The sequence below is a fragment of the Sphingomonas asaccharolytica NBRC 15499 genome (assembly GCF_001598355.1).
GTDB classification, from domain to species: Bacteria; Pseudomonadota; Alphaproteobacteria; order Sphingomonadales; family Sphingomonadaceae; genus Sphingomonas; species Sphingomonas asaccharolytica.
On the sequence record NZ_BCYU01000008.1, the window covers coordinates 1 to 55,920 of the forward strand.

General features: G+C 64.2%; 57 protein-coding genes and 1 tRNA gene (1 of these 58 only partly in view). 39 read left to right on the top strand and 19 right to left on the bottom strand.

The window, feature by feature from the left end:
• Positions 1-16: 16 nt before the first annotated feature.
• From SAS01S_RS03205 to SAS01S_RS03225, 5 genes are all read left to right on the top strand, one after another.
• Positions 17-1,102, top strand: a complete 1,086-nt coding sequence (locus tag SAS01S_RS03205; RefSeq protein WP_066804707.1) for a Zn-dependent alcohol dehydrogenase — start codon at positions 17-19, stop codon at positions 1,100-1,102.
• A gap of 10 nt (positions 1,103-1,112) precedes the next feature.
• Positions 1,113-2,177 carry a phosphotransferase family protein gene (locus tag SAS01S_RS03210; protein WP_066804710.1) on the top strand — a complete coding sequence of 355 codons (1,065 nt, stop codon included), beginning with the start codon at positions 1,113-1,115 and terminating at the stop codon, positions 2,175-2,177.
• Between the two features lie 98 nt (positions 2,178-2,275).
• Positions 2,276-3,040, top strand: coding sequence for an SDR family NAD(P)-dependent oxidoreductase (locus tag SAS01S_RS03215; protein ID WP_066804713.1), 765 nt, complete (start codon positions 2,276-2,278; stop codon positions 3,038-3,040).
• A gap of 92 nt (positions 3,041-3,132) precedes the next feature.
• On the top strand, positions 3,133-3,933 hold the full coding sequence (locus SAS01S_RS03220; protein ID WP_066804716.1) for an SDR family NAD(P)-dependent oxidoreductase: 801 nt from the start codon (positions 3,133-3,135) through the stop codon (positions 3,931-3,933).
• A gap of 16 nt (positions 3,934-3,949) precedes the next feature.
• Complete coding sequence (locus SAS01S_RS03225; protein WP_066804720.1) at positions 3,950-4,249, top strand: putative quinol monooxygenase; 300 nt, start codon at positions 3,950-3,952, stop codon at positions 4,247-4,249.
• On the opposite strand, the gene SAS01S_RS03230 is transcribed toward SAS01S_RS03225, so the two are convergent.
• The 6 genes from SAS01S_RS03230 to SAS01S_RS03255 all read right to left on the bottom strand — a co-directional run bounded on the left by SAS01S_RS03230 (position 4,246) and on the right by SAS01S_RS03255 (position 12,374).
• On the bottom strand, positions 4,246-5,163 hold the full coding sequence (locus tag SAS01S_RS03230; RefSeq protein WP_066804723.1) for an acyl-CoA thioesterase: 918 nt from the start codon (positions 5,161-5,163) through the stop codon (positions 4,246-4,248). The two genes, SAS01S_RS03225 and SAS01S_RS03230, sit on opposite strands and share 4 nt — an antisense overlap.
• Positions 5,163-6,290: an acyl-CoA dehydrogenase family protein gene (locus SAS01S_RS03235; protein ID WP_066804726.1), complete on the bottom strand. Its 1,128-nt coding sequence runs from the start codon at positions 6,288-6,290 to the stop codon at positions 5,163-5,165. The genes SAS01S_RS03230 and SAS01S_RS03235 overlap by 1 nt, the downstream gene beginning before the upstream one ends.
• Before the next feature lie 93 nt (positions 6,291-6,383).
• A complete protein-coding gene (locus tag SAS01S_RS03240; protein ID WP_066804729.1) occupies positions 6,384-7,571 on the bottom strand; it encodes an acyl-CoA dehydrogenase family protein in 1,188 nt (395 codons plus the stop codon).
• Entirely contained in the window at positions 7,568-8,902 is a 1,335-nt protein-coding gene (locus SAS01S_RS03245) for an amidase family protein (protein WP_066804740.1), read from the bottom strand. Before SAS01S_RS03245 ends, SAS01S_RS03240 begins: the two co-directional genes overlap by 4 nt.
• Positions 8,903-9,008: 106 nt before the next feature.
• A complete protein-coding gene (locus SAS01S_RS03250; RefSeq protein ID WP_066804742.1) occupies positions 9,009-11,045 on the bottom strand; it encodes a 3-hydroxyacyl-CoA dehydrogenase NAD-binding domain-containing protein in 2,037 nt (678 codons plus the stop codon).
• Positions 11,046-11,147: 102 nt separating this feature from the next.
• Positions 11,148-12,374: a serine hydrolase domain-containing protein gene (locus tag SAS01S_RS03255; protein ID WP_066804744.1), complete on the bottom strand. Its 1,227-nt coding sequence runs from the start codon at positions 12,372-12,374 to the stop codon at positions 11,148-11,150.
• A gap of 131 nt (positions 12,375-12,505) precedes the next feature.
• On the opposite strand from SAS01S_RS03255, the gene SAS01S_RS03260 reads away from it, so the two are divergent.
• Positions 12,506-14,260 carry a class I adenylate-forming enzyme family protein gene (locus SAS01S_RS03260; RefSeq protein WP_066804746.1) on the top strand — a complete coding sequence of 585 codons (1,755 nt, stop codon included), beginning with the start codon at positions 12,506-12,508 and terminating at the stop codon, positions 14,258-14,260.
• A 102-nt stretch (positions 14,261-14,362) separates the two neighbouring features.
• Here the strand turns inward: SAS01S_RS03260 and SAS01S_RS03265 are convergent, their stop codons facing one another.
• Positions 14,363-15,628 carry an MFS transporter gene (locus SAS01S_RS03265; protein WP_066804938.1) on the bottom strand — a complete coding sequence of 422 codons (1,266 nt, stop codon included), beginning with the start codon at positions 15,626-15,628 and terminating at the stop codon, positions 14,363-14,365.
• 227 nt (positions 15,629-15,855) lie between these two features.
• Between SAS01S_RS03265 and SAS01S_RS03270 the strand changes: the two genes are divergently transcribed.
• Positions 15,856-17,391 carry a hypothetical protein gene (locus tag SAS01S_RS03270; protein WP_066804749.1) on the top strand — a complete coding sequence of 512 codons (1,536 nt, stop codon included), beginning with the start codon at positions 15,856-15,858 and terminating at the stop codon, positions 17,389-17,391.
• Positions 17,392-17,435: 44 nt separating this feature from the next.
• Here the strand turns inward: SAS01S_RS03270 and SAS01S_RS03275 are convergent, their stop codons facing one another.
• Entirely contained in the window at positions 17,436-18,125 is a 690-nt protein-coding gene (locus SAS01S_RS03275; protein WP_066804752.1) for an aspartate/glutamate racemase family protein, read from the bottom strand.
• An 81-nt stretch (positions 18,126-18,206) separates the two neighbouring features.
• Here SAS01S_RS03275 and SAS01S_RS03280 point away from each other — a divergent pair, with 81 nt between their 5' ends.
• Entirely contained in the window at positions 18,207-18,932 is a 726-nt protein-coding gene (locus tag SAS01S_RS03280; protein ID WP_066804755.1) for a Crp/Fnr family transcriptional regulator, read from the top strand.
• 20 nt (positions 18,933-18,952) lie between these two features.
• Here SAS01S_RS03280 and SAS01S_RS03285 read toward each other — a convergent pair whose 3' ends face one another.
• On the bottom strand, positions 18,953-20,437 hold the full coding sequence (locus tag SAS01S_RS03285; protein ID WP_066804758.1) for a glycerol kinase: 1,485 nt from the start codon (positions 20,435-20,437) through the stop codon (positions 18,953-18,955).
• Positions 20,438-20,490: 53 nt separating this feature from the next.
• On the opposite strand from SAS01S_RS03285, the gene SAS01S_RS03290 reads away from it, so the two are divergent.
• A complete protein-coding gene (locus SAS01S_RS03290) occupies positions 20,491-21,723 on the top strand; it encodes an AI-2E family transporter (protein WP_245656735.1) in 1,233 nt (410 codons plus the stop codon).
• 59 nt (positions 21,724-21,782) lie between these two features.
• Positions 21,783-21,859: transfer RNA gene (locus SAS01S_RS03295), tRNA-Asp, on the top strand.
• A 37-nt stretch (positions 21,860-21,896) separates the two neighbouring features.
• Here SAS01S_RS03295 and SAS01S_RS03300 read toward each other — a convergent pair.
• The 4 genes from SAS01S_RS03300 to SAS01S_RS22730 all read right to left on the bottom strand — a co-directional run bounded on the left by SAS01S_RS03300 (position 21,897) and on the right by SAS01S_RS22730 (position 23,315).
• The gene (locus SAS01S_RS03300; protein ID WP_066804761.1) at positions 21,897-22,121 is read right to left on the bottom strand and encodes a DUF2842 domain-containing protein; all 225 of its coding nucleotides are present in this window, start codon (positions 22,119-22,121) and stop codon (positions 21,897-21,899) included.
• Entirely contained in the window at positions 22,118-22,660 is a 543-nt protein-coding gene (locus SAS01S_RS03305; protein WP_066804764.1) for a 5-formyltetrahydrofolate cyclo-ligase, read from the bottom strand. Before SAS01S_RS03305 ends, SAS01S_RS03300 begins: the two co-directional genes overlap by 4 nt.
• A 180-nt stretch (positions 22,661-22,840) precedes the next feature.
• On the bottom strand, positions 22,841-23,149 hold the full coding sequence (locus SAS01S_RS03310; protein WP_066590022.1) for a cell division protein ZapA: 309 nt from the start codon (positions 23,147-23,149) through the stop codon (positions 22,841-22,843).
• A complete protein-coding gene (locus SAS01S_RS22730; protein WP_169804179.1) occupies positions 23,142-23,315 on the bottom strand; it encodes a hypothetical protein in 174 nt (57 codons plus the stop codon). The genes SAS01S_RS03310 and SAS01S_RS22730 overlap by 8 nt, the downstream gene beginning before the upstream one ends.
• Positions 23,316-23,583: 268 nt before the next feature.
• On the opposite strand from SAS01S_RS22730, the gene gap reads away from it, so the two are divergent.
• Positions 23,584-24,591, top strand: coding sequence for a type I glyceraldehyde-3-phosphate dehydrogenase (gene gap, locus SAS01S_RS03315; RefSeq protein ID WP_066804767.1), 1,008 nt, complete (start codon positions 23,584-23,586; stop codon positions 24,589-24,591).
• Between the two features lie 138 nt (positions 24,592-24,729).
• Positions 24,730-25,920, top strand: coding sequence for a phosphoglycerate kinase (locus SAS01S_RS03320; protein ID WP_066804770.1), 1,191 nt, complete (start codon positions 24,730-24,732; stop codon positions 25,918-25,920).
• On the opposite strand, the gene SAS01S_RS03325 is transcribed toward SAS01S_RS03320, so the two are convergent.
• Together SAS01S_RS03325 and SAS01S_RS03330 are read right to left on the bottom strand one after the other, a co-directional pair.
• Complete coding sequence (locus tag SAS01S_RS03325; RefSeq protein ID WP_066804773.1) at positions 25,917-26,387, bottom strand: TlpA family protein disulfide reductase; 471 nt, start codon at positions 26,385-26,387, stop codon at positions 25,917-25,919. The two genes, SAS01S_RS03320 and SAS01S_RS03325, sit on opposite strands and share 4 nt — an antisense overlap.
• Positions 26,387-26,842, bottom strand: a complete 456-nt coding sequence (locus SAS01S_RS03330; protein WP_084238456.1) for a TlpA family protein disulfide reductase — start codon at positions 26,840-26,842, stop codon at positions 26,387-26,389. The genes SAS01S_RS03325 and SAS01S_RS03330 overlap by 1 nt, the downstream gene beginning before the upstream one ends.
• 294 nt (positions 26,843-27,136) lie before the next feature.
• Between SAS01S_RS03330 and SAS01S_RS03335 the strand changes: the two genes are divergently transcribed.
• Positions 27,137-28,036, top strand: a complete 900-nt coding sequence (locus tag SAS01S_RS03335) for a fructose bisphosphate aldolase (RefSeq protein WP_066804776.1) — start codon at positions 27,137-27,139, stop codon at positions 28,034-28,036.
• A gap of 3 nt (positions 28,037-28,039) precedes the next feature.
• Here SAS01S_RS03335 and SAS01S_RS03340 read toward each other — a convergent pair whose 3' ends face one another.
• Both SAS01S_RS03340 and SAS01S_RS03345 read right to left on the bottom strand, forming a co-directional pair.
• On the bottom strand, positions 28,040-28,357 hold the full coding sequence (locus SAS01S_RS03340; protein ID WP_066804779.1) for an ArsR/SmtB family transcription factor: 318 nt from the start codon (positions 28,355-28,357) through the stop codon (positions 28,040-28,042).
• Positions 28,358-28,361: 4 nt separating this feature from the next.
• Positions 28,362-28,835, bottom strand: coding sequence for an SRPBCC domain-containing protein (locus SAS01S_RS03345; protein WP_066804782.1), 474 nt, complete (start codon positions 28,833-28,835; stop codon positions 28,362-28,364).
• A gap of 149 nt (positions 28,836-28,984) precedes the next feature.
• On the opposite strand from SAS01S_RS03345, the gene SAS01S_RS03350 reads away from it, so the two are divergent.
• The 4 genes from SAS01S_RS03350 to SAS01S_RS03365 all read left to right on the top strand — a co-directional run bounded on the left by SAS01S_RS03350 (position 28,985) and on the right by SAS01S_RS03365 (position 32,053).
• A complete protein-coding gene (locus SAS01S_RS03350; protein ID WP_066804790.1) occupies positions 28,985-29,668 on the top strand; it encodes an O-methyltransferase in 684 nt (227 codons plus the stop codon).
• 50 nt (positions 29,669-29,718) lie between these two features.
• Positions 29,719-30,417: a thiamine phosphate synthase gene (thiE, locus tag SAS01S_RS03355; protein ID WP_066804793.1), complete on the top strand. Its 699-nt coding sequence runs from the start codon at positions 29,719-29,721 to the stop codon at positions 30,415-30,417.
• 35 nt (positions 30,418-30,452) lie between these two features.
• Positions 30,453-31,016: an elongation factor P gene (gene efp, locus SAS01S_RS03360; RefSeq protein ID WP_066804796.1), complete on the top strand. Its 564-nt coding sequence runs from the start codon at positions 30,453-30,455 to the stop codon at positions 31,014-31,016.
• Between the two features lie 224 nt (positions 31,017-31,240).
• Positions 31,241-32,053, top strand: a complete 813-nt coding sequence (locus SAS01S_RS03365; RefSeq protein ID WP_066804800.1) for an inositol monophosphatase family protein — start codon at positions 31,241-31,243, stop codon at positions 32,051-32,053.
• Positions 32,054-32,085: 32 nt separating this feature from the next.
• On the opposite strand, the gene SAS01S_RS03370 is transcribed toward SAS01S_RS03365, so the two are convergent.
• A complete protein-coding gene (locus SAS01S_RS03370) occupies positions 32,086-32,940 on the bottom strand; it encodes a TolB family protein (protein WP_218016242.1) in 855 nt (284 codons plus the stop codon).
• A gap of 145 nt (positions 32,941-33,085) precedes the next feature.
• Here SAS01S_RS03370 and SAS01S_RS03375 point away from each other — a divergent pair, with 145 nt between their 5' ends.
• The 21 genes from SAS01S_RS03375 (at position 33,086) to SAS01S_RS03470 (ending at position 53,669) form a co-directional block, all read left to right on the top strand.
• On the top strand, positions 33,086-34,261 hold the full coding sequence (locus tag SAS01S_RS03375; protein WP_169804894.1) for a GGDEF domain-containing protein: 1,176 nt from the start codon (positions 33,086-33,088) through the stop codon (positions 34,259-34,261).
• A 285-nt stretch (positions 34,262-34,546) separates the two neighbouring features.
• Positions 34,547-34,921 carry an NADH-quinone oxidoreductase subunit A gene (locus SAS01S_RS03380; protein ID WP_066804807.1) on the top strand — a complete coding sequence of 125 codons (375 nt, stop codon included), beginning with the start codon at positions 34,547-34,549 and terminating at the stop codon, positions 34,919-34,921.
• 41 nt (positions 34,922-34,962) lie between these two features.
• On the top strand, positions 34,963-35,490 hold the full coding sequence (locus SAS01S_RS03385) for a NuoB/complex I 20 kDa subunit family protein (RefSeq protein ID WP_066804942.1): 528 nt from the start codon (positions 34,963-34,965) through the stop codon (positions 35,488-35,490).
• A complete protein-coding gene (locus tag SAS01S_RS03390; protein ID WP_066804809.1) occupies positions 35,487-36,461 on the top strand; it encodes an NADH-quinone oxidoreductase subunit C in 975 nt (324 codons plus the stop codon). Before SAS01S_RS03385 ends, SAS01S_RS03390 begins: the two co-directional genes overlap by 4 nt.
• Positions 36,454-37,689, top strand: coding sequence for an NADH-quinone oxidoreductase subunit D (locus SAS01S_RS03395; protein WP_066804819.1), 1,236 nt, complete (start codon positions 36,454-36,456; stop codon positions 37,687-37,689). Before SAS01S_RS03390 ends, SAS01S_RS03395 begins: the two co-directional genes overlap by 8 nt.
• Positions 37,689-38,354 carry a complex I 24 kDa subunit family protein gene (locus tag SAS01S_RS03400; protein WP_066804821.1) on the top strand — a complete coding sequence of 222 codons (666 nt, stop codon included), beginning with the start codon at positions 37,689-37,691 and terminating at the stop codon, positions 38,352-38,354. The genes SAS01S_RS03395 and SAS01S_RS03400 overlap by 1 nt, the downstream gene beginning before the upstream one ends.
• Complete coding sequence (locus SAS01S_RS22380; protein ID WP_157082648.1) at positions 38,354-38,521, top strand: hypothetical protein; 168 nt, start codon at positions 38,354-38,356, stop codon at positions 38,519-38,521. Before SAS01S_RS03400 ends, SAS01S_RS22380 begins: the two co-directional genes overlap by 1 nt.
• Positions 38,522-39,826, top strand: a complete 1,305-nt coding sequence (gene nuoF / locus SAS01S_RS03405) for an NADH-quinone oxidoreductase subunit NuoF (RefSeq protein WP_066804823.1) — start codon at positions 38,522-38,524, stop codon at positions 39,824-39,826.
• On the top strand, positions 39,826-41,826 hold the full coding sequence (gene nuoG / locus SAS01S_RS03410) for an NADH-quinone oxidoreductase subunit NuoG (RefSeq protein ID WP_066804825.1): 2,001 nt from the start codon (positions 39,826-39,828) through the stop codon (positions 41,824-41,826). The genes nuoF and nuoG overlap by 1 nt, the downstream gene beginning before the upstream one ends.
• A 115-nt stretch (positions 41,827-41,941) precedes the next feature.
• Positions 41,942-42,997 (top strand): NADH-quinone oxidoreductase subunit NuoH, encoded by a 1,056-nt coding sequence (nuoH, locus tag SAS01S_RS03415; RefSeq protein ID WP_066804827.1) that lies wholly within the window; start codon positions 41,942-41,944, stop codon positions 42,995-42,997.
• Positions 42,994-43,479: an NADH-quinone oxidoreductase subunit NuoI gene (gene nuoI / locus SAS01S_RS03420; RefSeq protein ID WP_066804838.1), complete on the top strand. Its 486-nt coding sequence runs from the start codon at positions 42,994-42,996 to the stop codon at positions 43,477-43,479. The genes nuoH and nuoI overlap by 4 nt, the downstream gene beginning before the upstream one ends.
• 132 nt (positions 43,480-43,611) lie before the next feature.
• Positions 43,612-44,223: an NADH-quinone oxidoreductase subunit J gene (locus SAS01S_RS03425; protein WP_066804841.1), complete on the top strand. Its 612-nt coding sequence runs from the start codon at positions 43,612-43,614 to the stop codon at positions 44,221-44,223.
• Positions 44,220-44,525: an NADH-quinone oxidoreductase subunit NuoK gene (nuoK, locus tag SAS01S_RS03430; protein WP_066592512.1), complete on the top strand. Its 306-nt coding sequence runs from the start codon at positions 44,220-44,222 to the stop codon at positions 44,523-44,525. The genes SAS01S_RS03425 and nuoK overlap by 4 nt, the downstream gene beginning before the upstream one ends.
• A gap of 4 nt (positions 44,526-44,529) precedes the next feature.
• On the top strand, positions 44,530-46,584 hold the full coding sequence (gene nuoL, locus SAS01S_RS03435; protein ID WP_066804844.1) for an NADH-quinone oxidoreductase subunit L: 2,055 nt from the start codon (positions 44,530-44,532) through the stop codon (positions 46,582-46,584).
• Positions 46,581-48,098 (top strand): NADH-quinone oxidoreductase subunit M, encoded by a 1,518-nt coding sequence (locus tag SAS01S_RS03440; protein ID WP_066804848.1) that lies wholly within the window; start codon positions 46,581-46,583, stop codon positions 48,096-48,098. The genes nuoL and SAS01S_RS03440 overlap by 4 nt, the downstream gene beginning before the upstream one ends.
• A complete protein-coding gene (gene nuoN / locus SAS01S_RS03445; protein ID WP_066804850.1) occupies positions 48,098-49,555 on the top strand; it encodes an NADH-quinone oxidoreductase subunit NuoN in 1,458 nt (485 codons plus the stop codon). The genes SAS01S_RS03440 and nuoN overlap by 1 nt, the downstream gene beginning before the upstream one ends.
• A gap of 20 nt (positions 49,556-49,575) precedes the next feature.
• Positions 49,576-50,271, top strand: coding sequence for a biotin--[acetyl-CoA-carboxylase] ligase (locus SAS01S_RS03450; protein WP_157082649.1), 696 nt, complete (start codon positions 49,576-49,578; stop codon positions 50,269-50,271).
• A 14-nt stretch (positions 50,272-50,285) separates the two neighbouring features.
• Positions 50,286-51,062, top strand: a complete 777-nt coding sequence (locus SAS01S_RS03455; RefSeq protein WP_066804854.1) for a type III pantothenate kinase — start codon at positions 50,286-50,288, stop codon at positions 51,060-51,062.
• Between the two features lie 143 nt (positions 51,063-51,205).
• Positions 51,206-52,846, top strand: coding sequence for a ribonuclease J (locus SAS01S_RS03460; protein WP_066804856.1), 1,641 nt, complete (start codon positions 51,206-51,208; stop codon positions 52,844-52,846).
• 1 nt (position 52,847) lies between these two features.
• Positions 52,848-53,126, top strand: a complete 279-nt coding sequence (locus SAS01S_RS03465) for a DUF1467 family protein (RefSeq protein WP_066804859.1) — start codon at positions 52,848-52,850, stop codon at positions 53,124-53,126.
• A gap of 111 nt (positions 53,127-53,237) precedes the next feature.
• Positions 53,238-53,669, top strand: coding sequence for a hypothetical protein (locus SAS01S_RS03470; protein ID WP_157082650.1), 432 nt, complete (start codon positions 53,238-53,240; stop codon positions 53,667-53,669).
• Positions 53,670-53,834: 165 nt separating this feature from the next.
• Here the strand turns inward: SAS01S_RS03470 and SAS01S_RS03475 are convergent, their stop codons facing one another.
• Complete coding sequence (locus tag SAS01S_RS03475) at positions 53,835-55,631, bottom strand: hypothetical protein (RefSeq protein WP_066804865.1); 1,797 nt, start codon at positions 55,629-55,631, stop codon at positions 53,835-53,837.
• 81 nt (positions 55,632-55,712) lie between these two features.
• Here SAS01S_RS03475 and SAS01S_RS03480 point away from each other — a divergent pair, with 81 nt between their 5' ends.
• On the top strand, positions 55,713-55,920 hold the 5' portion of the coding sequence (locus tag SAS01S_RS03480) for an Hpt domain-containing protein (RefSeq protein WP_066804868.1). Its footprint extends 83 nt past the window's final position; the window shows 208 of its 291 coding nt (coding positions 1-208); the start codon lies at positions 55,713-55,715; its stop codon lies off the right edge, out of view.

Genomic DNA, 55,920 nt, shown 5'->3' on the forward strand with positions numbered 1-55,920 from the left:
CGACTTGAGGAAGTAGATCTTGAAAGCAGCCGTTCTGTTCGAGGCGAAGAAGCCGCTCGAAATCTGTGACGTGACGGTCGACAAGCCGGGGCCGCACGAGGTGCTGATCCGCACCGCGGCGTGCGGGGTGTGTCGGTCGGACCTGCATTTCGTCGACGGCGCCTATCCGACGCCGCTGCCCGCGATCCCCGGTCACGAGGCGGCGGGCATTGTCGAAGCGGTCGGATCAGAAGTGCGCACGGTCAAGGTCGGCGATGCCGTCGTCACCTGCCTGTCGGCGTTTTGCGGTCATTGCGAGTTCTGCGTGACGGGCCGCATGTCGCTGTGCATCAGCAACGACACCAAGCGTGCACGCGACGCCGCGCCGCGGCTGCGCCTCAACGGCGATCCGGTGCATCAGATGCTCAACCTGTCGGCCTATGCCGAGATGATGCTGGTCCACGAACATGCCTGCGTCGCGATCGATCCCGACATGCCGCTCGACCGTGCCGCGCTGCTCGGTTGCGCGGTGACGACCGGGGCGGGGGCGGTGTTCAATGCCAGCCCGGTCACGCCGGGCGAGACGGTGTGCGTGGTCGGCTGCGGCGGGATCGGCCTGGCGGCGGTCAATGCAGCGAAGATCGCGGGCGCAGGCAAGATCATCGCGCTCGATCCGGTGCCCGAGAAGCGCGCCTTGGCGGAAAAACTCGGCGCAACCCATAGCTTCGATGCGATGGCGGAAGGCACCATTGCCGAAGTGGTCGAGCTGACCAAGGGCGGCGTGCATCACGCGATCGAAGCGGTCGGTCGCGAGGCGTCGGCGCAGACCGCGGTCAAGGTGCTGCGCCGCGGCGGCACGGCTACGATCCTGGGCATGTTGCCGATTGGCAGCAGCGTCGGCTTATCGGCCTTCGATCTGCTCGGCAGCAAGAAGCTGCAGGGGGCGCTGATGGGCGGCAACCGCTTCCCGGTCGACATTCCGCGGCTGGTCGATTTCTATATGCGCGGGCTGCTCGATCTCGACACGATCATCGCGGATCGCATGCCGATCGAGCGGATCAACGACGCGTTCGACGAATTGCGCAGGGGCGATGCCGCGCGCTCGGTGATCACGTTCGGATAAGGACCAGCCGATGAGCGCACATCCCGACGATGCTCCCAAGACGATCGAGGTGGCGGAGAAGGACCGCGTCGACCTGACCAGGCTGACCGCGTGGATGGAGGCTAATGTCGAGGGGTTCGAAGGGCCGCTCGATTACACCAAATTCGCCGGCGGCCAGTCCAACCCGACCTACAAACTAGAGGCCAAATCGGGCGAATATGTCCTGCGGCGCAAGCCGTTCGGCAATCTGCTGCCCTCTGCGCATGCGGTCGATCGCGAATATCGCGTGATCGCCGGTTTGTATCCGACCGGCTTTCCCGTCGCGCGGCCGTACGGCTTGTGCACCGACCCGGACGTGATCGGCACCGATTTCTACGTCATGGGGTTCGCCAACGGGCGCAACATCTGGGACGGCACGATGCCGGATTATGCGCCCGAAGAGCGGACCGGCGTCTATAACGCGATGTGCGATACGCTGGCGGCGCTACACAACACCGATCACGAGAAAGCGCGGCTGGGCGATTACGGCAAGCCGGGCAATTATTTCGAGCGCCAGGTCGGCCGCTGGACCAAGCAATATCGCATGGCCGAAACCGAGCACATGCCCGCGGTCGAGAAATTGATCGAGTATCTCCCGCGCACCATCCCGCCGCAGACGCGAACCTCTGTGGTGCATGGCGATTACCGCATCGACAATATGATCTTTCATGCCACCGAGCCGCGCGTCATCGCCTTGCTCGACTGGGAATTGTCGACGCTCGGCGATCCGCTCGCCGATTTCAGCTATTTCCTGATGAGCTGGGTGACCGCGCCCGAAGGTCGATCGGGTGTGCTGGGCAAGGCCGGCGGCGACAGCGGCATTCCGACGCTCGAGGACATGGTCGAGCGCTATTGCGCGGCCACCGGACGCGACGGCTTGCCCGACCTCAACTGGTATTTCGCGTACAATCTGTTCCGCCTGACCGGTATCGTCCAGGGCATCAAAAAGCGGATCGTCGAGGGCACGGCGTCATCGGCGCAGGCCGAGAAGTCGGCGGCGGGAGTGTATCGCCTCGCGGACGCGGCCTGGGACTTCGCTCAGAAAGCAGGGGCTTAACAACAGACCGTCACCCCAGCGCAAGCTGGGGTCTCAAGCGGCGGCGCAATTCGGCACGAGATCCCAGCTTTCGCTGGGATGACGATTGGGAGAGAAAGATGTCGCTATTCGATCTGACCGGAAAGGTCGCCGTCGTCACCGGATCGTCGCGCGGGATCGGCAAGGCGAGCGTGTTCGAGCTTGCCGAACATGGCGCGAAGGTCGTCGTCTCGAGCCGCAAGCAGGACGCCTGTGAAGAGGTCGCTGCCGAGATCAACGCCAAGTACGGCGATGGTACCGCGATTGCCGTCGCCGCGAATATCTCGGACAAGCAGGGTCTGCAGCATCTGGTCGACGAGAGCCGTCGTGCCTTCGGCCAGATCGACGTGCTAGTCTGCAACGCCGCTTCCAATCCCTATTACGGTCCGCAGGAAGGGATCAGCGACGATCAATTCCGCAAGATCCTCGACAACAATATCGTCTCCAACCACTGGCTGATCTCGATGGTCGTGCCCGAAATGCGCGCGCGCAAGGATGGGTCGGTGATCATCATCTCGTCTATCGGCGGCCTTCGTGGTTCGACCGCGATCGGCGCCTATTGCATCTCCAAGGCCGCCGACATGCAGCTCGCGCGCAACCTCGCGCATGAATATGGGCCAGACAATGTGCGGGTGAACTGCATCGCGCCGGGCTTGGTGAAGACCGATTTCGCACGGGCACTGTGGGAGAATCCGGAGCGGCAGAAGGCGGCGAACAACAGCGTGCCGCTGCGACGCATCGGTGAGCCCGAGGACATTGCCGGTGGCGTGGTGTTCCTGGCGTCGAAGGCGGCGGCGTTCACGACCGGACAGACGATCGTGATGGATGGCGGGGTTACGATTTAGACCAGCCGTCGCCCCGGCGAAGGCCAGGGCCGCCGGTTTCTGTGACGACAACATAGCGGCCCTGGCCTCCGCCGGGGTGACGGAGGAAGACAATGGCACGTTTCACCGGCAAATCGATCATCGTCACCGGCGCGGGCTCGGGCATCGGGCGCGCCTCCGCGACCTTGTTCGCGGCGGAAGGCGGCAGCGTCATTGCCGCCGACAAGACCGAAGCGGTCCACGACACGGTCGAGGCGATCCTCAACGCGGGGGGTGCCGCCAACGCGATCCAGATGGATGCGGGCGATGAGGGCGATGTCGAACGCACCATCGCGCTCGCGGTGGCCGAACATGGCGGGCTCGACATCATCTACGCCAATGCCGGCATTTCGGGAGGCATCACCGGCATCCTCGACAGCAGTGTCGAACTGTGGACCGAGGTACTGCGCGTCAACCTGATCGGCCCGTTCCTGGCGATCAAGCACGGCGCGCCAGAGATCATCAAGCGCGGCAAAGGCGCGATCGTCTGCACCGCCTCGGTCGCGGGTATCCGCTCTGGTGCCGGAGGGCCGGCCTATTCGGCATCGAAAGCGGGCGTGATCAATCTCGTCACCACCGCCGCGCAGCAGCTCACCGGCACCAATGTCCGCGTCAACGCGATTTGTCCCGGTCTGATCGAGACCGGGATGACCGCACGGGTGTTCGAATATGCCCGAGCCAACGAAAAGATGGACAAGGTCGGCCGCCTCAATCCGCTCAAGCGCGCCGGCGTGCCTGAGGAGATCGCGCGCGTCGCCTTGTTCCTGGCCAGCGACGACGCCAGCTACGTCAACGGCCAGCATTGGGCGGTCGATGGCGGATTGTCGTCGAGCCACCCAGTCACTCGCCAGGAGTTCGGCAGACCTGCAGTCTGAGCAAAAGGAGAAGCGAATGCTGTTGATCATGGGCACGGTGCGGTTGCCGGTGGGTGGGCTCGATCGCGCACGTGCCGCGATGGAGAAGATGGTCACCGGAAGCCGCGCCGAGGATGGCTGTTTCACCTATGCCTATGGCCAAGACGTGCTCGACCCGACCTTGATCCACGTCGTCGAGCGCTGGCGCGACCGCGACGCGCTGAAGGCGCACGGTCAGTCGGCGCATATGGCCGAATGGCGCGCGGCGGGTGCTGCGCTCGGCCTCCATGATCGCGACCTCAAACTCTATGATGCGGACGACGGGACGCCGCTTTAAATCCGGGGGCGTGGCTCGCGCTTGCGGATCAGCCCCTCCTGCGCGACGCTGGCCACCAGCCGGCCGTCGCGGGTGAAGATGCTGCCGCGGTTCATGCCGCGGCCATGGCCGGCCCACGGGCTGTCCATCGCGTAGAGCATCCATTCGTCGGCGCGGAATGCCTCATGGAACCACATGGCGTGATCGAGGCTCGCGGTCTGCATGCCGGGGGTCATCCAGTTGACGCCATGCGGCATCATGCTGGTCGCCATCAGCCCCATGTCGCTGGCATAGGCCAGGATCGCGCGGTGCATCGCCGTGTCGTCGCCGAGCGGGGCAACCGCGCGAATCCAGGTATAGTTGATCGGCTCGCGCGCTGTGGGCGAGAACCAGTTACGCGGGTAGAGCGGGCGAACGTCGATCGGGCTCGCCCAGCGGAGGAAGCGCGCACGATGCTCTTCGGGCATATGCTGCGCCGCTTCGACGCGTAGTTCGCTTTCGGATTTGAGGTCTTCGGGCGGCGGGATGTCGACGGGGAACGCATCCTGATGATGCAGTCCGCCTTCGGTCACCTGGAACGATGCGGCCATATTGAGGATCGGCTGGCCGTTCTGCGTCGCGATCACGCGCCTGGTGGCGAAACTCTTGCCGTCGAAGTCGCGCACCACGCGATAGACGATCGGCAGCGCATCGTCGCCCGCGCGCATGAAATAGGCGTGCAGTGAATGCGCGTCCTTGCCCTCCGCCGACCGCTGCGCCGCCTGCAAGGCCTGACCGATCACTTGTCCGCCGAACACGCGGCCCTGGCCACCGGGCAATCGCATGCCGCGATAGAGGTCGGCGTCGAGCTCCTCGACGTCGAGCAACGCGACGAGGCCCTCGATCAGCTGTTCGGGGGTGCGCTTCGGGCGCGGGTTGGGATCTTCCTCAGCCATCAATAGCCGGCGTTACGCGCGATTTTGTCGGCATGGAAGTTGGCGTCGCCGAACATCTCGGCCAGCACGCGCTGGCGCTTCATGTAGAAGCCGATGTCATATTCGTCGGTCATACCGATGCCGCCATGCATCTGCACTGCCTCCTGCACCGCCAGCATCGAGGCGAGCCCGGTCTGCGCCTTGGCGACCGACACGGCTTCGTCCGCGCGGTCTGCCCCGCTGTCGAGCATCTGCTGCGCGCGGAGCGTGGCGGCGCGCGCCACTTCCATCTCCGAATAGAGGTGCGCGGCGCGGTGCTGGAGCGCCTGGAACGTGCCGATCACCACGCCGAACTGTTTGCGCTGCTTGAGGTAGTCGACGGTCATGTCCATTGCCCCCGCACCGACCCCGAGCATTTCGGACGAGGCGCCTGTGCGCCCCGCGCGGAGCAGGCGGTTGAGCGGATCGCGTCCGGCATCGACCTCGCCGATCACCGCGTCGGCAGTCACCTCGACATTGTCGAAGTCGAGCCGCGCGGCGATGCTCGAATCCGCCAGTCGCTCGGGCGTCGCGGTCAGGCCGGCGGCGCCCTTGTCGACCGCGAACAATGTCACGCCATTCTCGTCGGCATCCGAGCCTGCGGTGCGCGCGGCGACGATGATCAGGTCGGCGACGTGGCCGTGGGTCACAAACTGCTTCTTGCCCGACAGGCGGAAACCGTTGCCCGACCGTTCGGCCTTCATGCCGACGCTGTCGCGAAACTTGGCCTGCTCGTCGATCGCCAGCGCGGCGACGGTCTCGCCGGCCAGGATGCCGGGATAGAATTTGCCCGCGAGCGCGCTGCCCTTGAGCGCCTCGACCGCGGCGACGGCGGTGGCGAGGAACGGCGAGGGCGACAGGTTGCGTCCGATTTCTTCGAGCACCACGCCCGCCTCGACATGGCCAAGCCCGAGCCCGCCCTGGTCCTCGCCGATCAGGATGCCGGTGAAGCCCATCTCCGCGAACGACTTCCACAGATCGCTGCTGAACCCGTCGGCGTTGTTGCTGTCGCGCAGTCCGCGGAGATGTTTGACCGGAGCATGTTCGCGCACGAAGTCCTTCGCGGTGTCCGCGAGCATGGATTGTTCGTCGTTGAGGTAGAGGGGCATTCTTTACTCCGTCGCCCCGGCGAAGGCCGGGGCCGCTGGGTTAATGTCTGTACGCCATCGCGCGGCGGCCCCGGCCTTCGCCGGGGCGACGATTCATTTATCCGGCAAATCCAAAATCCGCTTCGAGATGATGTTGAGCTGCACCTCGCTGGTGCCGCCCTCGATTGAATTGGCCTTGGTGCGCAGCCAGGCGCGTGGCGCGGCGCCGTTGTTCGACTCCTGGCTTTCCCATTCGAGTGCGTCGGATCCGCCCGCCGCCATCATCAGCTCATGGCGCGACTTGTTCAGCTCGGTGCCGTAATATTTCATCATCGACGGCTGGGCAGGGTGCGCCTTGCCGGCCTTCAATTCGTCGATGAATTTCTCCGACATCGCGGTGAACGCCTTGGCGCGCACCTCGAACAACGCCATTTGCGCGCGCAGCACCGGATCGGCGAGGGTGCCGTCGCCGGTCAGGCCGACGGTCCGCTTGGCGCCGTCGACCAGCGGGTTGCCGCCGCTCGACCCCAATCCCATGCCGCTGATCATTTCGCGCTCGTGGCCGAGCAGATATTTGGCGACGTCCCAACCTTTATTCACTTCGTGAACAAGGTTTTCCTTGGGGACCTTCACATTGTCGAAAAAGGTTTCGCAGAACGGCGAATAGCCCGAGATCAGCAGGATCGGCTTGGTCGACACGCCCGGCGTCGCCATGTCGAACAGCAGGAAACTGATCCCGCCTTGCTTGACCGTTTTGTCGGTGCGCACCAGGCAGAAGATCCAGTCAGCGTAATTGGCGTAGCTGGTCCAGACCTTCTGGCCATTGACCAGATAGTGATCGCCTTTGTCTTCCGCCGAGGTCTGCAGGCTGGCCAAATCGGATCCGGCACCGGGCTCGGAATAGCCCTGGCACCAGCGGATCTCGCCGCGTGCGATCTTGGTCAGATGTTCGAGCTTCTGCGCTTCGGTGCCGTATTTGAGCAGCGCCGGCCCGAGCATCGAGATACCGAACGAATTTAGCGGGTTGCGGCATTTCAGCCGCGCCATTTCCTCGCGCAGGATCTTGGTCTCAGCCGGCGACAGCCCGCCGCCGCCATAGGCTTTCGGCCAATCGGGCACGGTCCAGCCGCGCGCGCCCATCGCGTCCATCCATTGTTTCTGCGCCGGCGTCAGCTTCGACTGGTCGCGCCCGCCCCAGACGACATCGGCGTCGGACCGCACCGGCTCGCGCATCTCCGCCGGGCAATTGGCTTCGAGCCAAGCGCGCGTCTCGGCGCGGAAGGTTTCAAGATCATCACTCATTGCATTGCTCCATGCGCCAGTCGGGCGACGGCGATTGCCTTGTGGTCGAGATAGGTGCCGGTGATCGCCTGCACGCCGATCGGCATGCCGTCGGGATCGACGCCGATCGGGAAGCTGGTCGCCGGCAGCATCGGAAACGTCGCCAGCCCCGGAAAGGCGAATTGCACGCCGAACGGCGTCGCCTCGCCATCGATGTCGAGCACGCGCTTGGGCAGCGGCGTCGAATCGTGCGGGAAGGCGGTGACGCCCAAGGTCGGGGCGATCACCGCGTCATAGCTCGCGAACAGCCGGTTCCAGGCGCGCGCGATACGCGCCTGCTCGTCGCGCAGATCGAACCATTCGACCAAGGTGGTCGGCGCCGATCCGGCCTGCGGCACGCCGCGCGCGATCGTGATGTTGAGCATCTTCATATAAGCGCGCTGCTGCGCTTCGAGATCGGGAAGCAGGTCGCTGCGCCGGTCGACCGACGCGCCGAGATCGTGGAGCGCATCCGCCAGCCGGTCGAGCGCATCGGCGATCGGCGCGGCGACCCTCGCATGCGGATGCGAACTGAGCACCAGCACGCGATAGTCGCTCGCCGGACGATTATCGGCCTGTTTGAGCGGGTGATCCGACAGGATGTCGAGCGCCAGCGCCAGATCATCCGGATTGCGCGCCATCGGTCCGATCACCGACAATTCGCCGGGCGCACCGTCGGTGCCCGGGAAGAAATGGCCGTCGCGGCTGAGCGCGCCGAAGGTCGGCTTATGTCCCCAGACGCCGTTGAATGCCGCCGGCACGCGGATCGAGCCGCCGATATCGCTGCCCAATTCGAGCGGCACCATGCCGGCGGCGAGCGCGGCGGCGGCACCGCCGGAGGATCCGCCCGCGACGCGATCGTGATTGTGCGGGTTGTTGGTGCGGCCGTAGATCGGATTGTCGGCCTGGAGATCGGCCAGCATCGGCGGGACGTTGGTCTTGCCCAGGATCACCGCGCCCGCGGCCTTGAGCCGCTTGACCGCTTCGGCGTCCTCCTTCGCGACGAAATCGCGCGCCGCTTCCATTCCCCAGCTGGTCTTGAGCCCGGCAAGGTCGAAGCTTTCCTTGACCGTCATCGGCACACCGAGCAGGGGGGCATCGTCGCCCGCGGCTAAGCGCCGGTCCATCTCATGCGCCTGGTGCCGGGCATTGTCGAAATCGTGCACGACGACGGCGTTGATCGGCCCGTCGCGTGCCTCGATCCGCGCTATCGCTGCTTCGCATTCGAGCAAGGCGGTAGTCTCGCCCGAGCGGATCGCTTTGGCGGTCTCTATGGCGGATTTTTCGGTCACGCGGTCAAGGGCTTCCGTCATAGTCCACCTCATCTCGTCGCCCCGGCGGAGGCCGGGGCCGGCCCGTTTGTCGCGTTGACAGGGCCAGATTGCCAGCGGCCCCGGCCTTCGCCGGGGCGACGGAATTTCAGAACTTCTCCCCCGCCTCGGCCTTGCGCCTCAGCAGCGGGGACACCTCGACCCCGTTCGCCTCCAGCCCGGCGACGACCTTGTCGAGCCCGACCAGGTTCCCCCAGAACATCGGACCGCCGCGATAGACCGGCCAGCCATAGCCGTAGATCCACACCACATCGATATCCGAAGCCCGCTGCGCCATGCCTTCGTCGAGGATCTTCGCGCCTTCATTGACCATCGGATAGATGGTCGCGGCGATGATATCCTCGTCCGTGAAATCGTGCCGGGCTTGGTTCGACCGGCTGCGGAAATCCTCGATAATCTCGGCGACTTCGGGCGAGGGCGTGGGATTGCGGTTCTCGTCGTAATCGTACCAGCCCTTGCCGGTCTTCTGGCCCCAACGGCCGCGCGCGCAGAGCACCTCGCGGATCGTGTCCTGCTTCGACGGATCGCGGTGCCAGCCGATGTCGACGCCGGCCAGGTCACCCATCTGGAACACGCCCATCGGAAAACCGAAATCGACCAGCGCCTTGTCGATCTGCTCCGGCCGCGCGCCTTGCATCAGCATGGCGTTGGCGGGCGCGTTGCGCGCCGACAGCATGCGGTTGCCGATAAAGCCCGGACAGACGCCGGAGACGACCGCGACCTTGCCGATCGGTTTGGCCAGCGCCATCACCGTCGCCAGCACGTCGGGCGCGGTCTTGGCGCCGCGCACCACTTCGAGCAGCTTCATGACGTTCGCCGGCGAGAAGAAGTGCATGCCGAGCACGTCCTGGGGGCGGTCGGTCGCCGAGGCGATCTCGTCGACATTGAGGTACGAGGTGTTGGACGCCAGGATCGCGCCGGGTTTGACGATCTTGTCGAGCTTGCCGAACAGCTCCTTCTTGACGTCCATATTCTCGTAGATCGCCTCGATGACGAGGTCGCAATCCTTGAGGTCGTCGAGGCTGAGCGTGGGGGTCAGCAGACCCATCATCGCCTCGACCTTTTCCATCGTAAAGCGGCCGCGCTTGGCCGAGTTCTCGTAATTCTTGCGGATCACCCCGACGCCGCGATCGAGTGCTTCCTGTGCGGTCTCGACGATCGTCACCGGGATGCCGGCGGTCAGGAAGTTCATGCTGATGCCGCCGCCCATCGTGCCGGCGCCGACCACGCCGACCTTCTTGATCGGCCGCAGCTGGACGTCGGACTGGATGCCATCGACCTTGGCGGCCTGGCGCTCGGCGAAGAACATGTAGCGCTGGGCAGCGGATTGCGTGCCCATCATGAGCTTCATGAATTCCTCGCGCTCGACTGCAATGCCTTCGGCGAAGGTGCCGTGAGTCGAGGCCTCGACGCAGCGGATATTCGCCGCCGGCGCGTCAAAGCCGCGGAACTTGCGCGCGTTGGCCTTTTTGAATGCCTCGACCACTTCGGGATCGGCGGTCGCGGTCTTTTCCGACGCGCGGGGCAGGGGACGTTTGTCGGCAATCTCATTGGCGAAGGCGATCGCGTCCGCCTCCAGGCTGTCCTCATCCGCGAGGCGATCGATCAATCCGGCTTCCTGCGCCTTCTTCGCCGAGATCGGATCCCCGATCGCGGTCATTTCGAGCGCGAGCTTGATCCCGGCGATGCGCGGGATGCGCTGAGTCCCGCCGGCACCCGGCAGCAGGCCGAGCTTGACCTCGGGCGTGCCGATCTTCGCCGACGGCACCGCGATCCGATAATGGCAGCCCAGCGTGACCTCGCAACCGCCGCCCAGCGCCGTGCCGTGGATTGCCGCGACCACCGGCTTGTCGAGCGCTTCGATCGCGTCGATCACCGCGCCGAGCCCCGGACCAGTCATCGGCTTGCCGAACTCGGTGATGTCGGCGCCGGCGAAGAATGTCCGGCCGTCGCAGCGGATCACCACCGCCTTGATCGTCGCGTCCGCCGCCGCCTGCTTGATCCCGGCGTCGAGTCCCTCGCGCACCGCCGCGCCCAGCGCGTTGACCGGCGGGTTGTTCGAGATGATCACGAGCACGTCGCCATGGCGTTTGGTGCGGATCGGGGAAGCGGGCGTATCGGACATTCTTCTCTCCAAAATCGTCGCCCCGGCGGAGGCCGGGGCCGCTATGTTCTGGTCCGTGCCGGCAATGTGACCGGCGGCCCCGGCCTCCGCCGGGGCGACGGATTAGGTCAGCGACGAGTAGATCAGCGTCTTGAGCTCGCGGCGGATCGGATACAGGCCGGACGGGCTGAGCTGAGTCATGAACACCATGTGCAGCCGCTCGACCGGATCGATGAAGAACGCGGTCGAGAACATGCCGCCCCAATAATATTCGCCCGCCGACCCCGGGATCATCGTCTTGGCGACATCCTCGGTGACGGCAAAGCCGAGGCCGAAGCCGGTGCCGGCATTCTGCGTCTCGCTGAATAGCGAGCGCGACAGCGTCGACAGGTCCGACTTGCCGGGCAGATGGTTCATCGTCATCAAGTCGAGCGTCTTGCGTCCCAACAGGCGCACGCCATCGAGTTCGCCGCCATTGGCGCACATCTGGCAGAAGCGGTGATAATCGAGCGCCGTCGAGACCAATCCGCCGCCGCCCGACAATAATTTGGGCTGGCGTCGCCACGCGCTTTCGCTCGCACGATCGTACATCACGCGCCCTTTGCCGGCGACGAACGTGTAGCAATCGGTCAGCCGGTCGACCTTGCCGTCGGACACGACGAAGCCGGTGTCGTCCATCTTGAGCGGTTTGAAGATCTTTTCGGCGAAATATTGGTCGAGCGGCATGCCCGATACGCGCTGGATCACCGCGCCCAGCACATCGGTCGACACCGAATAATTCCACGCGGTGCCGGGCGAGAATTCCAGCGGGAGCTTGCCCAGCGCCGCGACGAAACCGTCGAGATCGTTGCCGCCATGCCAATTGTCGATCTTGCCCTCGCGATAGGCGGCATCGACGTTGGTGCGGTTCTGGAAACCATAGGTCAGACCCGAGGTGTGGCGCAGCAGGTCGAGCATCCGCATCGGCTCGGCGGTCGGCGTCACCGGCAGGAACGGCACTCCGCTACCACCACCATTATAGACCCCGATCCCCTTGAACTCGGGCAATATGTGATGAACTGGGGTATCGACCGCGACCTTGCCGTCCTCGACCAGCATCATGAACCCAACCGAGGTGATCGGCTTGGTCATGCTGGCGATACGGAAGATCGATCCTTCATCGATCGCCTTGTCCGACCCCTCGATCGCCGCGCCCTGGCTTGAGAAATGGACGATCTCGCCATCGTGGCTGATCAGGATCTGCGCGTTGGGCAATTTGCCCGAATCGAGGTACCGTTCCTTCAGGAATGCCGGAATAAGGTTGAGGCGCGCGGCATCGAAGCCATGCTTTTCAGGCGCTTTCATCAGCATCGCTCTTCCATACCCCTATTTCAAATTACGACTCTCTATTGCCTTGAGCGACGCTCGAATCAACTCTAACGTTGCGAAATCGCGCAGGCGGAGACCTGCGACGGCCGAAGCTGGAGAGCGGATCCTTGTCAATGAATGGCGCACCCGAACCCGTTATCGCCCTCGATCCGGCCTGGCCCAGGGTTTCACTGAAGGACGCGACCGCCGCGCTGACCGCGCTGGGCACCAAGTTCGAGATGGAGACGATCGAGATTCGCGGCGTGCCGACGCGGGTGTGGAAACACGCGCCGCACGATCTTGGCGTGTTGCTCGATCTGTCGCGCACGCATGGCGACCGCCTGTTCACCATCCTTGAGGACGAGCGCGTCAGCTATGAGGAGAGTTATCGCGCCACGGCGGCGCTCGCCCGCGCATTTCAGGGCATGGGCGTGGGCAAGGGCGATCGCGTCGCCTTCGCGACTCGCAACCTGCCCGAATGGCCGGTGATCTTCTTCGCGATCACGACGCTCGGCGCCATCGCGGTTCCGCTCAATGCCTGGTGGACAGGCGCCGAACTCGAATATGGCATCAACGATTCGGGGGCCAAGGTCCTGCTGGTCGACGCCGAGCGCTATGAGCGGATCAGGCCGCATCTGGCAGAGTTGACCAACGTCGAACGTCTTATCGTCGCCCGCTCGCCCGCGCCGATCGACGGCGCCATTGCACTAGAAGACATTATCGGCGGGCCGAAAAGCTGGGCGGACTTGCCTGCGGACGATCGACCGCGAGTCGAGATCGACAGCGATGACGACGCGACGATCTTCTACACCAGCGGCACCACCGGCAATCCCAAGGGCGCGCTGGGCACGCACCGCAATCTCATGACGAACATCATGTCGGGCGGCTTCTCGGGCGCGCGCAGCTTCGTCCGCCGCGGCGAGCCGATCCCCGATCCGATCCCGCGCACCAGCCTGACCGTAATCCCGATGTTCCACGTCACCGCCTGCTCGGCCGGGCTGATGGGGACCATGGCGAGCGGCAGCACCACCATCTTCATGCGGAAATGGGATACGGTGAAGGCGATGGAGATCATCGAGCGCGAGAAGGTCCACTTTACCGGCGGCGTGCCGACCATCGCCTGGCAGCTGCTCGAACATCCCGATCGCTACAAATACGACCTCTCCTCGATCGAGGCGATCGCTTATGGCGGGGCACCGTCGGCGCCTGAACTCGTCAAGAAGATTTACGAGGAATTCGGCGCGCTCCCCGGCAATGGCTGGGGCATGACCGAGACGATGGCGACGGTGACGCACCATTCGAGCGAGGATTATCTCAACCGCCCGACCAGCGCCGGCCCGCCGGTGGCGACCGCCGACCTGGAAATCCGCGCCGATGACGGGGTCACTGTGTTGCCGGTCGGCGAGGTCGGCGAATTATGGGCGCGCGGACCGATGATCGTTAAGGGCTATTGGAACAAGCCCGAGGCGACGGCGGAGACCTTTGTCGACGGCTGGGTACGCACCGGCGACCTCGCGCGGCTCGATGAGGAAGGCTTCCTGTTCATCGTCGACCGCGCCAAGGATATGGTGATCCGCGGCGGCGAGAATATCTATTCGTCCGAGGTCGAGAACGCGCTGTACGAGCATCCCGCAGTGACCGACGCTGCCGTGATCGGCATCCCGCACCGGACGTTGGGCGAGGAGCCGGCCGCCGTGGTCCATCTCGCGCCGGGCACGGCCGCGACCGAAGCGGAATTGCAAGCCTGGGTGGGTGAGCGGCTTGCGGCGTTCAAGGTGCCGGTGTCGATCCGCTTCGTGCACGAAACGCTGCCGCGCAACGCCAATGGCAAGATCCTGAAGAAGGATCTGAAGGGCTTGTTCGAAGATCGCGCGAGCCAAGCCGCGTAAGCGGCACCCTCTCGTCCGTCATGCCGGCCTCCACTGAGCCATTCGCTGGTCGACTTGGGGAGGAGTGGATCCCGGCATAAAGCCGGGTGACGTTGGGGCCTGTTAGATTTCCGGCGACACACGCCGGGGCGCCGTCTCGCGGGCAAAGCACAACGCCACGAACCCCAGCACGGCCGCCGCCGCCATATACCAGGCCGGCGCCAACGGACTGCCGGTGACGCCTGTCAGCCACGCCACAACGAACTGGGTCGATCCGCCGAAGATCGAGATCGCCAGCGCATAGACGATCGCCAGCGCGCCCGACCGGATGCGCGCGGGAAAGTCCTCGGTGATATGGACCAGCACCGCGCTCAACGCGATGCCGATGGAGAGGCGCAATAAGCATCCTACCAGGAACAGGCTCGCCTTGCCCGGTGCGATGGTCAGCAGCCAGAAAGCGGGAAGAGTGATAAGGCAGACGAACAAGGTCGGCAGGATCATCGCCGGTCGGCGTCCATAGCGATCGGCCAGCCAGCCGCCGAGCGGCGCGCCGATCGTCCCGCCGATCCCCACCGCGATCGTCGCCCAGAAGGCTGTGCCGGACGGCAGATGCAGCGTCGTCTTGGCGAAGGTGGTCAGGAAGTTGGTGACATAGGTCATGATCGTCCCCGACAGCAGTGCCAGGAACGCGATGATCGCGGTGCGGCGATAGTCGCGGAGCGGCGGCGCGGGGATCGCCGGCGCATCGCTGGGCAAGGTTTCGGGTAATGTCCGCCGGAGTACGAGCCCGATCGGAATGACGCCGACGCCGAGCGCCAGTGCGATCCGCCATCCCCAGCTCGCGAGGGTCGCATCGTCCATCACATGCGCCAGCGCGAGCCCGATCAATCCGGCAACCAGCACAGCGACATTCTGCCCGAACATTTGCATCGAGACGTACAGGCCGCGGCGATGCGGCGGCGCTGCTTCCGCCAGGAACGCGGTGCTCGGTCCGACCTCTCCGCCCAGCGCGAATCCCTGGACCAGGCGCCAGAACAGCACCAGCAACGGCGCGGCGATGCCGATCGCGGCATAAGACGGCGTCAGCGCGACACCCAGGCTGGCGGCCCCGATCAGCGCGAACGACAGCAGCATCATAGGCCGGCGCCCGAGCCGATCGCCGAGCACGCCGATCACCAGCCCGCCAAGCGGGCGCGTCAGGAATCCCGCGCCGAACGTGGCGAGGGCAGCAAGCAGGCTCGATTGTGGGTCGGTGGCCGGGAAGAAAGTGTGACCGATCTCGACCGCGAAGAAGGTGAAGATCAGGAAATCGTAGAATTCGAGCGCGTTGCCGAGCGTGACGCCTACGACTTGGGAAGCGGTGACTCGCGGCGCCGTAATAATGGTCATCGTGCTCCCCAGCTCGTCCGCTTCATCAAGCGATGTCGGGCGCCGCAAGTCAATCGCGGTCCGCTGGGGTTCGATGCACGCAGTCTATATGCGCCCAACGACGCCATCCCGAGTGGTGGAGCCCGCACGCGACCCGCCAACGAATCCGTCCGGAATGGTGGCTTCATCGCTGGCTTGCCGACGACCGAAGGGGTAAGATTCTTTCATAAATACGGGGGGATGCCTTGATGCGCTTCGCTGTTCGCCGCCCATTCCAATCGGTCGCGTTGATCGGCGCGATGCTGGTCTTCGCCGCTGCGTGCACGATGAAGACATCGTCGACCAAGCCCGCGACGGGCATTGCCAACGCCGCTTGCCCGACGCCGCAGAATATCCCGTCCGGGTTCGACTATCCGCAAAAGGCTGCCACGGTCGAAAGCTGGGTAACAACCGGCAACGTCGCCCGCACGCGCCAGCACGGTTGGAACGTCTGGGCCGCGCTCAACACGATGGTCGGCGGCAAGCCGATCTGGCAAAGCTGGTGCACCGAAACCCAGGCATTCGCACCCGACCCCTCGGTCACTGCCAAGCTCGCCAAGACCGAGCCGGCGGTCGCGACGGTGCCGATGCGCAAGTTCAAGCTCAACAATGGATCGACGGCTGGCGCAGACCCGATTAACTTCCCGGTCTCGCCGACCTATGCCGTGCCGCAGCCGGTGGTCGACCGCTACACGGGCACGCCGTGCCTGCAGGGAACGACGCCCGCTGATTACGCTTTGGCGAATGGCCCGACCTTGCAGAATAACGGCGACGTGATGGTGGCGGGGGTGATCTACAACCAGCCCGCCTACGACTGGATTCGCAGCAACAAGCTCTATCTGCAGTCGACGCTCAACGGCCTGATCCCGCCGCCCAACCAAGCCAAGCAGATGGCGGCGATGCCTGACGGCTCGATCGTCCTCAAGCCGATGATGTGGCCGGTGGCGGCGGGCCAGTTCACCGCGCTGCCGATTTGGAACGACCCGGCGTCGGACGACGGCGTCTATGCCGGCTTCGAGATCCAGGAGAAGTGGCCGAAAGCGGTGGCGGTCACCACCACACGGGCGGCTCAAGTGATCCCGTCCTCGGTCAGTTTCCTCCACGGCGTGACGATGAGCGGCAAGCCGCTCGGGCCCAATACCTATGCCAAGCCGCGCGTGGTCGGGGTCGACCGCTTCTACAATTACAAACCCGATCTCTCAAAGATGGCGCAATGCGATCGCGCGATCCTCGATGCTTCGGCTTATTATGCTTATGGCCGGATGTTCCAGCAGGGCGACTATCTGATCCTGATCGCGATGCACATCATGACCAAGGAACAGCCCGCCTGGACATTCCAATCGGTGTGGTGGAACGATTCGCCCGGCATGAGCCCCTATGCCGCCGACCGGCCCAACCTGTCGCCGGTCAGTGCGCCGGGGCCATGGCGCAATTATCTGATGGCGGCGACCTACGGCATTCCTGCGAGTTCGGGCAGCAACCAATGGCCGGTCGCGTTCAACCCTTATATCGAGCTCGCCGCCGATCATCCGATCAAGACCAACTGCATGAATTGCCACCATCGCGCGGCGTGGCCGGCGTCGAGCACCGAATATGAGGCGCCGGGAGGCCCCAGCGCGCTCGACATCTTCGCGCTCAATAATGCCGTGCTGAACGGCAAAATCGGCGTAGATTCATTATGGTCGATCAGCGACCGCGCGCTGGCGTCCGACCAGCGGACGGAGGCAGTAGCGGCGCGGAAATAGACGGGCATCCTGCGGGGCCGGGGGCGGGCGATCGCCCCCGGTTATCAGCCGAGCGCGAGGTCGACCGCCGCGAGCGCATGAAGGCTCGTCGTATCGAACAACGGCACTGCGCTGTCCGACTGGTCCACGAGCAGCATGATTTCGGTGCAGCCCAGCACGATCGCTCCCGCGCCGCGCTCCACCAGCCGCGCAATCACATCGTGATAGACCGCGCGCGATGCCGCTTCGATCTTTCCCGCGACCAATTCCTCATAGATCACGCGATGAACCTCGCGCCGGTCGTCGTCGTCGGGAATCAGGGGCTCGAGCCCGGCGGCCGCGAGGCGATCGCGATAAAAGGCCTTTTCCATCGTGAAGGCGGTGCCGAGCAACCCGACTCGCTTAAGCCCCGCCCGGGTGATCGCCGCCGCAGTGGGATCGACGACGTGGAGCAGCGGCACGCCGATCGCCGCTGCGATCTCGTCAGCCATCAAATGCATCGTGTTGCTGCAGATCAGGACGAAATCCGCACCTCCCGCCTCCAAGTGCCTGGCCGCATCCACCATTCGCGCGGTGAGCGAAGACCAGTCGCCATCATGCTGAAGTCGTTCGATTTCGCCGAAATCTACCGAGTATAAAAGCATTTCGGCCGAATGCGCGCCGCCGAGACGGTCACGCACCGCGCGATTGATGATCGCATAATATTGCGCTGAACTCTCCCAGCTCATGCCGCCGATCAGTCCAATCCTCTTCATCGTGTTGCTATGGCGTTTCCTGCTATGGAAACCAAGAAGCGGACAAGATCGTTACGCTGCCGAAGGGGTTCGAAGATCGACATGCTGACCGACAATTTCCTGCAAGGCCGCCGACGCCGCGAACTGACCGATGAGGAAAAAGACGCGATCGAAAGCGTCCTGACCGCGCCGGTAACGCTGCCGCGGCGCAAGGTGGTGACAAGCCGCGGCGATGTCGTCACGCGGTCGACCTTCCTCATCTCGGGCTTCATGTGCCGTTACATGGACGGCGCCGACGGCCATCGGCAGTTGGTCAGCATTCAGACGCCGGGCGATTTCGTCGATCTGCACGGTTATCCGCTTCAGCGGCTCGACCATGACATCGCAACCTTGAGCGAGTGCACCGTCGCCTATGCGCCGCACGACAAGCTGACCCAGATCATCGAACGCTTGCCGCATCTGGGTCGCGTGCTGTGGTTTTCGACCCTGCTCGATGCGGCGATGCATCGCGAATGGATTTTCCGGCTGGGTCGGCTCGACGCCGTGGGTCGCGTCGCGCACATGTTGTGCGAAACCTATTCGCGGCTCGACGCGGTCGGACTGGTCGAGGATAATAGCTTCGCCTGGCCACTGACCCAGCAGGATCTGGGGGAGGCATGCGGACTGACCTCGGTCCACGTCAATCGGACGTTGCGCGTGCTGCGCGAGGCGGGGATGGTCGAGGTTTCCGACCGCATCGTCACGATGATGGATTTCGATCGGCTTGCCTCGACCGGCGAATTCCAGCCAGATTACCTCTATTTCGACAATCATACCCGAACGCCATAAACGCGCGATCAGCCATGGCGTCAGCGCGCGGCAGCGATCACCGATTTTACCGCCGATGCCCAGCCATCAAGCCGGATCTGCCGGGCGTCGGCGGCCAAAGCGGAATGAAAAGCGTCGAGCTTGCCGCGCATGGCGGACGCTGCCTTCAGGTCCTTGAACAAGCCGCTGCCGACACCCGCCAGCATCGCCGCGCCGAGCGCGGTGGTTTCGGCGAAGACCGGCCGCTCCACCTCAACCTCGAGCATGTCGGCGAGATCCTGCGCGATCCAATCGTTGGCGACCATGCCGCCGTCGATCCTGAGCGTCGTCCAGTCGGCGCCATCGGCGGCGAAGGCAGTCTTCAGGTCGTTGGCCTGGTGCGCCATCGCCTCCAGCGCGGCGCGGACGATATGCGCGCGCGTGGCGGCGAAGCTGAGTCCCGACATGCAGCCGCGTGCCTCTGCTTCCCACCATGGTGCGCCCAAGCCGGACAGCGCGGGGACCAGATAGACCCCGGCATTGTCCGCGACCGACCGCGCCAACGCCTCGGTTTCGTCGGCGGCGGCGATCAGCTTGAGCGAATCGCGCAGCCATTGCACCAGGCTGCCGGCGACGAACACCGATCCTTCCAGCGCATAAGCGCGCCGGCCGCCGAGTTGCCACGCCACCGTCGCCAGTAGCCGGTTCTTCGACGTCGGCTGATGCGCGCCATATTGCGTCAGCACGAACGCACCGGTGCCAAACGTCGCCTTGGTGTCGCCGGGCATCAGGCAGGCCTGGCCGATCGTCGCCGCCTGCTGGTCGCCGGCCATGCCGCAGATCGGGATCGGCGCGCCGAACAATGTCGTGGTGCCGTAATTGCCCGCGCAATCGACGATCTCCGGAAGCGCGTGGCGCGGCGCGTCGAACAGCTCGATCAGGCCGTCGTCCCAATGGCCGCTGCCGATCGCCATCAGCGCAGTACGGCTGGCATTGGTCGCATCGGTGATGTGCAGCCCACCTCTGCCTTCCGTCGCGGTCAGTTTCCACACCAGCCACGAATCGATGGTGCCGACCGCCAGCCGGTCGCCAGCTGCCTTGAGCTGCGGCCAATTGGCCATCGCCCAGCCGATCTTGGATCCCGAGAAATAGGGATCGAGCAGCAACCCGGTGCGGGCCTGGACCGTCGGCTCGTGCCCGGCCTCCTTGAGTTCGCGGCACCATGACGCCGTGCGCCGGTCCTGCCAGACAATGGCGGGCGCTAGCGGTTCGCCGGTCTGTCTGTCCCAGAACACCACCGTCTCGCGCTGGTTGGTGATGCCGATCGCCGCCACCGCCTCGGCCCCGCCCGCCAGTTCGACCATTTTCCGCGCGCAGGCGAAGGTCCGATCCCATATCTCGGCGGCATCGTGCTCGACCAGTCCGGGGGAGGGGTAATGCTGGGTCAGATCGGCCGATTCGCTGCCCAGGCATGTGCCGTCGGGCGCGAACAGCATCGCGCGGGTGGAAGTGGTACCTTCGTCGATGATCAGCAGCTTCTCGCTCATCTCTTGACGCTAGCCGGGATTACTTTGCCCGCCAATGGCGCTACGAAGCCCCTATGAGTAACGGCGAGAGCGGCATGGGGGCGAGTTTGTCGGCGACGGTTGGGGGCGCCGCTGCGGTTGCGCCGAGTGCGCCCGAGACGCCGGCGTCGGCCGACGATGGTCCACCGCCAGTAATCGACCCGCGGCGTGACCGTCTGCTCGCCGCGCTGACGCTGATCGCCGGCGTCGGGCTGGTGATCGGCCTGCCGTTCGCGCTCAAGGCCGGCGCCGAATTCTTCCTGCCGATCACGATCGCTTTGGTCATCTCGATCGCACTCATCCCGGTGCTCGAATGGCTTGAGCGGCGTCGGCTGCCGTCCTGGCTCGCGGCGCTGATTTGCGTGCTGACTTTCCTGGCCGCGGCAAACGTGGCGCTGGCCGCGATCGTCGTTCCGGCGATCGAATTCTTCCGCCGCTTGCCCGAGCGGATCGATCGGATCCAGGCCAATCTGGCGCCGGTGCTCGATCTCTATGCGAGCCTCGAAAAATACATCAACAAGGCGGCGGCGCATATCGCCACCATCCCCAAGGTGCGGGCCACGACCCCGGTATCGCCGCCGAGCTCGCTGCTCGACCTTATCGCCACGTCGGCGCCGACCGCGCTGGTTCAGATATTCTTCGGCGTGCTGGTGGTGTTCTTCTTCCTCGCCGGCTGGACGCGGACGCGCCGCCGGACGATCACCAGCCGCGCGAGCTTCGGCGGCGCGATGGCGACGGCGCGCGTGATCCAGGACGTGGTTGACGACGTCTCCGCTTATCTCGGCACGATCACCGCGATCAACATCGTACTCGGGCTGATCGTGTCGGGCGCCTTATGGCTGATCGGCATGCCCTATCCGCTGATGTGGGGCGGCATCGTCACCTTGCTCAATTATATTCCCTATTTCGGGCCGATCGTCGCGGCATTGTTGCTCGCTGTCGGCGGGCTGATGACCTTTCCCGACATCTGGGTGGCGCTGATGCCAGCAGGCATCATGATCGGCTGCCACTTGCTCGAGGCGAACGCGGTGACGCCGTTCATCGTCGGGCATCGCCTGACGATCAGCCCGGTGCTGATCCTGATTTCGCTGAGTTTCTGGAGCTGGGTGTGGGGAACGCCGGGCGCGTTGCTTGCGGTACCGTTGCTGATCATCATGCAGACGGTGATCGGGGCGGCGGGCAAGCCCGACATTGCCGGTTTCCTGTTCGAGCACGGCACCCTAGTCAGCGAGCGCAAGCGCGGTCGCTGGGGCGTGCGACAAAACTAATTTGACCGCTGTTGACACTGGGGGGCGGCTCGCTTAGTGGCCGCGCCTCACGCTTCCAAGCGGGTGTAGCTCAGTTGGTTAGAGCGCCGGCCTGTCACGCCGGAGGTCGCGGGTTCGAGCCCCGTCACTCGCGCCATTTTCGGCGTGGACTTCCAAGATATAAATGATCGTCGCTAGCGCCAGCGCCCTGTTTCCATCCAGCGCAGCATGCGCCGCATCGGCAGCAGCCAGAGCCAGACGATCCCGGTCACGACGTAGAACAGCAATTGCGCCAATGCCGGCCAGCGTCCCACCCAGGGCGACAGGCTGACGACGGCGATGCACCAGATCGCGATCAGCGCCAGGATGGCGAGCATGCCCACCGGCTTTTGCCAGCGCGGTGTCGGTGGCGGGTTCATATTGTAATCCATCCCTGTTCGGTAACGACGGCGTGGAGCCTCATATCCCATGGATCGACCGGCAAGTCTTCGATCTGCTGGACGCTCCAGGCGACGCCGACGCGCCTGGCGTCGGGAAAGCGCGCGAAGGCACCGTCATAATAGCCTGCGCCCTGGCCCAGTCGATCGAGCTTCGCGTCGAAGGCGAGCATCGGCGTCAGGATGATGTCGGGGCGCAATTCGGCGGCGAGCGCCGATGGCTGGCTTAGACCGAACGGGCCGGCCTCGAGCGCCGCTTCTGTTTCCCACGCCAGGAAGCGCATCGGTTCGCTGCGCACCGTGACATGGGGGAGGGCCAGCACGCATCCCGCCTCGACCGCGGCGCGCGCGAGCCGCGAGGGGTCGGCTTCGCTGCCGATCGGGACATAGGAGGTGACGGTCAGGCCGCGGTCGAGCCACATGCGGAAGGCGTCTGGCACCGCGATCGGCGACGGCTTGCCGGCGACAAAGGCGTCGCGCGCGGCGCGGAGGCGCGCCCGCAATGCCTGTTTGCTCTTCATGTTTCGGTGGAGTGGCGGGACCACCGTGGACCGTTTGCCGGGTTATCCTCTGACGCACGGTACGTCAGGTGGGGACCATATACGTCGGACCAGGGTCCGGGCAGGGACAGCCCCCTTGGATGATGAATAGCCTCAGGGATAATAAAGGCTCGTATCGGGCAGTACCCGCCGACCATGAATCTAGGCGCTCGGTGCCGGTTTCTCAAGGGTCTCGGCAAGCGCTTCCAGACGATCGGCGAGGCGGTTGAGAAAAGCGGGACTCGGACCGCCGTCCGCCGAGGGACGGTTTTCCGCCTGATCGAGATTATCGGCGAGCATCAGCGCAATCAGCAGCATGGTGCGTTCGGCATTGAGGCCGCCGGACGCGCGGTTGGCCATCGCCCAGCGTTGGTCAAGCATTTCTCCCAATCGGCGAAGCTGGGCTTCCTCGCCGTCGCGGCAAGCGACGTTGTGTCGGCGGTCGCCGATCGTCAGCGTGACCTCAGCCATTTCGCGCCCCCAGCGCATCTAGCGCGGCGATCGCTTCGCCGACGCGGGCGCGCAGCGATTCGTGTCGTGTCTTCAGGTCCTGCGCGCTCCTGTCGCGCGCCGCGACGGCGCGTTCGATGCGGGCGAGCGCGGCGTCGATCCGATCGGTCGGGGAAGCGTCTGCCATCGGGGGGAGATAGCACGGCGAGGGGACGCGACAAGATCGTTTCGCCGCGCAAAGGGCTCGGGCTCGCTGCCGGGGGTCGCCTCAAGTCAGCGCTTCGGACCGCATGGGGACTGATCGACGACGTTGCGATCGACGGCATTGCGGCCGATCCGGGAGCAAATACCCGGCCCCGACAGTTGACGCGCCGCGTCGGCATCCCCAAAGGCAGCCGCGACCGACCGGCCCCATTCGCGCGTGCCGGCATCAGCAGCTCGAGGAGCGAAACAACATGGCAGTGAAGGTAGCGATCAACGGGTTCGGGCGGATTGGGCGTCTGGTGGCGCGCGCGATGCTCGCGCAGGGCGATACCGGTCTCGACCTGGTGGCGATCAACGATCTCGGCGATGCCAAGGCCAATGCCTGGCTGTTCAAACGCGACTCGGTCCACGGCAAATGGCCGGGCGAAGTCCATGCCGAAGGCCAGGACATGGTGATCGACGGCAAGCGCATCCGCGTCACCGCAGAGCGCGATCCGGCGAACCTGCCGCACAAGGAATTGGGCGTCGATCTGGTGCTCGAATGCACCGGCTTCTTCACCGACCGTGACGCTTGCCAGAAGCATATCGATGCCGGCGCCAAGAAGGTGCTGATCTCGGCGCCAGGCAAGAATGTCGACCTGACTGTCGTTTATGGCGTCAACCACGACAAGCTGACCGCCGATCATAATATCGTGTCGAACGCCTCGTGCACGACCAATTGCCTGGCGCCGGTCGCCAAGGTGCTGAACGACGAATTCGGCATCGAGCGCGGCCTGATGACCACGGTCCACGCTTATACCAACGACCAGAAGATCCTCGACCAGATCCATTCCGACCTGCGCCGCGCGCGCGCGGCGGGGATGTCGATGATCCCGACCACCACCGGTGCCGCGCGCGCCGTCGCCGAGGTGCTGCCCGAACTGAAGGGCAAGCTGGACGGTTCGGCGATCCGCGTGCCGGTTCCCGACGTGTCGCTGATCGACCTGACCTTCACGCCCAAGCGCGACGTGACCAAGGAAGAGATCAACGCGGCGCTCAAGGCAGCGTCGCAAGGCAAGCTCAAGGGCGTGCTCGATTATACCGACGAGCCGCTTGTCTCGATCGACCTGATGGGCTCGCCGGCGTCGTCGACCGTCGACAGCCTCGAAACCGCAGTGCTTGAAGGCAAGCTGGTTCGCGTCCTCAGCTGGTACGACAATGAATGGGGCTTCTCCAACCGCATGGTCGACACCGCCAAGGCGATGGCAGCGTTGATCTAAGCCCACAACCCCTCCCGTTCACGGGAGGGGTTGTGGGAGGGCGTGTCGTTCCGAGTTGAGGGGCGACGCCCAGCCCAACAGCCCCTCCCCCCAACCCCTCCCCCATGCGGGAGGGGAGTTTGCCGACAGGAGTGTGACATGGCACGCAACTTCAAAACGCTCGATGACATGGGCGACATCGCGGGCAAGCGGGTGCTGGTCCGTGAGGATCTCAACGTGCCGATGGCCGATGGCCAAGTCACCGACGACACCCGGTTGCGTGCCGCTGTGCCGACTGTCGCCGAACTCGCCGACAAGGGCGCCAAAGTCCTGATCCTGGCGCATTTCGGGCGTCCCAAGGGGCAGCGTAACCCGGAGATGAGCCTGGCGCTCGTTACGCGGCCCTTCGAACACGTGCTCGGCCGTCCTGTTCGCTTCATCGACGATGAGGGCGCGGCTGAGGCTATCGCGACGCTGAAGGACGGCGATGTAGCGATCCTGGAGAATACGCGGTTCGATCCGGGTGAAGAGAAGAACGCGCCCGAGACGATCGAGCGGCTGGCAGCGCTCGGCGACCTGTATGTCAACGATGCCTTCTCGGCCGCGCACCGCGCGCATGCTTCGACTGAAGGGCTGGCGCATCGCCTGCCGTCGTTCGCGGGGCGGCAGATGGAAGCCGAACTCGACGCGCTCGACAAGGCGCTCGGCGATCCCGAGCATCCCGTCGCGGCAGTGGTCGGCGGCGCCAAGGTGTCGAGCAAGCTCGATGTGCTCAAGCATCTGGTCACCAAGGTCGATCATCTGATCATCGGCGGCGGCATGGCCAATACCTTCCTCGCCGCGCGCGGCGTCGATGTCGGCAAGAGCCTGGCCGAGCACGATCTGACTGGCACGGCGGAAGAGATTTTCGACGTCGCCGAAGCGGCCGGCTGCACGATCCATCTGCCCTATGATGTGGTGGTCGCGAGAGAATTCAGGCCGAATCCCGAGACCCGCACGGTCAACGTCCATGAGGTCGCGAGCGACGAGATGATCCTCGACATCGGTCCGGCCGCGACCGAGGCGCTGGGCGATGTGCTCAAGAATTGCCGCACCTTGGTGTGGAATGGCCCGCTCGGCGCGTTTGAGACACCGCCGTTCGATGTGGCGACGATGACGTTGGCGAAGACAGTCGCGGCGCTGACGCGCGAAGGCTCGCTGGTGTCAGTGGCGGGAGGGGGCGATACCGTAGCCGCGCTCAACCAGGCAGGTGTCGCCGACGACATGACCTTTGTGTCGACCGCGGGCGGAGCCTTTCTCGAATGGATGGAAGGCAAGGAACTTCCAGGCGTTAAGGCGCTAAACTCTTAACGCTCGGCAAGTAGCGGACGGACGACGGCGTCGAGGCGCTTCGCGGTAAAGGCCGCCGCTTTCTCATAGCGGACGCGGCCGTGGCGATCGATCACATAGCTCATCGGCACTGCCGACACCGCGATATCGGCTCCCGCGACCGAGGTCGCCTGGGGGTAGGGGATCGACGTGGCGGTGGCCTGACCCTGGCCATTCGCGCCGGGATCGACCGAAATGCCGATCACGACCAGACCCTGCGACAGATGCTGGCGGTAATAGCGGGCTAGGAGAGGGATTTCGGCCCGGCAGGGCACGCACCAGCTCGCCCAATAATTGATCACCACGACGCGGCCGCGCAGGTCGCCGAGCGTCATGCGTTGTCCACCGGTCAGCGTCATCTGCCCCGGCAATCCGGGCGCGCCCGCGACTGCCGGCAGGCTGATCGCCGCGGCGGCGGCCAACGCGCAAAGGGCGCGGACGAACGCCATCAGCTCGTGGGCATCGGTTCGCGCAGCAGCGGCACGAGGATCGCATTCAAGCTGTCGAGATCGAACGCTGCTGCTTTGGCATAGCGGATGCGGCCATCGCGGCCGATGATGATGTTGGTCGGCACAGCATCGCCGATCGTGTCATACGGCCCTTTGATCTTCCTGACCGGCGAAATGTGCATGACCTGAAAGAGCTGCTTGAGCTGATAAGCCGGCAGCGAATCTTCGGTCGTTACCGCAAAGACGCGCAGACCCGCATCCTTCCGCATATTGTAATAGGTATCGAGGGTCGGCAGCTCGGCCCGGCACGGCACGCACCAGGTCGCCCAGAAATTGAGGATGACGACCTGTCCGCGCAATTGATCGCGAGTGATCTTGGTGCCGTCGACGAGAGTAAGTGTGAAATCGGGCGCCGGTTGACCGATCGTCACCTTGTCGCCCGCCGCGACCGGCATTCCAACGGTTGCGGATACAAGCGCTGCACCCACGACCACGCATCTGACCACCTTTCCGAAAATACCCACGACGCCCCCCGAACATATTGCCCTGTATCAGAGTGATCCCGTTGCAACAGCAGGTCAACCGGGGGAGAGGCTTCCAAAAAGGGACAATTGCGCCGGAGCGATTGAGGAATGGCCTTCGGGCCTGCGATCATTCTAACCGGCTTCACTTGCCTTGGCCCCATTGCGGACGCGGCGGACGCTGTCTAACAGCCGCCACACATACGTATGCAGAGACGGGAAACGACCATGCAGACCGCCGATATGACTGCCAAGATTGCCGCCGGACACGGCTTCATCGCCGCGCTCGACCAGAGCGGTGGGTCGACCCCCAAGGCGCTCAAGGGCTATGGCATCGAGGAAGGCTCGTGGTTGAGCGACGAAGAGATGTTCGACCTGATCCACCAGATGCGCGTGCGGATCATTACCGCGCCGGCTTTCGCGAATGGCAAGGTGATCGCAGCCATCCTGTTCGAGCGCACGATGGACGGCCAGGCGAACGGACAACCGGTGCCCCAGGCGCTGCACGATCGCGGCGTCGTCCCGTTCATCAAGATCGACAAGGGGCTGGAAGCCGAGGCCAATGGTGTCCAACTGATGAAGCCGATGCCAGGCCTCGACGCTTTGCTCGACCGCGCGCGCGGGCTTGGCATGTTCGGGACCAAGGAGCGGTCAGTCGTCAATCTCGGCAATCGTGAGGGCATCGCCGCGATCGTCGCGCAGCAGTTCGAGGTGGCGCGGCAAGTGCTGAGCCATGGCCTGATGCCGATCATCGAGCCCGAGGTGAACATCAAGAGCCCGGAGCGTGCGGAGGCCGATGCGATCCTGCTCGACGAGATTCTCAAGGCGCTCGACACCATGCCGGGCGAGGACAAGGTGATGCTCAAACTGTCGCTGCCGGCCAAGCCGGGCCTGTTCCTGCCGCTGGTCGAGCATCCGCGCGTGCTGCATGTCGTCGCGCTGTCGGGCGGGTTCAACCGCACCGAAGCCTGCGTCGAACTGGCGAAGAACCAGGGCATTATCGCGAGCTTCAGCCGCGCGCTGCTCGAGGATTTGCGCCAGCAGATGAGCGATGAGGAATTCGACCGCGCGCTGGCCGAGGCGATCGACGAGATTTACGACGCGTCGGTCGACAAAGTCGCGGCCTAGGCCCTAATCGCCTTCGCCGAGGATATCGGCGAGACGATCGAGCCGTTTTTCGAGCATCGATCGCCGGTCGCGCGCCCAGCGTTCGACCGGCGTCAGGCCGTTGGGCACCAAAGATGCCGTCCGCACGCGCCCGACCTTTTCGGTGCGCACCACGCCGCATTGCTCGAGCACCTGCAAATGCTGGGCGATCGCGGTCACCGTGACGCCCAGCGGCCCGGCGAGCCGAGAAACCGATGCCGGCCCCTCCGCCAGGCGATCGACGATCGCGCGGCGGGTCGGGTCCCCCAGGGCCTGGAACAATCGGTCGAGATCGGGTGTCACCCGCTCAGCCTTCGATCACCTCACCCAATTTGTCGAGCAGCACTCGCCAGCCATGCTCGCGCATCACCGGCCCGTCGGCATTTTCGAAGAAGGCGACCTGATTGGTGCAGAGCAGATCGGTGCCCTCGCCATTGGGGATAAGCTCGAACGTCGTCAGCGACACCGACATCGGCGCGCCCCCAATCGCCATCATGCTGGTGGTAACGATCCGACTACCCGGGACGATCGCCTGGAAAATGCCGTCGTCGGTTAGCGACACGCCGGGAAAAGGGCTGGTGTCGCCAAATCTGTAGCCGAGATGTTGCGCACCCCCTGGGCGGAAGTCGCTCTCGAAGGCGACAAGTTCGGATTGATCGTTCGCCGCATACCATCGACGCTTGATGGCGGGGTCGCTGAGCGCTTCGAACACCTTGGCGGGGTCCGCCTTGTAGCTGCGCTCGATCGTGAAGGTCGCGTGGGTGACATGTCCGTCCGGCATAACTCACTCCTTTAGTGAAGTCGTTACTTCAATATTCGCATGTCGATAATTAGTCAAGTCGTGACTTCACTATTGTCGGATTGACGCAGCACGGCCGAGGGAGAAAAGGGCGCTGCGCGACAAGCGCTGCCTCAGTCGGGAGGATTGCCATGGTCGAGCGAGTAGGAGAGCAAAATCCGGGCTGGAGCGCCGTCGACGCCTATATCGTCGAGCACCTGCTCGGCGACGACTCCGCGCTTTCGGCAGCGCTCGCCGCCAATGCGGCCGGCGGGTTGCCGGATATCGATGTGTCGCCGGCGCAGGGGCGGATGCTCCATCTGTTCGCTCGGATGGCGGGTGCGCTGCGCATTCTCGAAATAGGGACGCTTGGTGGCTATTCGACGATCGAACTGGCCCGCGCGCTGCCCGCGGGCGGCAAGCTGATCTCGCTGGAGATTGACCTACATCACGCGGATGTTGCGCGCAGCAACGTTGCGAAAGCGGGGTTGGGCGATTGCGTTGATATCCGTACCGGCCCGGCGCTCGACTCGCTCCAGGCGATGATCGCAGCGCGCGAGGGTCTGTTCGACTTCGTATTCATCGATGCCGACAAGCAGAACAACCCCGCTTATATCCGCGCCGCGCTCGCGATGTCGCGGCCCGGCACGACGATCGTGGTCGACAACGTGATCCGCGAGGGCGGGGTGCTGGACGAAGCGAGCGGAGACGAGCGGATCCGCGGGACACGAGACCTGTTCGACGCGGTGGGAGCGGAGAAGCGGCTGACCGCCACCGCGGTCCAGACGGTCGGAGTCAAGAAGTGGGACGGCTTCCTGATTGCTGTGGTCGATTAGGACGAAGGGGGGTGGTTGCCGGTAAACGGGACAGGTCCTAGGGGCGGCGGATGGACACTGAAGACCCGCTCGGCCCGCTCGACCCCAATTTTGCCGCCTCGTTCAAACGCGACGTGCGGCGCCCGCCTTGCCAGTTATACCTGATCTCACCGCTCAATGTCGGCGGCGTGTTTCCCGATCGGCTGGCGCGCTCGCTCGACGCCGGGCCGGTGGCGGCGTTTCAGCTTCGCGTGAAGGACGTCGACCAGCATGAGGCTGCCCGGCTAGCCGAGCCGCTCCAGCGCATCTGCGCCGATCGCGAAGTGGCCTTCATCGTCAACGACAGCGTCTCGCTGGCGAAACGGCTCGGCGCCGACGGCGTCCATCTTGGCCAGGAGGACGGCGATCCGCGCGAGGCGCGGTCGGTGCTCGGGCCGGATGTCCAGATCGGCGTGACGTGCCACGACAGCCGCCATCTGGCGATGGAAGCGGGGGATGCGGGCGCGGACTATGTCGCGTTCGGCGCGTTCTATCCGACCACGACCAAGGACGTGAAGCATCGCCCCGAGCCGGTGATCCTCAGTTGGTGGTCGGCGCTGTTCGAATTACCCTGCGTCGCGATCGGCGGGATTACGCCCGCAAACGCCGCGCCGCTGGTGGCGGCGGGCGCCGATTTCCTCGCGGTCTCGAGCGCGGTGTGGTCCGGCGACGAGGCCGAAGCGGTGCGCGCATTCGGCGCGGTGCTTGCCGGATCGGGGCCGGCTGGCTAAAGGCGCGGTTTCGCTCTTTCCAGCAGGTACATCGCATGAAGATCAGCGGCGTGGACATTCGTCCCGGCAATATCATCGAATATGAAGGCGGCATCTGGCGCGCCGTCAAGATTCAGCACACCCAACCCGGCAAGGGTGGCGCATACATGCAGGTCGAGCTGAAGAACTTGCGCGACGGCCGCAAGAACAATGTCCGCTTCCGCTCCGCCGAAACCGTCGAGCGCGTCCGCCTCGATACCAAGGACTTCCAGTTCCTGTTCGCCGAGGGCGACACGCTGACATTCATGGACAAGATTACATACGAGCAGAGCACCTTGCCGCGCGACCTGCTGGGCGACGCCGCAGCGTTCCTGCAGGACGGCATGGACGTGGTGATGGAGCTCCACGACGAAGATCCGATCAGCGTCCAGCTGCCCGACACGATCGAGGCGACGATCGTCGAGGCCGATGCGGTGGTGAAGGGCCAGACGGCGTCGTCGAGCTTCAAGCCGGCGATCCTCGACAATGGCGTCCGCATCATGGTCCCGCCGCATATCGCCGCGGGAACCCGGATCGTGGTCGATGTGTACGAGCAGACTTACGTGCGTCGGGCAGACTGAATGAATTAGCTCTCTCCCGTTTGCGGGAGAGGGCATCGGGTCGGTCATGCTCCGAGCATGACCTGAATAGCACGGGGTGCTATTCACCCGATGCTGGTGAGGGTCTCCTTTCTTCCGAGCATGTGCCGAGACAGAAGAAAGAAGACCCTCACCTTCCCACCGCCTCCGGCGGCGGGCCCCTTCCTCTCCCGCAAGCGGGAGAGGGGTGATTTTGGAGCGATAGATTGCCTTCCCATTCCGGCATTTTCACCGTCATCGAGCGCGCCGCGCGCAAGGCGGCGCCGCGCCTGCGCCGCGACTTCAACGAGGTTCAGCACCTCCAGGTCAGCCGCAAGGGGCCGGCCGATTTTGTGTCGATGGCCGACAAGCGTGCCGAGGAGACACTGGTCGAGGAACTGCGCAGGGCGCGGCCTGACTGGTCGATCCTGGCCGAGGAAGGCGGCGAGATCGCCGGCGATCCGAACAAGCCTCGCTTCATTATCGATCCGCTCGACGGCACCACCAACTTCCTCCACGGCATTCCGCATTTCGCGATCTCGATCGCGGTCGAGGAGCCGATGGCGAATGGCAAGCGCGAGATCACGACTGCTTTGGTCTATCAGCCGCTGACCGACGAGAGCTTCTGGGCGGAAAAGGGCAAGGGCGCCTGGTTGCAGGATGCCCGGTTGCGCGTCTCGTCGCGACGCGATCTGCCGGATGCGCTGATCGCGACCGGCATCCCATTCCTGGGCCATGGCAATTTCGCGCAGTGGAGCCGCATCTTCGGCGCTGTGGCGCCTGAAGTCGCCGGCATTCGTCGGCTCGGCTCGGCCGCGCTCGATCTCTCCTGGGTCGCGGCGGGACGGTTCGACGGGTTCTGGGAATCCGACCTCCAGCCCTGGGACGTCGCAGCGGGCGTGTTGCTGGTCAAGGAAGCCGGCGGCTTCGTCACCGATTTCCGAGGCGGCGACCGCACGATGGAGCGCAATGAGTTTCTCGCCGCGAACGATGTGCTCCATTCGAAGCTGCACAAACTGATCGCGAGCGCGTTGCGCTGATGCGCTGCCAAGCGGCGCTGCCGCTATTCCGATCAATTCCTGGTGGGACAGGTCGGCGGCCAGTTCGCCTCGCGTTTTCCCGCCAGGAAGAATTCACCCGATTTGCCGTCCTTCGCGTCACGCGCGAACAGCCACGATTTGCCGGTCGGCGAATAGGTCGCTCCCGTCTCGCTGCCGTTTAGGTTGATTTCGGCGCCAAGCTTCGCCCGCGCCGACCAGCCGCGAGGCGTCCATTTGCTGACATAATAGCCGTCGCCGGTACCGAGCAGCATCGTCTTGCCGTCGGGCGAAATCAAAGGCTCATATTCGTCGGAAGCGCTGTTGACCGCGGGGCCGGCATTTTCGACGATCCATTTGCCGCCGCGATCCCGGCGCGCGCGCCAAATATCGGTCTTGCCCAAGCCGCCATGACGCGCCGACCCGAAATAGAGCCACCCGTCGGGCGCGAAACGCGGAAACCATTCCTGCGCAGTCGAATTGATCGGGGCGGGCAGGCGTTCGGGTGTCCCCCATTTGCCGTCGCGGCCGCGCGATACCCGCCAGATGTCCATGTCGGATCGCTTGATACCGTCGGTCGAACGGTTCGAGATGAACCATAAGCTGCGGCCGTGATCGGCGAATATCGGATCGGCCTCGACACCATCGCCCGCGATCGGTGCATCGACGGGTTCTTGCCAACCGTCGCGCCCGCATCGGCTGACCTTGATCCGCCAGCCGGTGAAATCGGGTTTCGAGCGGACGAACCATAAGTCTCCGTTCATCGGGTCGAACGCGGCATAGGCCTCGAACTGATCCGACGACACGCGCGGCGGCTGCCATGCGATCGGCGCCGAAGGAGCCGTCCCGCCGATCAGGACCATTGCAGACGCGACGAGAGCTGTCTTCACCGTGCCGGTCTCCATGCCCATTCCGGTCATTTTCCGCGATAACCGCGATAACATGGTGCCGCCGCGCAAGCGAGGGCGCCCATCCATAACCCGGCTTTAACGATGCCATGACTATGCGTGCGTGATGGGATCGACGGCGCCATCCATGTCTAGGGAAGATTTGTTCCTGAAGGCCAGGATCGACGCGATCTATTCGATCGCCTATCCGATGATCGGCATGGACCTGCTCGGGTCGGCGATGATGGCAGGGTTGTTCTGGCAAAAAGGCGGGGGGCTGTGGCTCACCCTCTGGGTCGCGGTGAGCGCGCTCGTCATCGGCGCCCGGGGCGTTGTCGCGGCGGCGTATCAATCGGGGCGGTTCAGCCATATTCCGCCACGCCGCTGGGCAGCCTCGCTGATAGGATTCTCCGCCGCCTCGGGCGTTGTCTGGGGCGCGGCCCTCGGGCTGATTGCCGCAACCGGCACCGACAATGAGGTCATGTTCGCGGTCTGCGTGTCGCTCAGCGGTCTGACCTTGTCGATCGTCCATGTCGCTTATTGGCCGATGTATGCCGCCTTCGAGTTGCCGGTGATGATCGCGGCGACGTGGGGATTCCTTGTCGGGAGCCGTCCCGGTCACTGGCTGTTGGGCGCCGCCGCGGCGGTGATGACAATCGTCCTGTTGAGTACCAGTCGCCGGCTCGCCGGCCAGGTGCTCCAGGCGCACAAGCTCGCTGCCGCCAACCAGGCGCTGGTCGAATCGCTCGGCGAGCGCGGAAAGGCACTCGAGCAGGCATGCGACGCGCTAGAACGCGTCAGCCGCACCGATCCGCTGACCGGGCTGGCCAATCGCCGCCAGCGCGACAGCCGCCTGGCCGACGAGTGGGAGCGGGGGCTGCGATCGGGCGGGCCGCTCGCAGTGGTTGCGATCGATGTCGATCACTTCAAGCGCTTCAATGACGCGCACGGTCATAGCGAAGGCGATCGCTGCCTCAAGGCGGTTGCCGAGATGCTTCAGGCAGGTCTTCGCGGACCGATCGATCTTGCTGCCCGCCATGGCGGTGAGGAATTCATGCTGATCCTGCCCGGGGTCGACCGCGCGGGCGCGGCCTCGATCGCGGAGCGGGTCCGCGTGATGGTCGCGACGTGCAGTAGCGATGCCGGCTTCGCGCTCCCCGAAAAGGTCACGATCAGCCTGGGAGTCGCGGCAATTCATCCGGCGCCGGGCCGCTCGGTCCACGAACTGACCATTGCCGCCGACGCTGCGCTATATCGTGCGAAAATGGCGGGACGAAACCGTTACGAGCTCGCCGCCATCGACAGCGTCGCCGCCGCCGCCTGAGAGTTCTTGCCAGCTTCGCTGGTTGCGGCACCGCCCTCCGTAGCCATTCCAACGACGCTTCGCGTCGCCGGAACCTTGGCCCGCTCCCCCCGCGCCCCCACCGACCGCCCATAACATATCCTGACTGGGTGGTCGGGTGGGGGAGCGGGCTGGTGCCGCATCCGTTTCAGCATAGCTGAAACGGACTCGAATAATTGCGAATCATTCTCACGGGTTCGAGGCCTTGCCCGACTCTGGGTGCCGTCCTAGAGACGCCGCAATGTTTCGCACCTGCGAGAGACAATAGTGGTCGATCTGTCACAATATCTGCCGATCCTGCTGTTCCTCGGCGTCGCGATCGCGCTGTCCAGCGCGTTCGTGTTCCTGCCGATGATCGCGTCCCGGTTCACCGGCACGCACCAGCCGAATCCGGAAAAGCTCAGCGAGTATGAATGCGGCTTTCCCGCGTTCGAGGACCCGCGCAGCCAGTTCGACGTCCGGTTCTACCTGATCGCGATCCTGTTCATCGTGTTCGATCTGGAAGCGGCGTTCATTTACCCCTGGGCAGTGAGCGTATTCTCGCTCGGCTGGACTGCGTGGATCAGCATGATGATCTTCATCGCAGAACTCGCGCTTGGCCTCGTCTATGCCTGGAAGAAGGGAGCGTTGGATTGGGAATGACCCCTTCGATTATCGGACATTCCGGCCCGGTCGAATTGCCGATGAGCACCAGCGGTCAGGCGGTGATTTCGCCCGACCAAGGTTTCTTCGACGGCCTGAACGGTGAGCTGCAGGACAAGGGCTTCCTTGTCGTCGGCGCCGAAGAGCTGTTCCAATGGGCCCGCACCGGCTCGTTGTGGTGGATGACCTTTGGCTTGGCGTGCTGCGCTGTCGAGATGATCCACGTCAACATGCCGCGCTACGATCTCGAACGCTTTGGCGCCGCGCCGCGCGCGAGCCCGCGCCAGTCCGACGTGATGATCGTCGCGGGCACCTTGTGCAACAAGATGGCGCCGGCGCTGCGCAAGGTCTACGACCAGATGTCGGAGCCCAAATACGTCATCTCGATGGGTAGCTGCGCCAATGGCGGCGGCTATTACCATTACAGCTACAGCGTTGTGCGCGGCTGCGACCGCATCGTGCCGGTCGATATCTACGTACCCGGCTGCCCGCCGACCGCCGAGGCCTTGCTTTACGGAATCATGCAGCTGCAGCGGAAAATCCGCCGCGCGGGGACGATTGAGCGGTGAAATCGGCTGCTCCCCTTTATGCGCCCAATGACGGCGTGATCGAAGTGGCCGAGAAGACGCTCGGCGGCCGCGTCCTGTCGAGCCTCGAAGCTGCGTACGAAGTGTCGTTCACCGTCGACCGCGACAGCCTGGTCGAGACGATGACCTTGCTGCGCGACACGCCCGGCCTCGAATATCAGCAGCTGATGGAGATCGCCGGGGTCGACTATCCCGACCGGGCGGACCGGTTCGAGGTGGTTTATTGCCTGCTCTCGCTGACGCGCAATCACCGCATCCGCGTCCATGTCCAGACTGACGAGATCAAGCCGGTTCCGTCGGTGACGGCGATCTGGCCGGTCGCCGGCTGGCTCGAGCGCGAAGTGTACGACATGTACGGCGTGCTATTCGACGGCAATCCCGACCTGCGCCGCATTCTGACCGATTACGGCTTTGTCGGTCATCCGCAGCGCAAGGACTTCCCGCTGACCGGTTATGTCGAGCTGCGCTATTCGGAAGAGTCCAAGCGCGTCGCCTATGAGCCGGTCAAGCTGGCGCAGGATTTCCGCACGTTCGACTTCATGAGCCCGTGGGAAGGCGCCGAATACATCCTGCCGGGTGACGAGAAGGCCGCAGCCGCGCCGCCGCCAGCTCCGCCTGCGCCACCGCCGGCCCAGCCCAAGACGACCGAGAGCACCGCGCAGAGCGGCGCAGGGAAGCCGGAAGCCGGCGCCAGTCCCAAGCCGGCTATGTCGCCTGCCAAAGCCGAAAAGGCCGAAGGCGGGGATCCCAAGCCCGCGCCGCCCGCCGCTGAAAAGCCCAAGCCAACGCGCGCGCGCAAGACCGCAGACGTCGCCGCGGCGCCTGAGGCCGCGAAGGCGCCATCGACAAGCAAGGTTGCCGCCAAACTGCGCGTGAAGCCGGATGCGCCGACCGCTGAGGCACCGGCCAAGCCGAGCCGCGCCAAGAAGAAGCCGGAGCCGAACAATGGCTGATACGCTCGACAAGATGCTGGGCGTGACCGACGCGGAGGACCCGACCGTCGGCGATGTCACGATCCAGAATTATACGATCAATTTCGGGCCGCAGCATCCGGCGGCGCACGGCGTGCTGCGCCTGGTGATGGAGCTCGACGGCGAGATTATCGAGCGGGTCGATCCGCATATCGGCCTGCTCCATCGCGGCACCGAGAAGCTGATCGAATACAAGACATACGCCCAGGCTTTGCCCTATTTCGACCGGCTCGATTATTGCTCGCCGCTGTGCATGGAGCACAGTTTCGTGCTCGCGGCGGAAAAGCTGCTCGACCTCGAAGTGCCGATCAGGGCGCAATATCTGCGCGTGTTCTTCGCCGAATTGACCAGAATTTCCAATCACATGCTGAACCTCGGGTCGCATGTGATGGATGTCGGCGCGATGACGCCGAACCTGTGGCTGTTCGAGATTCGCGAGGATTGCCTCAACTTCTTCGAGCGTGCCTCGGGCGCGCGGATGCACTCCAATTATTTCCGCGTCGGCGGCGTCCACCAGGACGTGCCGCTCAAGCTGCTGACCGACATCGCCGACTGGCTCGACACGCGCCTGCCGCGCTTGTTCGAGGATGCGATCAGCCTGGTCGCCGACAATCGCATCTTCAAGCAACGCAACGTCGATATCGCTGTCGTCAGCCGTGAGGATGCGGTGCGATGGGGCTTCTCCGGCCCGATGATCCGCGGCTCCGGCATTCCCTGGGATCTGCGCAAGTCGCAGCCCTATGACGCCTATGCCAGGATGGACTTCGATGTTCCCGTCGGCACGCGTGGCGACTGCTACGACCGTTTCATGGTGCGCGTCGAAGAGGTCCGCCAGTCGGCGCGGATCATGAAGCAGTGCCTCAACGAAATGCCCGACGGGCCGATCGCCAGCAGCGACCGCAAGGTGGTGCCGCCCAAGCGCGCCGAGATGAAACAGTCGATGGAAGCGCTGATCCATCACTTCAAGCTGTTCACCGAAGGCTATCGCGTCCCCGCCGGCGACGTCTATGTCGCGACCGAAAGCCCCAAGGGCGAGTTCGGCGTGTACCTGGTCGCCGACGGATCGAACAAGCCGTACCGCTGCAAGATCCGCCCGACCGCGTTCAGTCATTTGCAGGCGATGGATTTCATGTCGAAGGGCCACATGCTCGCCGACACCACCGCGATCCTGGGCGCGCTCGATATCGTTTTTGGTGAATGTGATCGCTAATGGCTGAAGCACCTCAAATCCCGGACGAAGCCGAAACCCGCGCACGCTGGGGCGATTTTGCATGGACGGCCGAGAATGCCGCCAAGGCGAAGGAAATCATCGGCCGCTATCCGCCGGGTCGTGCGCAATCGGCGTCGCTGCCGCTGCTGGATCTTGCCCAGCGCCAGGTCGGCTCGGATACCAAGACCCAGGGCTGGTTGCCGGTCCCGGTGATCGAGTTCGTCGCCAAGCAGATCGGCGTGCCGTACATGCGGGTGTACGAGGTCGCGACCTTCTACACGATGTTCAACATGGCGCCGGTCGGCCGCTATCACGTCCAGGTCTGCGGCACGACGCCGTGCATGCTGGCGGGCTCCGACGAGGTGCTGCGCGCGTGCAAGTCGAAGGGCTTGTCGAAGGGCCACACCACCGCCGACGGCCTGTTCACGCTGACCGAGGTCGAATGCCTGGGCGTCTGCGCCAATGCGCCGATGGTCCAGGTCAACGACGACAATTACGAGGACCTCGACTACGACCGCACGATCGCGGTGCTCGAGGCTTTGGCAAAGGGCGAACAGCCGCAGGTCGGGTCGCAGGTCGGCCGCCGTGCGAGCTGCCCTGAGGGTGGTCCGACCACGCTCAAGGAAATGGTCAGCGAGAACCACGATTACCGGGGGAGCTGGTAATGCGCGGCAACGTCAATCCGATCATCGCGATCTTCGCCATTATCGGCGCGCTGGTGATCCTGGGCCTGGTGCTGCGCGTGGCGTTCGCGCTGATCGGGCTCGCCCTGGTCGTCGGCGCGGTGCTGGTGATTTTCTATTTCGTCCAGAATGCGATGGGGAAGCGATAGATGCTCGCCGATAAGGATCGCATCTTCACCAATCTGTACGGCTTCCAGCCCTGGGGGCTGAAGGCGGCGCAGGCGCGTGGCGATTGGGACAATACCAAGAAACTGCTCGAGATCGGCGCCGACACGATCATCGACCGGATGAAGGCGTCGGGCTTGCGCGGGCGCGGCGGGGCAGGGTTCCCGACCGGTACCAAATGGGGCTTCATGCCCAAGGAGCCACGGCCCGATCGTCCGAATTTCCTGGTGATCAACGCCGACGAATCCGAACCCGGATCGTGCAAGGATCGCGAGATCATCCGCCACGATCCGCACAAGCTGATCGAAGGGGCGTTGGTCGCCGGTTTCGCGATGCGTGCGCGCGCCGCCTACATCTACATTCGCGGCGAATATATCCGCGAGGCGGAGACGCTCTTTGCCGCAGTCGCCGAGGCGTATGACGCCGGGCTGATCGGCAAGAACGCCTGCGGATCGGGCTATGATTTCGACGTCTTCGTCCATCGCGGTGCGGGCGCCTATATCTGCGGCGAAGAGACCGCGATGCTCGAAAGTCTCGAAGGCAAGAAGGGTCAGCCGCGGCTCAAGCCGCCATTTCCGGCGGGTGCCGGCCTCTATGGCTGCCCGACCACGGTCAACAATGTCGAATCGATCGCGGTAGCGCCGACCATCCTGCGGCGTGGTCCCGAATGGTTCGCCAGCTTCGGCGCCGAGAACAACCGCGGCACCAAGCTGTTCCAGATCAGCGGCCATGTGAACAGACCGTGCGTGGTCGAGGACGCGATGTCGATCCCGTTCCGCCAGTTGATCGAGGAACATTGCGGCGGCATTCGCGGCGGTTGGGACAATCTGCTCGCGGTAATCCCGGGCGGGTCGTCGGTGCCGTTGGTGCCGGCAGCGCAGATCATGGACTGCCCGATGGATTTCGACGGGCTCAAGGCGCTCGGCTCGGGCCTCGGCACGGCGGCGGTCATCGTCATGGACAAGTCGACCGACATCGTCCGCGCGATCAGCCGCATCAGCTATTTCTACAAGCATGAGAGCTGCGGCCAGTGCACGCCATGCCGCGAAGGCACCGGTTGGATGTGGCGCGTGATGGAACGGCTGCGCACCGGCGACGCCGATATCGGCGAGATCGACACCTTGTTCAACGTCACCAAGCAGATCGAAGGTCACACCATCTGCGCGCTGGGCGACGCCGCGGCCTGGCCGATCCAGGGCTTGATCCGTCATTTCCGCCCCGAACTCGAGCGCCGCATCGCCGAGCGTCAGGGCGGTGATTTTGCGCCCATGCAAGAGGCTGCCGAATAATGCCCAAAGTCAAAGTAGACGGGATCGAGGTCGAAGTCCCCGCCGGTGCGACGGTGCTCCAGGCGTGTGAGGCGGCCGGCAAGGAAATCCCGCGGTTCTGTTATCACGAGCGGCTGTCGATCGCCGGCAATTGCCGGATGTGCCTGGTCGAGGTGAAGCCGGGGCCGCCCAAGCCCCAGGCGTCGTGCGCGCTTCCCGCTGCCGACAATCAGGAGATTTTCACCAACACCCCGATGGTGAAGAACGCCCGCGAAGGGGTGATGGAATTCCTGCTGATCAACCATCCGCTCGATTGCCCGATCTGCGATCAGGGCGGCGAATGCGATCTGCAGGATCAGTCGATCGCTTATGGCCGCGGCAATTCGCGCTATACCGAGAACAAGCGCGCGGTGACCGAGAAGTATATGGGTCCGATCGTCAAGACGGTCATGACTCGCTGCATCCAGTGCACGCGCTGCATCCGCTTTGCCGAGGAAGTCGCCGGAGTCGAGGAGATCGGCGCGATTTATCGCGGCGAGGACATGCAGATCACCTCGTACCTCGAACAGGCGGTGACCAGCGAATTGTCGGGCAATGTCGTCGATTTGTGCCCGGTCGGCGCGCTGACCTCCAAGCCTTATGCCTTCGAGGCGCGGCCGTGGGAGCTCAAGAAGACGCTGTCGATCGACGTGATGGACGCGGTCGGCACCAACATCCGCCTCGACAGCCGCGGGCGTCAGGTGCTGCGCGCGCTGCCGCGCGTCAATGACGACGTCAATGAGGAATGGGCGACCGACAAGACCCGCCACGCGGTCGATGGCCTGGTCCGTCAGCGCCTCGACAAGCCCTATGTCCGCAAGCAGGGCAAGCTGGTCGCGGCGACGTGGGACGAGGCGTTCGCGGCAATCGCCGCGGTTAAGGCCGGCAACAGCGTCGCGGCGATCGCCGGCGACCTGGTCGATTGCGAGACGATGTTCGCGGCCAAGGCGCTGGTCACGGCGATGGGTGGCTCGCTGCTCGAAGGCCGCCAGACCGGCATGGATTACGACGTGTCGAACCTGGCCGCGGTCAATTTCAACACGACGATCGCCGGCGCCGAGACGGCCGACGCGATCCTGCTGGTTGGCACCAATCTGCGCTGGGAAGCGCCGCTGGTGAACACGCGCATTCGCAAGGCGATCAAGAAGGGCGCCAAGGTCTTCGCGATCGGGCCAGAGACCGATTTGACCTACAAGGTCGAGTGGCTCGGCAACGATCTGTCGCTGCTCGGCAAGCTGCCCAAGGCGGCAGCTGATGCGTTCAAGGACGCCCAGCGCCCGATGATTATCGTCGGCGGCGCGGCGCTCAAGGGTGGTCATGGCGCGGCGCTGGCGCTGGCCAAGACGCTTGGCGTGGTGAAGGACGGCTGGAACGGGTTCAACGTCGTCCATTTCTCCGCGGCGCGGATGGGCGGGCTGATGCTCGGCTATGCGCAAAAGGGCGGTATCGCGGACGTGGTCGCGGCCAGCCCGAAACTCGTCTTCCTGCTCGGTGCCGACGAGGTCGATTTCTCGAAGCTTTCCAATAGCTTCAAGGTCTATATCGGCCATCATGGCGACAAGGGCGCGGCGGCCGCCGATGTCGTCCTGCCGGGCGCGAGCTATGCCGAAAAGGCCGGCACCTTCGTCAATCTCGAAGGTCGCGTGCAGCGCGGCGAGCGCGCGGTATTCCCGCCGGGCGATGCGCGTGAGGATTGGACGATCCTGCGCGCTTTGTCGGAAAAGCTCGGCCAGACATTGCCGCTCGACACTTTCGAGGAGCTACGCGCGCAAATGGCGCTCGACGTTCCCGCGCTGGGCCAGGTTGGCCTCGTTAGCTTCGACTGGAACCCGCCGTCGCTCGACGCCAAGGGGTCGGGCGAGGTCGCCTATCCGATCAAGGACTTCTACCTGACCAACGCGATCTGCCGCGCGAGCCCAACGATGCAGCGATGCTCGTCGGAACTGCTCCATGGCCAAGCCTTTGCAGAGGCGGCGGAATGACCCGGCATATTTCCGTCATCCCGGCGAAGGCCGGGATCGCTGGCGGCTCTAGCGTCGCACTTTCGCCTGAGGCCCCGGCCTTCGCCGGGGCGACGATGTGTTTTGAGGCCGCAGCATGACCTCCTGGTTCACCTATCTCGGCATGGACTATGGCTGGGCATGGTTCGTCGCCACGATCATCGACATTCTGGTGATCGCGCTGCCGCTGATGCTGGCGGTGGCGATGATCATCTATGCCGATCGCAAGATCTGGGCGGCAATGGCGCTGCGTCGCGGCCCGAACGTGGTCGGTCCGCTCGGATTGCTGCAGTCGTTCGCCGATGGCCTCAAGGTCTTCCTGCAGGAAACGATCATCCCCTCGGCGGCGAACAAGGGCCTGTTCCTGCTCGCGCCGATCATCACCTTCACGGTCGCCTTGATCGTCTGGGCAGTGGTGCCGTTCCAGGCAGGCGTGGTGCTTGCCAATATCAATGTCGGCCTGCTCTACGTCCTCGCGGCGTCGAGCCTGGGCGTCTACGGCATCATCATCGCCGGCTGGGCGTCGAACTCGAAATATCCCTTCTATTCGGCGCTCCGAGCCGCGGCACAGATGGTGAGTTACGAAGTCTCGATCGGCTTCGTGCTGATCTCGGTGGTGCTGTGGAGCAAGAGCTTCAACCTCAGCGATATCGTTGAGGGGCAGAAGGCGATCTACACCTACTTCCCGATCAACGGCTATGGCTTCAACCTGCTGCTCTTCCCGATGGCGGTGGTGTTCTTCATCTCGTCGCTCGCCGAGACACAGCGTGCCCCGTTCGACCTGACCGAGGCGGAATCGGAACTCGTCGCGGGCTATCAGACCGAATATTCGTCGATGAGCTTCGCGCTCTACTGGCTCGGCGAATATGCCAACGTCATCCTGATGTGCGCGCTCAACTCGATCCTGTTCTGGGGCGGCTATCTGCCGCCGCTCGATTGGGCGCCGCTTTATTACGTCCCAGGGATCATCTGGTTGTTCGCCAAGATCCTGTTCTTCTTCTTCCTGTTCAGTTGGGTGAAGGCGACGGTGCCCCGGTACCGTTACGATCAGCTGATGCGGTTGGGCTGGAAGATATTCCTGCCGCTGTCGCTGTTCTGGGTGTTCCTGGTGTCCGGTTATCTGATGTTGACGCGTGTAGGAGTTGGATCATGAGCGTCGCCCAGATCATCAAATCGTTCACTTTGTGGGAGTTCATCAAGGCCCATGCGCTAACCTTCCGCTACATGTGGAAGGCCAAGGCGACGATCAATTATCCGTTCGAGAAGAACCCAATCTCGCCGCGTTTCCGCGGAGAGCATGCGCTGCGCCGTTATCCCAATGGCGAGGAGCGCTGCATCGCGTGCAAGCTTTGCGAGGCGATCTGCCCGGCGCTGGCGATCACGATCGAGGCCGAGCCGCGCGACGACGGCAGCCGGCGGACGACGCGCTACGACATCGACATGACCAAGTGCATCTATTGCGGGCTGTGCCAGGAAGCCTGTCCGGTCGATGCCATCGTCGAGGGTCCGAACTTCGAATTCGCCACCGAAACGCGCGAGGAGTTGATCTACGACAAGGCCAAGCTGCTCGACAATGGCGACCGCTGGGAGCGCGCGATCGCCGCGAACCTTGCCGCCGATGCACCGTACCGTTAAGCGCGCCGCAACAGTGGGACGCAGCATGATTCACCCCAATCCCGTCATCCGAGCGAACGCTGGGATCTCGCGCGGCCCTTGCGTCGCGACATCGCTTGAGGCCCCAGCTTTCGCTGGGGTGACGGTGCAGTAATGATCCAGGCAATCGCCTTTTACCTGTTCGCCGCCGTGGTGTTGCTGTCGGGTGCGATGACGATCACGTCGCGCAACCCGGTGCATTCGGTGCTGTGGCTGATTCTCGCGTTCTTCAACGCCGCGGGCCTGATGCTGCTGTGCGGCGCCGAGTTCATCGCGATGCTGTTGGTTATCGTCTATGTCGGCGCGGTCGCGGTGCTGTTCCTGTTCGTCGTGATGATGCTCGACATCGACTTCGCCGAACTGCGCGCCGGTTTTGTGCGCTACGCGATGATTGGCCTTGCCTTTGCGGTTTTGCTGGCGGCTGAAGTAGTTATCGCCCTCCTGGGGTGGTCGGCGGGGGGCCTCAAGCTCGATCAGCGCATCGCGCCGACGCCCGACAAGATGTCCAATATCGAGGCGATCGGGCATCTGCTCTATTCACATTATCTGTTCGTGTTCGAAGGTGCCGGCCTGGTGCTGCTCGTGGCGATGATCGGTGCGATCGTGCTGACGCATCGCGCACGTGGCGGGGTCAAGGGTCAGAAGATCAGCCGTCAGGTCGCCCGCCGTCCACAGGACGCGACGCGCAACATGCAGCCGCCGGTCGGCCAGGGGGTGGAATTGTGATCGGCCTGACGCATTATCTGGTCGTCGCCGCGATCCTGTTCGGGATGGGCGTGCTCGGCCTGATCGCCAACCGCAAGAATCTGATCATCATGCTGATGTCGATCGAGCTGATCCTGCTCGCGGTGAACCTCAACTTCGTCGCCTTCTCGGCCTATCTGCACGATCTGGTCGGTCAGGTGTTCGCGATGTTCGTGCTGACCGTCGCCGCGGGCGAGGCGGCGATCGGGCTCGCCATTCTGGTGATCTATTTCCGCGGGCGCGGGACCATCGCGGTCGACGATGCTAACCGGATGAAGGGGTGAGCGCGTGATCACGATCCAGCTCATCGTCTTCCTGCCGCTGCTGGCTGCCATCATTGCCGGCCTCGGCAATCGCGCGATCGGCAATGTGCCGGCCAAGGTGCTGACCACCGGCGCGTTGTTCGCGTCGTGCGCGCTCAGCTGGCCGATCTTCATCCATTATCTGACCGGCGGCGATCCCTATCCGGTGACCCAGGTGGTCACCTGGATGAAGTCGGGCGATCTCGACGTCTCCTGGGCACTCCGCGTCGACGCGCTGACCGCGGTGATGCTGGTGGTGATCACCAGCGTCTCGGCGCTCGTCCACCTCTATTCCTGGGGGTATATGGACGAGGATCCCGACCAGCCGCGGTTCTTCGCCTATCTGTCGCTGTTTACCTTCGCGATGCTGATGCTGGTGACGGCCAACAACCTGGTCCAGATGTTCTTCGGCTGGGAAGGCGTCGGTCTCGCCAGCTATCTGCTGATCGGCTTCTGGTTCAAGAAGCCGAGCGCCAATGCCGCGGCGATCAAGGCGTTCGTGGTCAACCGCGTCGGCGACCTCGGTTTCATGCTCGGCATTTTCGGCACGTTCCTGGTGTTCGGCACCGTCTCGATCCCGGAGATCCTGGCCGCCGCGCCGCATCTGGCGGGCTCGACGATCGGCTTCCTCGGCTATCGCTTCGACACGATGACGGTGCTGTGCCTGTGCCTGTTCGTCGGTGCGATGGGTAAATCGGCGCAGCTCGGCCTCCACACCTGGTTGCCCGACGCGATGGAAGGCCCGACCCCGGTGTCGGCGCTGATCCACGCCGCGACCATGGTCACCGCCGGCGTGTTCATGGTCTGCCGCCTGTCGCCGATGTTCGAGACCAGCGAGGTCGCGCTCGACTTCATCGTCTTCATCGGCGCCGCCACCTGTATCTTTGCCGCGACGATTGGTACGTGCCAGAACGACATCAAGCGCGTCATCGCCTATTCGACTTGCTCGCAGCTCGGCTACATGTTCTTCGCGGCCGGCAGCGGCGCGTACGGCGCGGCGATGTTCCACTTGTTCACGCACGCTTTCTTCAAGGCGCTGCTGTTCCTCGGCGCCGGCTCGGTGATCCATGCGATGCACCACGAGCAGGACATGCGTTTCTATGGGGGCCTTCGGAAGCAGATCCCGCTCACCTTCTGGGTGATGTTGCTGGGCACGCTGGCGATCACTGGCGTCGGCATTCCCGGCGTGTTCGGCCTGCCGCAGATCGGGTTCGCCGGCTTCCATTCGAAGGACGGTATCCTCGAGCTGGCTTACGCTTCGGGCCGCGGCACCGGCGCGTTCTGGGTCGGTATCCTGGCGGCGCTGCTGACCAGCTTCTATTCGTGGCGGCTGATGTTCCTGACCTTCTGGGGCAAGCCGCGCTGGATTCAGTCCGAGCATATCCAGCACGCAGTGCATGACGATCACGGCCACGGCCATGATGATCATGCCCATGCTCACGATGCTCATCACGACCATGCGCATGGCGACGGCACTGGCGGTTATCATCCGCATGAGAGCCCGTGGACGATGCTGGTTCCGCTGATTCTGCTGGCGACCGGCGCTGTGCTCGCGGGCTTCGTCTTCCACGGCTGGTTCATCGAGCCGGATTCGGGCGAGCGTTTTTGGCGCGGCGCGATCGCGTTCAACGAGCATCTCTACCATTCGGCGCACGAGGTGCCCGTCTGGGTGAAGCTGTCGGCGACATTCGTGATGCTGCTCGGGCTGGCCGGCGCGTGGATGGCCTATATCTGGCGCACCGATATCCCCGCGCGCTTCACGAGCACGTTCCGGCTGCTCTACGATTTCGTCTACAACAAATGGTATTTCGACGAGCTCTACAACCTGCTGTTCGTCCGTCCGGCCTTCGCGTTCGGCCGCCTGTTCTGGAAGGCTGGTGACGAGGGCCTGATCGATCGCTTCGGGCCCAACGGCTCGGCCTGGGTGGTATCGCTCGGCAGCCGCGTCACTGGGCGTCTGCAAACCGGATATGTCTACACTTATGCCTTCGTCATGCTGATCGGCCTGACCGCCGCCGTTACCTGGGCGATCGCGCAATGAGCGGCATTCTGTCCCTGATGCTCGCCATCCCCGCCATCGCGGCGGTGGCGTGCCTGTTCCTGAGCGCGAATGGAGCCCGTTGGCTGGCGTTGGTCGCCACGTTGCTCGACCTCCTGCTCGGCGCGGTATTGTGGAGCCAGTTCCAGATCGGCGGCCCGCAATGGCAATTCGTCGAGAATGTGCCGCTGTTCGGCACCTTCAACTGGGCGCTTGGCATCGACGGCTTTGCCTTGCTGCTGATCGAGCTGTCGGTGTTCCTGATGCCGATCTGCATCGGCGCGAGCTGGGAATCGATCCAGAAGCGCGTGCCCGAGTACATGGCGGCGTTCCTGCTGACCGAAGTACTGATGATCGGCACCTTCGCGGCGCAGGATCTGTTCCTGTTCTACATCTTCTTCGAAGGTGGCCTGATCCCGATGTTCCTGATCATCGGTATCTGGGGCGGCGCCAACCGCATCTATGCGTCGTACAAATTCTTCCTCTACACCTTGCTCGGCTCGCTGCTGATGCTGGTGGCTATGCTGTGGATGGTCAACGAAGCGCACACGACCAGCATCCCGTTGCTGCTCAACCACGATTTCCCGGTCCATGCCCAGACCTGGCTCTGGCTGGCGTTCTTCGCGTCGTTCGCGGTCAAGATGCCGATGTGGCCGGTCCACACCTGGCTTCCCGACGCGCACGTCCAGGCGCCCACTGCCGGGTCAGTGATCCTGGCCGGCGTGCTGCTGAAGCTCGGCGGCTATGGTTTCCTGCGCTTCTCGGTGCCGATGTTCCCCGAAGCGTCGTCCAGCCTGGTCTGGCTGGTGTTCGGCCTGTCGGCGGTGGCGGTGATCTATACCTCGCTGGTCGCTTTGGTGCAGTCCGACATGAAGAAGCTAATCGCTTATTCATCGGTCGCGCACATGGCGATCGTGACGATCGGCCTGTTCGCCTTCAACCAGCAGGGCATCGAAGGCGGGATGATGGTAATGCTGGGCCATGGCCTGGTGTCGGGCGCGCTCTTCTTGTGCGTCGGCATCATCTACGACCGCCTGCATACCCGCGAGATCGCGCGCTACGGCGGCCTCGCCATCAATATGCCGCGCTACGCCTTGTTCTTCATGCTGTTCACGATGGCGTCGGTCGGCCTGCCGGGCACCAGCAACTTCGTCGGCGAATTCCTGAGCCTGGCCGGCACCTACAAGGTGTCGACGACGATTACCTTGCTTTGCACTACCGGCATCATCCTGGGCGCGGCCTACATGCTTTACCTCTATCGCCGCGTCGTGTTCGGCGAGCTCAAGTTCGACGACGTCAAGGCGATGACCGATCTCAGTCCGCGTGAAATCGCGCTGCTGGTGCCGCTCGCGGCCGCCGTGTTGTGGATGGGCGTCTATCCCGAAAGCTTCCTCGCGCCGATGCGCGGCGACGTGAAGGTCCTGCTACAGCGGATCGATCGCGCCCAGCCGGCCGGCGACGCCCGGCCGACTCCGCCCAAGAATCCTCAGGTTAGGGCCGGGGAGGGCCACGCGTAATGGATTGGATCGCTTCGCTTCAGGCGACGCTTCCTGAATTGGTCCTGTCGGTCGGCGCGCTGGCGCTGATGCTGGTTGCCGCCTGGGGCGGGCAGGGCTCGACCCGTGCGGTCAGCTGGACCGCGGTCGCGGTGCTGCTCGGCGCGGGCATCGCCCTCGCTGGGCCGGCTTCCTACGCCGGGGTGGTATTCGACGGCCTGTATCGGGCCGATGCCTTCGCTGCCTTCTCCAAGGTGCTGATCTACGTCGCCGCCGCCGTCTCGATCGTGATCGCGCCGCGTTTCTTCGCGCGCGGCGACGGCGACAGTCTCCATCCCGAATATCCGGTGCTGATCCTGTTGTCGGCGGCAGGCATGGGAATGATGGTCTCGGCTGGCGACCTGCTGACGCTCTATGTCGGACTCGAACTGCAGAGCCTCGCGGCCTATGTGCTCGCGAGCTTCATGCGCCGCGATCAGCGTTCGGCCGAAGCCGGCCTCAAATATTTCGTGCTGGGCGCGCTCGCTTCGGGCGTCCTGCTCTATGGGATCAGCCTGGTCTACGGCTTCTCGGGCACGACGCTCTTCACCGATATCGCCAAGAGCTATGCCCATATCATCCCTGGCCAGCATCATTTCGGGCTGACCTTCGGTCTGGTGTTCGTGTTCGCCGGCCTGGCGTTCAAGATGTCGGCGGTGCCCTTCCATATGTGGACGCCCGACGTCTATGAAGGCGCACCGACGCCGGTGACGACCTTCTTCGCCTCGGCGCCCAAGGTCGCTGCGGTGGCGCTGGGCGTGCGCGTCGCGATCGAGGCGATGGGGCCGGCGATCGGCGAATGGCGCCAGATCGTGATCTTCGCCAGCCTCGCCTCGATCATCTTCGGCGCGGTCGCCGCGATCGGGCAGAAGAACGTCAAGCGCCTGCTCGCTTATTCGTCGATCAACAATGTCGGCTTTCTCCTCGTCGGTCTGGCCGCGGGGACGCAGGAAGGCGTCTCGTCGGTGCTGATCTACCTGACCATCTATGTCGCAATGACTCTGGGCGGCTTCCTGATCGTGCTCCAGATGCGCGATGCGGACGGCAACCCGGTTGAGACGATCGACAGCCTGTCCGGTATGTCCGAAACGCGCCCTGGCCTAGCCGCGGCGATGGCGGTGTTCATGTTCTCGCTTGCCGGCATCCCGCCGCTGCTCGGTTTCTTTGCCAAGCTGGCGGTATTCCAGGCGGCGGTTAGCGCCGGGTTGTATCCGCTGGCGGTGGTCGGCTTCGTCGCCTCGGTGATCGGCGCTTATTATTATCTGCGGATCGTCAAGGTGATGTATTTCGACAATCCGGCGCCGGCGTTCCAGCGCAGCAACGCGCTGGTCGAATATGGCCTGATCACGCTGCTGGCGCTGTTCATCTCGCCGGTCGGCTGGTTCGCGCTCAAGCCGCTCGGTATCGCGACGATGGCGGCGGCGAAGGCGCTGTTCTGATCGCCGAGATCAGCGGCCGTATCCGCACCGTCGCGGAAACCGGCTCGACCAACGCCGACATGGTCGCGCTCGCGACATCCGGCCAGGAAGAAGGCGTGTGGTTGCGCGCCGAGCGCCAGACGGTGGGACGCGGGCGGATGGGCCGATCCTGGGTGTCGCCGCCGGGCAATCTCTACGCGAGCACGCTGGTCCGTATTCGCCCGAACGATCCGCCGGCAGCAACGCTCGCTTTGGTCGCCGCGGTTGCGCTCGAAGAAACGGTCTCGGCCTATATTCCCGGCAAGGCAGCGCTCAAATGGCCCAACGATGTGTTGATCCATGGCGCCAAACTGTCTGGCGTGCTGCTCGAGCGCGCGGGCGATGCTGTGGTGATCGGGATCGGGGTCAATCTGGCGCATTACCCGACCGATATCGAGCGCCCCGCTACCAGCCTCGCCGCTCATAACGCCGCCGTCGCACCGGAAGATTTTATCGAAACACTAGCCGAGGCGTTCGCGCGTTGGATCGAATGCTGGCGCGGGCAGGGGATCGACGCGATCCGTCGCCGCTGGGTCGCCCATGCGCATCCGACCGGCACGCCGCTCAACGTCCGCCTGCCCGATGGGCCCGCGATCGATGGACTGTTCGACGGGCTCGATCCCGACGGCGCGCTCATCCTTCGCTTGGCGGACGGCACGCGGCGTGTCATTCACGCGGGCGACGTGTTCCTGCTCTAGAGAGAGGCAAATCCATGCTGCTCGCGATTGACGCCGGCAACACCAATGTCGTTTTCGCGCTGCTCGATGGGCACGAGGTGAAAGGGCGATGGCGCATCGCCACCGATCCTCGCCGCACGGCGGACGAATATGCCGTGTGGCTGACCCAATTGCTGAGCATCGAAGGCTATGATCGCAGCCAGGTCGATGGCGTGATCATCTCGACCGTGGTCCCGCGCGCGACGCACAATCTGCAGTGGCTGGCGGAGAAATATTTCAAGACGGATGCGCTGATCGCCGGGCAGAAGCCGGTCGAATGGGGCATGGCGATCGACGTGCAGGAGCCGCAAAGCCTGGGCGCCGACCGTGCGGTCAACGCCATCGCCGCGCACGCGCTGCACGAAGGCGATCTGATCGTGATCGATTTCGGCACCGCCAGCACGATCGACTGGATCGACTTTCGCGGCGCGTACAAGGGCGGGATTATCGCCCCGGGGATCAATCTGTCGCTCGACGCGCTGGTCAGCGCCGCCGCCAAGCTGCCGCGGATCGCGATCGAGGCGCCGGCCGATCCGACCGTCATTGGCCGCGACACGGTCAGCCAGATGAATATCGGCATCTATTGGGGCTATATCGCGATGATCGAGGGGCTGGTCGCGCGGATGAAGGCCGAAATCGGCCGCCCGGCCAAGGTGATCGCCACCGGCGGACTCGCGGTGCTGTTCGAGCAGCATACCGGCGTGTTCGACGTGATTGAGCCCGATCTGACCATCCAGGGGCTGGCCATGATGTGGGAACGAGCGCAGCAATAGCCGTCACCCCAGCCAAAGCGGGGTCTCGTGCGATCTCATCCGTCATCCCGGCGACGGTCGGGATCTCAGGCGAAGGCGCGACAAGGCTTGAGATCCCAGCTTTCGCTGGGATGACGTACAATGAATAACGATTAGGAATTGAAGTGACACCAGGTAAGGAACTGCTCTTCGTCGCGCTCGGCGGGTCGGGCGAAATCGGCATGAACGTCAACCTCTACGGTTGTCAGGGCAAATGGCTGATGGTCGACATGGGCGTGACCTTCGCCGACCCTGCTTATCCGGGCGTCGAGATCATCCTGCCCGACCTCCAGTTCATCGAGGAACAGCGCGCCAACCTAGTCGGTGTGGTGCTGACGCACGGGCATGAGGATCACATCGGGGCTCTGCCCTATCTCGCCGACGATCTCGGTGCGCCGCTGTTCGCCAGCAAGTTCACCGCCGGGCTGATCCGCGGCAAGCTCGAGGAAGAAGGCGTCCAGGACCGCGTCGAGTTGAACGTGGTCGAGCCGAATGCGGTGATCGACCTCGGGCCGTTCAAGTTCCACTTTGTCCCGCTGGCGCATTCGATTCCGGAGGCGAGCGCGCTGCTGATCGAGACGCCCTACGGCAAGATATTCCACACCGGAGACTGGAAGCTCGATAGCAGCGATGCGGTGCTCGGCACGCCGTCGACCCCCGAGCAACTGAGCGCTGTCGGCGATGAAGGCGTGCTCGCGCTCGTCTGCGATTCGACCAATGTCTTCAATCCGCAGGCATCGGGCACTGAATCGAGCGTTCGCGACGGGCTCATCGACGCGGTGAAGAAGGCGAGGGGCAGGGTGGTCGTCACCACCTTCGCGTCGAACGCCGCGCGCCTCCAGACGCTGGGTGAGGTCGCCAAGGCGACGAAGCGCAAGATCTGCGTCACCGGCCGCTCGCTCGACCGTATCCTGATGGTGGCGCGCGCCAATGGCTATTTGAAGAGCTTTCCCGACCCGATCTCGCCCGAAGCGGCGATGGCGCTACCGGGTCGCGACGTCCTGGTGGTGGCGACGGGCGGGCAGGGCGAACCGCGAGCCGCGCTCGGGCGCATCGCCGACGGCACGCACCCGATCAAGCTCGTCGCGGGCGACACGGTGGTCTTCTCGTCGAAGCAGATCCCGGGCAACGAACTCGCGATCGGCCGCATCCAGAACCAGCTCGCCGCTGCCGGCGTCGAAATGGTCACCGAGCGGCAGGAGCATGTCCATGTCTCCGGCCATCCGGGACGCCCCGAGCTCGAAGCAATGTACGGCTGGATCCGTCCGCAATTGCTCGTGCCGGTGCATGGCGAGATGCGGCACATGATGGAGCAGGCGCGGTTCGGCCTGTCTAAGGGCATTCCCCAGGCGCTGGTGCAGAGCGACGGCGACATCGTCCGCCTCGCCCCCGGCAAACCCGAAAAGCTCGGCCATGCCACCGTCGGCCGCTTGATGCTCGATGGTGACGTCATCCTTCCCGCCGACGGCGCGACGATGAACGAGCGCCGCCGGGTCGCGACTTATGGCCAGATGTCGGTTGCGGTGGCGATCGACCGCAACAACCGCCTGATCGGCGTACCGCGCGTCGGGCTGCAGGGCATTCCGGTCGAGGAGGATCGCGAGGCGTTCATCGACGAGGCGATCGATGCCGCCGCGGAAGTGGTGAAAAAGCATCGCGGCGATCTGCCGGCGCTGCGCGAAAGCCTGCGTCTCGGCGTCCGCCGCGTCGCGACTCGCTGGACCGGCAAAAAGCCCGTGGTCGATGTGCTGGTAATTGAGGCCTGATATGCGTTGGACGTCGTTGCTGGCCATCTATTTTCTGTGCTGGGCCTTTTCGGTGTTCCTCGTGCTGCCATTCGGCGTGCGCACCACGCATGAAGTGGGGGGAGAGTTCATCCCCGGCCAAGCCGAAAGCGCGCCGCACGAATTCAATATCAAGCGCGTCGCGATCCGCGTGACGATTGTCGCGACGATCGTCTGGGCGGCGTTCGTGCTGAACTACATCTACGGCTGGGTGACGCCCGCGATGCTCGATTTCGTCAATCCGTCGAACAGCGCGGGTTGAACCAGGGCGTATAAGAAACACTCCGTCGGCAAGCGACCCATTTGCCGTCATTAAATGCATCCCTCCATGCGCCTAATTGCGGACGTAGTTCTCAAGCGATAACGGTTCGCGATGAACACCAGGCGCTTCATTGTAAATTCGCTGCTCGCCGGTGCAGCGCTCGCGCTATCTTCATGTTCAAAGTCAGACGCCGGACCTGCCGGACCACACTTCGGAACATTTTGCCTACAGCAGCGGGATTGGGCCAATCTTATTGCGCTGATGAAAAGATATGGCGTTGAGCACCAGCTAAGCTTCCACGGGGAAGTTTCCGCGACGCCGTCCGGGCCAATCTTCAATTACTACCTTGCGCAAGGCTACAGCTACTATTTCGGAGATGATTTTGACTTATGGATCACGTCCGATCCCTTTCGTTCGGGCCGAATGGACCTTAACGGGCCGGTCAGACGCAAACCAGCCACACCGGAGCAGATCAACCTAGGTCACGGTCTTATCACGGTCATAAGAGGTCTAAGCTCCTGCGATATTATCGAAGCGGAGTGATGCCATATTCATTTTCAGCAGCGATTAATTGCCCGAGCCCCGCCGAAAGCTGCCAGTCTCGAAACCATCCATTTTCAGCCGCTCAGTCCTTTTGCTGATAGCGGTCGTTTATCGGCTCTCGACCGAGAGTAGCTCAGCTCGGTTGTCCCCAGGGAGCATGCTGAATCAGGTCCGCAACCGCTCGATCGCCTGGGCCAGCGCGACATAGAGCTTGCCCATGTCCGACGATAGCAAGGTCACGCCGATCGCCGCGCCGTCGCGTTGCGCCAGGATGCCGCGCAGCATCGCTTCGAAATCGTGGATGTAGCGATTGACCTGTTCGCGAACGGTATCGTCATTGTCATAGGCTTCAAGCACAGCGCGCATCTCACCGGCGTCGAGCAGCTTGACCGCGCGCCGCGCGAACGCTCCGCGATTGCCCTTGAGATAGGCCAGCCAGGAAGAATCGGGGACTTCCGACGAATAGATGCTGGTGAGGTCGATCGCCGCCGAGTTAAGCGATTCGATCAACAGCGACACGCGGCGGGCGAAACCGTTCGCCTCCTCGGTATCGGCCAGCCGCGCCTCGATCAGGCTCGACGCCTCGGCGATCGCTAGCATCTGGCGATTGAGCTTGTCCGATGCGTCGGTTGCCGATGCCGCCGCCGTTTCGGTGGCTTGCGCGATCGTCGCCAGGCTGCGCTCGACGGCTTGCGATGCCGCCGCTTCCAGCGCGTCGGCCGCGTCGGGGGCGATCCGTGCCATCGCCTCGCGCGCATGCTCGGCCGCGGCATTGGCGGTGTCGCGGATGCGCATGAGCGTTTCGAGCAATTGCGGCGCCGCCTCTCCGGCGAAACGATGCGCCGCGCCGCTGGTATCGTCGATCGAGCGAGTCAGCGCGTCGACCTGCTCTTGGCCCGCGGCGAGAGTCGCGGCAACATGATTGGCCACGGCTTCGATCCCGGCGATGCGATCGGCCAATGCGGTGGTGCTGTCGGTGGCGGTGCGGTCGAGCGCGGCCTGGTTGGTGGACAGCATTGCGAGCATGGCGTCGCCCTGCGCGGCGATGCCCTTGCGGGCCTCATCCACTGCGCTGGCGGTGCGATCGAGCAGGCCGTCGACTGCTTCGGACATCGCGCTGGTGACCTGTTCGAGGCGAGTACCCGCGGTTTCGCTGGTCGCTTCCATCCGCGCGATATGCGCGGACAGGCGTTCCGCCGCGCCGCTGGTATGGCTATCGACTTCGCGCGCGCGCTCGCCAAGCGCGACGACCTGGGCGTCGAGCGCCGCCGCGCGCTCGCTTGCGGTCAGGCCGATCGTTTCGATCTGACCAGCCAGCGTCGTCGTCTGGTCATGGGCGTGGGGAAGCGTCGCCAACATGATCTGGAGGTTGGCCTCCAGATTGGCGGCGGCCTTGTCGATGCGGGCAGCGTCGACCTCAGCCTTGGAAAGGTGGCTGTCGAGCACCGACGATGCTTCGCTCAGGCGATCCGAAGCGGCGCTCGCCGTCGCCATCATCACCGTGACCTGATCGGCCAGCTTCTCGCGATTGCTGTCGATCGTGTGCGCCATGACGTCGATGACGGACTGGAGATGCTCGGCCTCGGCGCGCATCGATCGCGCGGTGTCGTTGAATCGGCGCGCTTCGATCCGGCTTGAGCGCCGCGCGACCAGCCAAAGAACGGCGATCAGCGCCAACGGCGCGGTCAGTCCGGTAGCCAGTTCGGCCAGCACGGTCGGCGTGGGGGCAGCCTGCATGGCTGGCCAGGCATACCAGCCGAAGAAGCCGATCCATGCTGCCGCAGACACGAATGCCAGGCCAGCCAGGATGCGCCATTTCGTCGCGCCCGACCGCTCTTCCAATTCCTCAGGTTGCTCGAAAACCTCGCCTTCGTAAGGCTCGGTCAGCTGCAACGGCTCATCCGCCGCGGCGTACTGAACGTCGCTGACGTGCAAGTCGATGATCTTAGACCCCCCGTTCATGACGCTTTGTTTATCATAAAACAGACCATTTCAAAGCGATTGCGCAACGTTCCGTTAAAGCCCTTAGGGCTAGGATGGGTCATGGCCTATGATCCCGGTGCAATCGATGCGACCCTAGCTGCGGCAGTCGGTGACGAACCGGGGCTGATTGCAGAATTGCGCGCGGCTTTCGTCGAGAGTGCGGAAAAGGCGATCGATGCGTTCGAAACGGCCGGAAGCGACGAGGCCTGGCGTCTTGCGGCGGCGCGTCTCAAAGGACTGGCGGCAAGTTTCGGCGCGGTGCGCCTGA

Bases quoted from the DNA above. Each gene is read 5' to 3' on its own strand.
- nuoG (WP_066804825.1), top strand. From the start codon at position 39,826: ATGCCCAAAGTCAAAGTAGACGGGATCGAGGTCGAAGTCCCCGCCGGT.
- efp (WP_066804796.1), top strand. From the start codon at position 30,453: ATGAAGATCAGCGGCGTGGACATTCGTCCCGGCAATATCATCGAATAT.
- SAS01S_RS03375 (WP_169804894.1), top strand. From the start codon at position 33,086: ATGTCTAGGGAAGATTTGTTCCTGAAGGCCAGGATCGACGCGATCTAT.
- SAS01S_RS03465 (WP_066804859.1), top strand. From the start codon at position 52,848: ATGCGTTGGACGTCGTTGCTGGCCATCTATTTTCTGTGCTGGGCCTTT.
- SAS01S_RS03400 (WP_066804821.1), top strand. From the start codon at position 37,689: ATGGCTGAAGCACCTCAAATCCCGGACGAAGCCGAAACCCGCGCACGC.
- SAS01S_RS03250 (WP_066804742.1), bottom strand. From the start codon at position 11,045: ATGTCCGATACGCCCGCTTCCCCGATCCGCACCAAACGCCATGGCGAC.
- SAS01S_RS03230 (WP_066804723.1), bottom strand. From the start codon at position 5,163: ATGGCTGAGGAAGATCCCAACCCGCGCCCGAAGCGCACCCCCGAACAG.
- SAS01S_RS22730 (WP_169804179.1), bottom strand. From the start codon at position 23,315: ATGGCAGACGCTTCCCCGACCGATCGGATCGACGCCGCGCTCGCCCGC.
- SAS01S_RS03225 (WP_066804720.1), top strand. From the start codon at position 3,950: ATGCTGTTGATCATGGGCACGGTGCGGTTGCCGGTGGGTGGGCTCGAT.
- SAS01S_RS03325 (WP_066804773.1), bottom strand. From the start codon at position 26,387: ATGGCGTTCGTCCGCGCCCTTTGCGCGTTGGCCGCCGCCGCGGCGATC.
- SAS01S_RS03215 (WP_066804713.1), top strand. From the start codon at position 2,276: ATGTCGCTATTCGATCTGACCGGAAAGGTCGCCGTCGTCACCGGATCG.
- SAS01S_RS03265 (WP_066804938.1), bottom strand. From the start codon at position 15,628: ATGACCATTATTACGGCGCCGCGAGTCACCGCTTCCCAAGTCGTAGGC.
- SAS01S_RS03300 (WP_066804761.1), bottom strand. From the start codon at position 22,121: ATGAACCCGCCACCGACACCGCGCTGGCAAAAGCCGGTGGGCATGCTC.
- SAS01S_RS03210 (WP_066804710.1), top strand. From the start codon at position 1,113: ATGAGCGCACATCCCGACGATGCTCCCAAGACGATCGAGGTGGCGGAG.
- SAS01S_RS03320 (WP_066804770.1), top strand. From the start codon at position 24,730: ATGGCACGCAACTTCAAAACGCTCGATGACATGGGCGACATCGCGGGC.
- SAS01S_RS03425 (WP_066804841.1), top strand. From the start codon at position 43,612: ATGATCCAGGCAATCGCCTTTTACCTGTTCGCCGCCGTGGTGTTGCTG.
- gap (WP_066804767.1), top strand. From the start codon at position 23,584: ATGGCAGTGAAGGTAGCGATCAACGGGTTCGGGCGGATTGGGCGTCTG.
- SAS01S_RS03280 (WP_066804755.1), top strand. From the start codon at position 18,207: ATGCTGACCGACAATTTCCTGCAAGGCCGCCGACGCCGCGAACTGACC.
- SAS01S_RS03475 (WP_066804865.1), bottom strand. From the start codon at position 55,631: ATGAACGGGGGGTCTAAGATCATCGACTTGCACGTCAGCGACGTTCAG.
- SAS01S_RS03440 (WP_066804848.1), top strand. From the start codon at position 46,581: ATGAGCGGCATTCTGTCCCTGATGCTCGCCATCCCCGCCATCGCGGCG.
- SAS01S_RS22380 (WP_157082648.1), top strand. From the start codon at position 38,354: ATGCGCGGCAACGTCAATCCGATCATCGCGATCTTCGCCATTATCGGC.
- SAS01S_RS03470 (WP_157082650.1), top strand. From the start codon at position 53,238: ATGAACACCAGGCGCTTCATTGTAAATTCGCTGCTCGCCGGTGCAGCG.
- SAS01S_RS03330 (WP_084238456.1), bottom strand. From the start codon at position 26,842: ATGCCGGTCGCGGCGGGCGACAAGGTGACGATCGGTCAACCGGCGCCC.
- SAS01S_RS03385 (WP_066804942.1), top strand. From the start codon at position 34,963: ATGAGCACCAGCGGTCAGGCGGTGATTTCGCCCGACCAAGGTTTCTTC.
- SAS01S_RS03235 (WP_066804726.1), bottom strand. From the start codon at position 6,290: ATGCCCCTCTACCTCAACGACGAACAATCCATGCTCGCGGACACCGCG.
- SAS01S_RS03335 (WP_066804776.1), top strand. From the start codon at position 27,137: ATGCAGACCGCCGATATGACTGCCAAGATTGCCGCCGGACACGGCTTC.
- SAS01S_RS03245 (WP_066804740.1), bottom strand. From the start codon at position 8,902: ATGACGGAAGCCCTTGACCGCGTGACCGAAAAATCCGCCATAGAGACC.
- SAS01S_RS03350 (WP_066804790.1), top strand. From the start codon at position 28,985: ATGGTCGAGCGAGTAGGAGAGCAAAATCCGGGCTGGAGCGCCGTCGAC.
- SAS01S_RS03455 (WP_066804854.1), top strand. From the start codon at position 50,286: ATGCTGCTCGCGATTGACGCCGGCAACACCAATGTCGTTTTCGCGCTG.
- nuoN (WP_066804850.1), top strand. From the start codon at position 48,098: ATGGATTGGATCGCTTCGCTTCAGGCGACGCTTCCTGAATTGGTCCTG.
- SAS01S_RS03310 (WP_066590022.1), bottom strand. From the start codon at position 23,149: ATGGCTGAGGTCACGCTGACGATCGGCGACCGCCGACACAACGTCGCT.
- nuoF (WP_066804823.1), top strand. From the start codon at position 38,522: ATGCTCGCCGATAAGGATCGCATCTTCACCAATCTGTACGGCTTCCAG.
- SAS01S_RS03270 (WP_066804749.1), top strand. From the start codon at position 15,856: ATGCGCTTCGCTGTTCGCCGCCCATTCCAATCGGTCGCGTTGATCGGC.
- SAS01S_RS03395 (WP_066804819.1), top strand. From the start codon at position 36,454: ATGGCTGATACGCTCGACAAGATGCTGGGCGTGACCGACGCGGAGGAC.
- SAS01S_RS03345 (WP_066804782.1), bottom strand. From the start codon at position 28,835: ATGCCGGACGGACATGTCACCCACGCGACCTTCACGATCGAGCGCAGC.
- SAS01S_RS03285 (WP_066804758.1), bottom strand. From the start codon at position 20,437: ATGAGCGAGAAGCTGCTGATCATCGACGAAGGTACCACTTCCACCCGC.
- SAS01S_RS03220 (WP_066804716.1), top strand. From the start codon at position 3,133: ATGGCACGTTTCACCGGCAAATCGATCATCGTCACCGGCGCGGGCTCG.
- SAS01S_RS03260 (WP_066804746.1), top strand. From the start codon at position 12,506: ATGAATGGCGCACCCGAACCCGTTATCGCCCTCGATCCGGCCTGGCCC.
- thiE (WP_066804793.1), top strand. From the start codon at position 29,719: ATGGACACTGAAGACCCGCTCGGCCCGCTCGACCCCAATTTTGCCGCC.
- SAS01S_RS03255 (WP_066804744.1), bottom strand. From the start codon at position 12,374: ATGCTGATGAAAGCGCCTGAAAAGCATGGCTTCGATGCCGCGCGCCTC.
- SAS01S_RS03305 (WP_066804764.1), bottom strand. From the start codon at position 22,660: ATGAAGAGCAAACAGGCATTGCGGGCGCGCCTCCGCGCCGCGCGCGAC.
- nuoH (WP_066804827.1), top strand. From the start codon at position 41,942: ATGACCTCCTGGTTCACCTATCTCGGCATGGACTATGGCTGGGCATGG.
- SAS01S_RS03275 (WP_066804752.1), bottom strand. From the start codon at position 18,125: ATGAAGAGGATTGGACTGATCGGCGGCATGAGCTGGGAGAGTTCAGCG.
- SAS01S_RS03240 (WP_066804729.1), bottom strand. From the start codon at position 7,571: ATGAGTGATGATCTTGAAACCTTCCGCGCCGAGACGCGCGCTTGGCTC.
- SAS01S_RS03290 (WP_245656735.1), top strand. From the start codon at position 20,491: ATGAGTAACGGCGAGAGCGGCATGGGGGCGAGTTTGTCGGCGACGGTT.
- nuoI (WP_066804838.1), top strand. From the start codon at position 42,994: ATGAGCGTCGCCCAGATCATCAAATCGTTCACTTTGTGGGAGTTCATC.